Below are 54782 nucleotides of genomic sequence, written 5' to 3'. Positions count from 1 at the left end.
ACGATACTCGGAGAGCGCGGCTCGTCGTCAGCCGCAGTTATCATCTGCGAACTCGTGCCCAACGTTCCCGAGGGTTGGGAACGCGCGAAACCCGTTATATACGCCCTGGTGCTAGCAACGGGTACGTCCCAGTAGGGCCCACCATGGAAGAGCAATGACCGACACTCGACAACAGATTCAAGCACACATCGGCGCGAACGCCGGCGTCCACTTCAACGAACTCGTCAGAGAGTCCGACTTCGCGCCGGGGCAAGTCCAGTATCACGTCCGGCGGCTGCGCGAGAACGGGCGACTCGTCCGCGAGGAGTTCTACGGCCGCACCCACTACTACCCGCCGACGTACGACGAGTGGGAACGGGCCGCACTGGCGCTGTTCCGTCGGGAAACCGCCCGCGAGATCGTCGTCTACCTGATCGAGCACGAGCCGGCCGGCCCCGGAGCGATCACCGACGCCCTCGACATCGCTCGCAGCACGCTCGAGTATCACGTCGATCGGCTGGTCGAGCACGGCCTCGTCGAGAAGCGCTACGACGAGGGAAACCGAGTCATCCTCGAACTCGCGGAGCCCGAAGCGACGGGCCGGCTGCTGACGACGGTGACGCCGACGGTGCCGGACCGACTCGTCGATCGGTTCACGCGGCTTGTCGACGAGTTGCTCGCGGGCACGCGGGAGTCACAGTAGGGCGCGACTCGCCGCTTCTGCTTACTGCATTCCCGGTTCGTTCTCGAGTCGGTCGTAGTGGTCGTTCATGACCGAGAGCGTCGCGATCAGCGCGCCGAGGACGACGGGGCCGTAGAACAGCCCCATGACGCCGAAGGCGTAGACACCGCCGAGGACCCCGAGGATGATGACGGCGGGGTTGAGTTCGGCGTAGCGATCGACGATGACGGGCCGGAGGTAGTCGTCGGAGAGGCCGACGACGATCACGCTGTATCCCAGCAGTCCCGCGGCGAGCAGCGGCTCGCCGGTCAGGAAGAGGTAGATCACGGCCGGCCCCCACACCAAGAACGACCCGATCAACGGGATCAGCGAGAGGATGATCATGATGAACGTCCAGAACGCGGCGTTCGGAATACCGGTCGCGAGCAGTCCGAGTCCGGCGATGGACCCCTGGATGATCGCGATCAGGACGTGCCCGGCGAGGACGGCCCACATGACCTCGTCCAGTCGCTGGTAGAAATCGTCCTGCGCGTCGTCCGGAAGCGGCGTCAGGTCCCGCATCCAGGCCAGGAGATCGTCGCCGTCCTTGAGCAGATAGTAGAGCAGGAAGATGGCGAGTCCCAGTCCGATCAGGACGTGCGTGATCGCGCTGAACCACTCGGTCGAGCGACCGAGCACTACCGACCCGATATTCTGTGCGGTGTCGGCGAGTACCGACGGCAGGTCGACGCTCTGTCCGGTCTGTTCCTCGATCGCCCGCTCGAGTTCGCTCATCTCCAGCGAGTCGGTGTTGACCTGCTCGAGGAGCCGCCGGGCGTCACTGGCGACCGCCGCGACGATGACGATGAGCGGGACGACGAAGCCGGCAACCGCGAGCAAGACGAGTACGCCCGCGGCGATCACCGGCGACACCTGCCGCTCGAGGCGCTCTTGGACGGGATAGAGGACGTACGCGATGAGGATCGCACCGAGGATGTACTGGGAGAACGGGAGGACGAGCAGTAACGAGAGGTACGCAAAGAGGGCGACGAGGACGAGAAGAAATCCCTTGCTGAGATTCACGCCCATTATTTCCGGTCACATCGGCATAAAACCACGGCCTGAACCTGTCTCCACTCCGGACTGTCGTGTGTACCCGTCACACGGCTTCAAGGGTCTGCTTCGTGAATTTCGAACCGAATGTCGACTCAGCTCGATCCCCTCTCGCTCTCGGCCGATCTCCTGTATACGGTCAAGACCGAGGGCGACGCCGATCCGCTGCGGGAGCACCTGGCGTCGGTCGAGCGATCGCAACTGGAGCGGGCGCTCGCCAGCCGCGAGAGCAAACTTTCGTTCTGGCTCAACTGCTACAACGCCTACGCCCAGTTGCTGTTAGAGGAGGAAGAGCCCGACCTGGGCGAGGGCGGACTCCTCGACAGCTGGAAGTTCTTCGCGCGCGATCAGATCCCCGTGAGCGGGGTCTGGCTGAGCCTCAACGATATCGAACACGGGCTGCTCCGCAGTTCGAAGCAGCCGTGGGGTTTCGGCTACCTCCCGCGGCTGTTTCCCTCCTCGTTCGAACGCCGGTTCCGCCTCGCGGAGTGCGATCCGCGGATCCACTTCGCGCTGGGACACGGCCTCGAACACTGCCCGCCGATCGCGGTCTACTCGCCGCGAGACGTCGACGAAGAGCTCGATATCGCGATCGAGTGGTTCCTCGAGGAGAACGTCAGCTACGACGACGCGGAAAACACCGCGACGGTCCCGCGACTGTTCCGGCAGTACCGCGGTGATTTCGGCGGCAAACGCGGGATCGTCGATTTCCTCCGAGAGTACAACGCCGTCCCGAACGGTACCACACCCGCGCTCGAGTACGAGCGGGTCGACCACTCCGCGGAGCTCGACGTGGATCTCGAGGCCGACGACGTTCGGCCGTAGTTCGCCGAGGGGCCGTCGGCGCGCTTACTCGAGCCGCTGAATGCTCGCCGTCGGTGCGCTGCGCATCACGCTCCGGGCCGCTCGTTCGGCGTTCGATCGCGAGCTGTACCCCTCGCCGCTGTCGGCGACGATGTTCCCGTTCCAGTGGACGAGCCGCCAGCGCCACTGACCGCCCTTGTCCTCGTAGACCTCGAAGCGGCTGGTCCGGCCGGAGTCGGCCGTCCGGTCGGCAGTCGCGTCGGCCTCCTCGTCGGCCGTCACCGCCGTTTCGTCCGTCTCGCCGGCGTCCTCGCCCTCGCCGTCGCCGCGGTCCGCGATTCCTTCGAGGGGCATCACCGCCGCCGCGGGATCGACGTCCGCCGAGTCCGCCTCCGCACCGCGTTCGGCGGACTCGTCGACCGAAGCGGTCTCGGAAGACTCGGCCGACTCGGTGGACTCGGCGCTCGAGTCGAGATCGGAGACGCGAACGCTCGAGCCGTCGGGATCGTCCCACTCGAGTTCGACCTCCAGTTCGCCGACCGGCGGCTCGGCGTCGGAATCGCACTCGGCCTCGAACTCGGCGACGACGCGCTCCGGGACGGCGATCCTGACGGTCCGGTCCTCGCCGTTCAGGCGGACTGGCCGCCCGGATTCGAAAGCAGTCGCGAACTCGCGGAAGACGGCGGCGAGCTCCGCGCGGTCGTACGCCCGCTCGAGTTCGAACTCGTCCCCGTCGACCGCGTCCGATTCCTCCGGTCGGTCCGTATCGTCCGGCGAGTCGCTCATAGGGGAGCGTACGGCCGACTGCGAGTTAATATTTCGCACTGCCCGTGCGGGATAGCAACTGGCCGTCCGTTCGGGAGCGGAACGGACCGTCCGTTCGAGATCGCAACGGGCGTCGACCGCGCGGACTGTCGGAGCGTTTTTGTCGCCGCGCTGTCTTCGCTCGCCCGTGACTTCACGCGACTGGCGCGCCGACCGAGAGGCCGTCTTCGACCGCGACGCGTTCACGTGTCGCCACTGCGGGACCGACGGCGGCGACGACGAACCGGCGACGCTCCGCGCCTACCCCGTCGGCGACGTCCCTCTCGAAGGCGATGTTCACGAGAGCGCGCTCGTTACGGTTTGCGACGAGTGCTTTGCGACGCTCGAGTCTCCGCGGGCGACGGACCCGCTCGCGACCGACGAGCTGTTTCACCTCGTCCGAGAGACCACCCGACTGCAGGGGACGACCATCTCGGCGGTCGCCGACTTCGCGTCGCTCGCGACGTCGCTCCCGTCGACCCTCGAGTCCGCCCTCGAGGAGGGGACCGACGCCGACGTCGGCGAATCGGTGTCGGAGTACCGCCGAGTCAGACGCGACATTCTGCTCGCCGTCGCCGTCGTCGACGCCCGACTCGAGCGACTCGCCGCGCTCGACGACGACGCGTACGATCCGGCGATTCAACGGGCGCTCGCGGCCTTTTCCGACACCGCGGCCGACCTGCAATCGACGCTGCGCGAGGTCATCGCTCTGAACGAAACGGTCGCGCTCGGCTTCGATCGGTGTCAGGGCTGTTTCGACCCGCTCGAGGGGGAAACGTGTGCGACCTGCGGACTCGCGGCTCGCGAGACGGCAGCGTGGCGGGAGGACGACGGCACGCTCGCGTTCGAGCAGTTGTTCGCGACGATCAACGAGCGGCTCCAGGGAGCCTCCGAGACGACCGAGACGCTGACCGACCGGACGACGACGCTGGCCGAGCGGCTCACGGCGTAGCGGACCGCGCCGGTCGGCCGTTCGCGGTGCGCGATCGTCAGGTGTCGGTGGGTTCGCTCGAGCGGAAGTTCGTGATCGTTTCCTCGGTCACGCCGTCGCGGGAGAAGACCGTGACGATGTCGTCCGGTCGAATCGTCGTGTCGCCGTGGGGCGTCAGGACGGTATCGTCCCGTTCGATCGCGATGACGAGCGTATCGTCGGTGAACGTTTCGCGACGGGCCGCTTCCTGGAGACTCATGCCGGCGATCGGGGCGTCTCGATCGACCGCTACCTCGGCGACCTCGGCGTCGCCCGAGAGGCTGATGAAGTCCGTGAGCATGGCCTCTCGTGTCTCGTTTCCGGGGCCGAACGGCGCGTACGCTTGCGTCGTTTCGTTCTGGACGAGGACCTCGTCTTCGATCTCGAGCCCGAGGTCCGAGAGGGACCGGGCGATCCGACGGAGGTCCTCGGTGTCGGTCCCGACCGCGAGCACGTGCAGGTTCCGGCGGCCGGTCAGCAACTCTCGGATGTTGATCACGCCGGGGATTATCTGCGCCTGTTGCGCGATCGATTCGCGCTCGGAGACGGGAGCGTTGCACATGAAGAGGTTCGTGAGATGGCCCTCCGCTCGTTCGAAATCGATGTTCGCGTGATAGCCGGTTATCACGCCGTTGTCCTCGAGTTGTGCGATCCGGTTTCGAACCGTTCCGGGAGAGACGTTCACTTCCTCCGCGATCGTCGGGGCCGAGATGGTTCGAGCGTCGTCCATCAGCGCGTAGATGATTCGTCGATCGATCTCGTCGAGTCGGGCGTCCATACCGGATGGTAGCGCGTCCTCCGCTATATGCTGCGCTGATTCGCCCAACTATAAGAAAAATGTCTAATTTCAGTAATGCGCAATATATCTCTTCGAAATTAAGCTATCAGTAATCCGATCGAGTATTTTATGCTTCTTCGGGGGAAGGGTCGGACTGATGAGCGCGTATCAGTTCGCAGTGGGAGCGGCGATTTCGGGAGGGACGGCGCTATCCGCAGGAGAGGACTCGTTCGGGGTCGATCGAAACGGAGGGCGGGCCGATGGCTAGCTCCCTCTTCGAGACGGTCCTCGTCCCGATCGCGAGCGAGCGAGACGCCGAGAACACGTCGCAGGCGATCCTGCGAGAGATCACCGACCACGAATCAGCAGTGCACGTCGTCCACGTCATCGAGAAAGCCGGTGGCGCTCCCGACAAAGCCGGCGTCGAACAGCGAGAAGAACGTGCCGAACGCATCTTCGAACGCGTCGAAACCGAACTGGCCGACGAACCCGTCGTCCTCGAGACCGAAATCCTGTACGGGACCGACGTCGCGACGGCGATACTGGAACACGCCCGGCGGCTCGACGCGACGTCGATCGTCTTCACTCCCCGCGGCGCGAGCCGGTGGAAGAAGTTACTCTCCGGGGACGTCGCACAGAAATTGCTCTCGAACACCGATCGACCGCTGCTCGTCCTTCCGCCGGGGGATACCGATGAGTGACGACGAACTCGCCAAGGACCTGGGGCTGCTGTCCGCGCTCGCGATCGGGATGGGGACGATGATCGGCGCGGGTATCTTCGTCCTCCCCGGCGCTGCCGCTCAGGAGGCCGGTCCGATCGTCGTCGTCTCGTTCGTCATCGGCGGCGCGATCGCGATGGTCAACGCCCTCGCGGTGAGCGAACTCGGGACGGCGATGCCGAAAGCCGGGGGCGGCTACTACTACGTCAACCGGGGCCTCGGCCCGCTGTTCGGTTCGATCTCCGGCATGGGTGACTGGATGGGGTTGGCCTTCGCCTCGGCGTTTTACTGTATCGGCTTCGGTGGCTATCTCACCGATCTGCTGGCCGGGACGATGCTCGCCCTGCCGACGCTCGAGGCCGGCCTGTTCGCGGTTTCAGACATCCAACTCGGCGCGCTGATCGCCGGACTGCTGTTCGTCGGCGTCAACTACGTGGGCGCGAAGGAGACCGGTGGCGTCCAGACTGTCATCGTCACGGTCCTGCTCGGCATTCTCACCGTGTTCGCCGCGACCGGCTTCCTTCACTTCGACTGGGGGACGCTGACGACCGACGGCTTCGCGCCGACCGATCAGGGGTACGGCGCGGTCCTCCCCGGAACCGCCCTCGTCTTCGTCTCCTTCCTCGGCTACGCGAAGATCGCGACCGTCGCGGAGGAGTTGAAAGATCCCGGTCGAAATCTGCCGATCGCCGTCATCGGCAGCGTTGCCGTCGTGACGCTGATCTACGCGATCCTCGTCGGGACGATGGTCGGCATCGTCCCCTGGAGCGCGCTGGACGACAGCGTCCCCGTTTCGCAGGTCGCCGAAATCACGTTCGCCGGGATCCCCGTCCTCGACGCGGTCGGCGTGACGCTGATCTCGCTTGCGGCGATGCTCGCGACGGCCTCGAGCGCCAACGCGTCGATCCTCTCGTCCGCCCGCATCAACTTCGCGATGGGCCGCGACAAGATCGTCACCGACAGGCTCAACGAGATCCACCCCACGTACGCGACTCCGTACCGTTCGATCCTGCTGACCGGCAGCGTCATCATCGTGTTCATCGTCGCGCTCGGGCAGGACCTCGAGATCCTGGCCAAGGCGGCGAGCGTGCTCCACCTGATCGTCTACGGCCTGATGAATCTCGCGCTGATCGCGTTCCGGCAGGCGGACGTGCCCGACTACGACCCAGACTTCCGAGTGCCGTTCTATCCGGTGACGCCGATCCTCGGCGCGGTGCTCTCCTTCGGGCTCATCGGCTTCATGGATCCGATCGAGATCGGATTGAGCCTCGCCTTCGTCGCCGTCGCGGTCGTGTGGTACGCGCTGTACGCGCGCTCGAGGACGCCGCGACAGGGCGTCCTCGGCCAGTACATCCTCGAGCGCGCCGAGGAGATGCCGGACGTCGCAGTCTCGGCGGCCAGTGCGGCCAGACCAGACGGTTCGGGCGAGTACCGCGTGCTGGTCCCGCTGGCCAACCCCCGGACCGAGCGACACCTGATCGAGTTCGCCAGTACGCTCGCCGCCGAACGGGACGGCGTCGTCCACGCGGTCCACGTCGTACAGGTCCCCGACCAGACGCCGCTCGAGCGCGGTGCCGAACAGCTCGAGCGGATCGACGCCGAGTCCGCGAAACTGCTCGAGCAGGCGCGCGAACACGCGGCGGAGTACGACGCGCCGATCGAGACGACGACGATCGTCTCTCACCGCTCGTTCGAGGAGGTGTTCGACGCCGCCCGCGAGCACGACGCCGATCAGGTCGTGATGGGGTGGGGCGAGGACCGGCCATGGGCCGCCGGTCGCGCCGAGCAACCGCTCGACGAACTCGCCCACGACCTCCCGTGTGACGTCCTCGTGTTGAAAGACCGGGGCTACGATCCCAGCCGGATCCTCCTGCCGACCGCCGGGGGCCCGGACTCGGAACTCAGCGCCGAAATCGCGAGCGCGCTGCGCTCGGCGACGGGGGCCTCGATCGACCTGCTCCACGTCGTCGACGACGAGAGCGAGCGTGAGGCCGGCGAGGCGTTCCTCACTGAGTGGGCCGCCGATCACGACATCGGGGACGCCGTGCTGACGGTCGACACCTCCGGCGACGTCGAGAGCGCGATCGCCCGCGAGGCCGCCGACGAGACGCTCGTGATCATCGGCGCGACCGAACGCGGCCTCCTCTCCCGACTCATCCGGGGCTCGCTCGTCTTCGACGTCGTCGACGACCTCGAGTGCTCCGTGCTGCTCGCCGAGCGACCGACCGATCGATCGCTACGCGAACGGCTGTTCGGTCGCTCGAGAGACGAGGAGTAACGGGCCGTCGCTCGACCCCCGACGGTCGGATCGGGTCGCGTCTAACCGCGACGGCCGGGTCGTGTCGAACCGCTACAGCTGGGTCGCGGCCTCGAGCGAGAGGTCGATCGCGCGGCCGACGTTGTTCTTGGCCTTCTCGGGGAGTTCGTCGTCTTCGGTGTCGGTTCCCTTCTGCGTGCCTTCGACCAGGTTGCCGTCGACGGTACAGATCGCGCCGGCGCGCAGGCCCTTGCGGCGGGCCAGCGAGAAGACGGCGGCGGCCTCCATCTCGACGGCGAGCATGCCGGCGGCCTCCCAGTCGTCGACGGCCTCGTCGGTCTCGGCGTAGTAGGCGTCGTCGGAGGCGATCGGACCGACGTGGACGGCCTCGTCGTTCGCCTCGGCGGCGTCGACTAACGCCGACAGCACGTCGTAGTCCGGCACGGCGGGGTACTCGGCGGCCTCGTAGCGCTTGGTCGTCCCCTCGTTTTTCGCCGCGCCGGTCGCGACGATCATGTCGCCGATCTCGATTCCCGACTGGAGCGCCCCGGTCGTCCCGACGCGGACGAACGTCTCGACGCCGACGTTAGCCATCTCTTCGATCGCGATCGCGGCGGAAGGACAGCCGATCCCGGTCGAACAGATCGTCAGCTCACGGCCCTCGTAGGCGGCGTTAACGATCTTGTACTCTCGGTTCTGTGTGATTGTCTCCGACTCGTCGCAGTGGTCAGCGATGCGGTCGACCCGTCCGGGATCGCCCGGAATGAGCGCGATATCCGTCAGGTCACCGTCGTCGACCAACAAGTGTGGCTGCGTCGCCATACCAGCGGATTCCGCGGGCGGTGAGAAAAAAGGTTCGAGGAGCGACCGACTCGTCCGGCGATCCTCGACGCCATCCCGTCCCCCGCGTCGGACCGACGACCCGACCGCCGACCGTCAGTCGGTCGGACGGACGTCGACGCGCTCGGGTCGGATCGTGACCACCGCGTCATCGATCTCGAACTCGACTAGCCCCGTCGCCCGGTCATTGCCGCGGTTCGTCTCGGCGAAGAGGCTGTCGAGTGCGTCCGGATCGATGTAATCGTAGAGCTGCGTACTGGTCCCAGTGATATCGTCACCGAAATACTGGGCCAGTGCCATCGCAGCGGCGATACTCGGCGGTTCATCTGCTTGTCGCTCGTATCGGACCGGCCGTCTGAGACCGCATCCGTGCGAGTCGTTTACCCTTCCTTCCGTCATGTCTCTCAGTCACGAGATCGTGACTATCTACTCGAGTGGCCAACGTCCCCACGCATATAACTACCGTCAGACGACACCCGGTGAGAATCGCAGGACTGCGGACCAGTCGCGAGTTCACGAGACCCATATGAACTCACCGGTCACGCTCGGCGTGCGAGAACGTCCTCGACCGCCGCGATCGTCGGCGCGCTCCGTGCGCCGTCTCGGCCCGCGGTCAGCGCACCGCAGGCGTTTCCATACGCGAGCGCGCGGTCGATATCGCCTCCCTCGAGCCACGTCGCGAGAAAGCCGGCGGCGAAGGCGTCGCCCGCACCGGCGGTGTCGACGGGGTCGACGTCGAACCCCGCGTGAACGACGGTCCGGTCCGGCGCGTACGCTTCCGCGCCGTCGGCTCCGCAGGTGACGACGACGATCCCGTCGTCGATCGCGTCGGTCCGATCGTCCCCGAACAGCCCCGTCGCTTCCCGGTCGGTCACGAAAACGATATCCGCGAGCGCGAGCGCCTCGTCGTACTCTCGGTCCCCGAGTCGACGGCCGGGGTCGAAACTGACGGAAATCCCCGCGTCGCTCGCGATCCGTGCGATCGCAGCGGCCGTCTCGGGCCGTTGCCCCGTGAGGTGAACGTGATCGGCCGCTCGAACCCGCTCCGACTCGATCCCGTCGGGCGTGACCGCCTCGTTGACCCCGTCGTTGCCGAGTATCGCGACCTCGCCCGTCTCGTCGACAAGGAGGTACTTGACGGCCGTTTCGGCCCCCTCGACCACGCGCACGCCGGACAGCGAGACGCCCGCGGCCTCGAGTTCGCGACGGGCGAGCAGCCCGTGATCGTCGTCCCCGACGCTGCCGATCAGCCCGGTCTCGACCTCGAGCCCGGCGAGCGCGGCGGCGACGTTGGCGGCGCTGCCGCCGCCGGACTGACGCTGCGATCGGATCGACGCCTCGCCGTCGGGTTCGGGGAACCTGTCGACGCGGAGGGTCACGTCCCAGTTGACGTGGCCGGCAGCGAGTACCGTGACCGAATCCATTCGATGCTCCGGGAAGACGGCCTCGAGCGGCAAAAATCTAGGTGACGGCGGGGCGTCCGGTCGCGGGAACTCGCGGCTCAGCCGACGGTGAACAGCAGCGTGTTGTGGACGGCCGGCCCGAGGCCGACCGCGGCGACCAACGCGAGGACCGTCCGGGCCTGCTGGGGCTGTTCCTCGACGTACTCGCGGAAGAGACCGAGGATGACCATCGCGAGGGCGACCTTGACGAGGACGAACAGCCAGCCGGCACCGATGTACTCGGCGGTCGGCAGCGCCTCGCCGGCCTCGAGGAGCAACAGAGAGAGCGGCACGTCCTCACTGGCTGCGAGGACGTCGTAGCCGATCGCGGTCGTGACGCCGTCTAACGTGTGCCCGAAGACGACGAGCGCCCCCGTCGCGCCCGTGGTCGCCGCGACGTCGGTGAACCAGAGACTCAGTGTGACCCAGGCGACCGCGGTGACGATGCCGGCGACGACGACGGCGATGACCGGCCAGAACGGCGTGATAGTCCCGGTCTCGGCGCTGAGAAAGATCGCAAAGAAGGCGAAAACGGTGAAAAACGCCGTTCCGGCGATTCCGACGAACCGGGAGATCGTTCGCTGGAGCCCGCCGACGTGGAGGAAGACGGCGACGATCCAGACGGCCCCCGCGACGATCGCCGTCACCCCGTATACCATCGGTGCGGTAAACAGCGACTCGATACTCGGCGGGAACGCGGCCAGCTTGTAGAGAACGTGGAGAGTCGCACCGAACATCATCCACGGGGCGAACGCGATGACCGTTCGATCGGTCACCGGCGGCTCGAGCGCCCACAACAGCGCGACGACGCTGCCGAGGATGACGATGACCGGTACCAACAGGTACCAGGGCGGGACGACGAACCCCTCGGGTAATACCATAGAGCCAATAGCTCACACCAGTAACTAACACTTTCCGATCATCGAATATTCGGACCAGTGAAACGATCGCTCGCTATTGGCGGCGAATGAGGGGTACGTGACCGAGAGCCGGCGGCTCAGACCGCCCACGGTTCGTCGGTCGTCTCGCCGAAGAGTTCTCGCATGAGTGTCACGATGCTCTCCGGCGGGAACTGGCCGCGCTCGGTGACGATCGCGTCGACGTACCGCGCCGGCGTCACGTCGAAGGCGGGGTTGTCGACACGTAGTTCGTCGTCTTCGGTGGATTCGTCGCCGTCCTCGCCACCACCGCCGGCGATCGTCGCTCGGTCCTCGTCGGAGAGCACCTCGCGCTCGTCGCGCAGTTCGATCTCGACGGTGTGGCCCGTCATCGTGTCCGGGTGCAGTTTGATCGTCTGGGCCGCGACCATCACCGGAACGCCCCGCTCGCGGGCGTTGACCGCGAGACCGCTCGTCCCGATCTTGTTGATCACGCTGCCGTCGGCCGCGATGCTGTCGGCCCCCACTAGCACGTGATCCGCCCCGTCCAGATACCGACGGGCCGCGCTGTCCACGATCAGCGTCACCGGAACCCCCCGCTCGCGGAGCCGACGCGCCGTGATGTGTCCCTGCTTGCGGGGCCGGGTCTCCTTGACGATCGCTTCGACCTCCTTGCCCGCCTCGAGGGCGGCCTCGATGCAGGCGAGCGCGTCCGTCGAGTGACAGTGGGTCAGCACGACGTCGCCGTCCCGGAGCCGGTTCGCGCCGATCTCGCCGAGCGTCTCTTGGGCTCGCTCGAGATCGTGACGGAAGGTCTCGGCGCGGGCGATGGTCGACGCCCGGAGGTCGGCGACGGTCTCGCCGTCCATTCCTCGGAGCACGTATCGGAGGGCGTTCGGGAGACTGACAGCGGTGGGCCGCGTCTCGTAGAGCGTTCTGGCAGCGGCCCGCAGTTGGCGTCGGAACGCCGCCGGGCTCTCGGCCGCGGAGCGGTCGGCTTGGGTCGCGAGCGCCGCCGCGGCCGCGTCGGCGATCGTCGCCGCGCCGCGGATCTCCATCGCGGCGATATCGTCGGCAGTGGCTTCGACGGCCGGCACGATGCAGGGATCGACATCACCCATGGTAAGTGATTTCATGTCCCAAGCAAAAAGTGACCGGGCGGCTTTTTCCCCGTCCGCCGAGTCGCTCCGCGTATGGACCGCAGCGAACTCGCCCCCCTGATCGATCACACGGTTCTCGGCCCCGAGACGACGCCGGACGACGTTCGAACCGTCCTCGACGAGGCCGACGAATACGGCATGAACGCCTGTATCCCGCCGTACGCGGTCGAACTGGCGACCGAGTACGCCCCCGACGTCACCCTCGCGACGGTGATCGGGTTCCCCCACGGGCAGCACGCTCCCGACGCGAAACGGACGGAAGGGGTCGCCGCCTGGCAAGACGGCGCGGACGAACTCGACGTCGTGATCAACGTCGGTCGGCTGAAAGCGGGCGAGGACGACGCGATCAAAGCCGAACTCGAGGAACTGGTCGCCGCCGTCCCGATCCCCGTCAAGGTGATCATCGAGGCCCCGCTGCTGACCGACGCCGAGAAACGACGCGCCTGCGAGGCCGCCGTCGCGGCCGACGCCGCGATGGTCAAGACCGCGACCGGATTCGCGGACGGCGGCGCCACGATCGATGACGTCGAACTCATGAGCGACTTCCTTCCCGTCAAGGCCAGCGGCGGGATCGGCAGCTACGAGGATGCCGTCGCCATGCTCGAGGCCGGCGCCGAGCGGATCGGGGCCTCGAACGGGGTCGACATTCTCGAGGGGGCTCCGGAGTAGCCGGACTGCACGGTGTCAGTGATCAGAACCCGTCCGCACGGTTCGATCGGGATCCAACGATAAGTGCAGCCATTAGACCGAGCGAAACGCATTTTGAACGGATACGCCTGAGGGGCGTTATGAAACACCAGTACTATCTCGCCAAAATTTAGGGTCGTGGAGTGAGCGTATCAATATATGTTTCCGGAATCGGGTCTGTCCCTGAAGCACCGGGTAGCCCTTGCCATCTGGGGACTCGGAGTCCTCGTTGTCCTCCGTTTCGCTTTCGATGTTCTACAAATGACAGGCGCAGAGTTAGCTGTAATAGCAGTCATCGTCGTCGTAGGGTCGTTCTATGGTATATTTATGCCACTCTGGCGGCGTCTACCGGAGGACTGGAGACGGAGTCAATAGTCGAGTTGTGCTCGACCCGCACACGTACGTGCCGACGCCTTCGGCTATTCCTCTCGAGCGAAGCCGAACAGTTTTGGTCGCTCCGGGAACAACGAAACCCCATGCTCGAGCAGGTGCGCGCACACTTTCGCGCACTCGCAAGGCGACTCCGTCGGCTGGAGCGACGCGAACTCGACGCGTTCGTCCGATGGCTCGAGCACACGGGGAACCTCCTGCACGTCTCGGTGCTCGTCTTCGTCCCCCTGTTGATCGCCGCGGTGACGTGGCTGGCGAATATGACGGCGGCGATCTCGTTCCTGCTGTTCCCGCCGCTCGCGTCCGGAACGTACACGCTGTTCGCCGATCCGGAGGGCAAGTACGCCACGCCGTGGAAGTTCGTCGGCGGGATGACCGCCGGGGCGTGTTGCGGGTGGCTCGCGTTCGCGCTCGCGGCCGCGATCGGCCTGGACGGCGGCGGAGCCAGCGCGTCCGGGGCCGCCCTCGCCGTCTTCTTCACCGGCGTCTGCACCTGGGCGCTCGACCTCGAGGTACCGACGGCGTTCTCCACCGCCCTGCTCGTGCTCGTCACCGGGAACGCGCAACTGGCCTACGTCCTGGGCATCGTCGTCTCGAGCGCGTTCGTCGCGAGCGCGTTCGTCCTCTGGCGGGATCGCTTCTACGAGAAACGTGCGCGGTATCTCTACGGGACGACGAGCGGGGACGATCACGTGCTCGTTCCGATGGGCGACGGCGAGGAGACGGTCGCCCGCTTCGCCGCGTCGATCGCCGGTGCCCACGAGGCCGGGAAGGTAGTCCTCTTCGACGTCGTCGACGAGGACGAGGCCGAGCAGACCCACGAGGAGTCCGCCGAGAGCGACGAGGAGACGGCGACGGACCCCACCGAACGCGCGGCCAGCGACGCCGCTCGCCGCCTCGAGTCGCTCGCGGCCGATCTCGAGACGGCGTACGACGTTCCCTGCGAGGTCGTGGTCGCGGCCGACAGTGGACTCTCGGCCGGCCTCACCCTCCAGACCGCGCGCCAGCAGAACTGCGATCTCATCGTCACGCCGTACGCCGAACGCGAGCGCGGCGGGCTCTCGTCGTTCATCACCGGGCTGTTCGACAGCGAGATCGACGTGATCGCGTTCCGTTCGAACGGCGCTCCGCGACGGCGGTGGCGGGACAGCCTCGTGGCGGTCCGCGGTGCCGGCGACACCGCTCGCGCGATGCTCGACTTCGCGATCCGGGTGACCGAGGCCGGGCGCACGGTCGGCGTCTGTACCTGTATCGACAGCGAATCGCGACGGCGATCGGCCGAGAGCACGCTCGCCGATCTCGTCGACGCGTTCTCGGGGCGCTTCGAGACGCACGTCGCCACCGCCTCGGTCGAATCCTATCTCAGTCGGGCCGCCCCCCGGTACGACGTCTGTTTCGTGGGCTCGAGCACCGATCGGTCGGCCGCCTCGCGGTTCGTCTCCCCGCCGACGTTCCGGAAACTCAGCGATCTCGAGGCCGACGTGGCGATCGTTCACCGCGGCCGACGTCGCTAACAATGATAAGTGATGTGAATAGATGTGGAAGGTGATATCTCAATTCGGTACGTAAGTCTGCGAATAGAAAGCTCGGATTTCGGAGATAGAGGAGCCCACATCGATACCCTGGCCCGAACACTACCGGTGATAGCAAGCGTCCTGCTATCGTGGCGGCATGGAATCGCCACGTCCTCCCCAGCCGATTCGCTCGCTCCCTACAGTCGCTCGCTCATCCCTCGCGCAGTATCGGCGGCCGACCTCACTATCGCTCGGTCGGCCGACAGCGCGCCATCGCATGTCATCGACGAGTCCGAAGTGAGACGTAGATCAGCTGCACTGAGCGTGTCCCTTCCAATTCGAGCCGATCGAAACTCGTTCGACGCACTCCTCGGGGATCTCACTCGCGCTCGAGGATCCGGTCGATCAACCCGCTCTCGTCGCTGCCGAGCGCCGACCGCACGAGCAGGTGGCCGCCGAGCATCGACGGGCTGATCACGGCGTCCGCGCCGGCGCGCTCGAGTTTCTTCGTGTTCTCGCGGTCGGTTGCGGCGGCGACGATCCGCGTGTTCGGGGCGAGTTCGCGGGCAGTGAGGACGGTCAGCGCGTCCTCGGCGTCGTGGTTCGTGGCGACGAGGATCGCGGCCGAGCGGTCGATCTTCGCGCGGCGGAGCGGTTCTTCGTCGCTCGGGTCGCCCTTGACGACCGAGATGCCGCGATCGGTGAGCGCCGTTGCGGCCTCGCGGTCGCTGGTGACGACGACGAACTCCCGGCCGTGATCCGCGAGTTCGTCGACGATCGGTTCCGTCAGTTCGCCGTAGCCGAGCACGAGGATGTGCTCGTCGAGGAGTTGGAGTTGTGATTCGCTCATCTTTCCGAGTGTTTTTGAGATTCTGGCCTGGATGGCCGGGCCGACGAGCGCCCCGATGGCAATACCGAAACTGGCGACGCCTAGGACGAGCACCGACATCGTAAACAGTATCCCCTGAACCGACTCCGGCCGCGGCGTCACGTCGCCGTAGCCGACCGTACTCGAGGTGATCAGCGTGAAGTAGAAGGCGTCGAGGATCGTTCTGATGCCGTCGAAGTGCTCCCGGAGGGCGTAGCCGCCGATGGTGCCGTACAGCTGGACGCCGACGAGCGACGCGCCGGCCGCGATCTGCGTCGTCGACAGGGAGAGCGGTTTGTCGAACCGCTTGCGGGTGAGCAGCAGTATCGGTATCGAAACGATCGAGAGGACGACCAGCGGGAGCGAGTACGGACTCGACTGGAGGAGCCCCTGTGCCGCGGTCAAGGGGAGCAAGAACAGGGTCGCCCACCAGCCCGTCCGAAGGCCGCGCCGGAGCGCGAGCGCGCTGCCGACCATCATGAACCCGGTGAGCGCACCCGTGAAGGCGGCAGCACTCTGGACGGCTCCGGGAACGTATTCGGCGAGCGGGCCGCCGACGGCGTTCGTCCCGATGTTGACGACCGCGGTGGCGACCGAGAGCAGTGCGACGAGCAAGACGAGGACGACGGCCGCTCGAGTGGTGAGCACTCGCCGCCAGTTCTCCGGGAGTCGCGCTCGAAGCGACCGGTCGTCAGCCATACACACCGCTGGGCGGCGGTGTTAGTTAAACGTCTCCGTCTCGATTCCGTCCGAAACGGGCGTCGTATCAGTCATCGAACCCGATCAGCGGACGACGGTCACCGGAACGGGCGAGCGCTCGAACACGGTCCTGGCGACGTCGCCGACGAATAACCGACCGATCATATCACCGCCGTGACTCCCCATCACGACCGCGTCGTAATCGTCGGCGCGGGTGACGATCGCTCGCGCGGGACGGCCGACAGTGACGCCCAGGAGCAAACTACACAGGATCCCGATGAGGACCAGGTCGTAGTACTGGATCCGAATGCGCATGCGATCCCTACGGCTCGAGCGCGCAAAAACCCGTATTCGGACCGATCGGACTATCCGGACCGGCGGAGACGCCGGTCGTCGATGCCCGTGTCGGTGCTGATTTAACGAGTCCGGCCCACCGTCCCACAATGCAATCGCTTCCGGTCGACCTGCTGATCGAAGTGCTGCTCGGGCTCTATCTCGGGCTCCTGACCGGTATCGTCCCCGCGTTCGTCGCCGGTTCGCTGGGCTTTCTCGTGCGGTACTTCACCGGCGTCACGCTGCCCGGGTTCGGTGTGGTCGTTCTCGCGCTCTCGATCGCCAGCGTCCAGGGCGGACTGCTCGGCCTCGTCGAACCGACGATCGCTCAGTCACCGCGACTGCTGGTCGCCGTGCTGATCGTCCTCATGCTCGCGCTCTACGCGCACAGTCAGGGCGACAAGCTCGGGGCGGAACTCCCCCGCCGGCTCTCCTTTACCCGCCTCCGACAGCGGACCCTCTCGGCCGACGTCGTCGAACTCGTCGGCTCGGTCGGTCAGGTCACGGTCCGCCCGACCGGCGAGGTCCGCGACATGGAGGGGTACCCGCCGCTCTCGCCCGACCTCCGGGAGTCACTGAAGGCCGGCTCGTGGCAACTGCCGGCCGATCTCCCCCTCTCGGAACTCGAGGCCCGGCTCGAGGAACGGCTACGGACGGACCACGACCTCGCGGACGTCGACGTCGCGATCGACGAACAGGCGCGAGCGACGATCGTCGCGGCACCGCCGTCCGGCAGCCTCTCGCGACGCGTACCGGCGGGCCAGCGCGCCGTCTCGATCGCGACGCTCGTTCCTACGGGGGTCGACCGAGGCGACGAGGTGACCGTCCGGGCCGGCGAGCGATCGATTACCGGGACGGTCCTGAGCGCCCGGAGCGATATCGACGACGAACGCGCCGCAGCCGCTGCGTCCGACACACCGGACGAAGCGGTGGCGACCGACGGCGGGGAAGACACCGAACCCGCGATCGCCGATCCGAAGCCGAATACGTCGACCGCCGGCGGCCCGGGCCGCGTGACCGTCGCCGTTGCGCGGCGGGACGTGAAACCGATCCTCGAGGTCGAGTCGCCGCGTCTCGTCGTGCGGTCTCGCGGAACGAGCCGCGAGTTCGAGGCGCTCGCGCTGGTCAAACGCGAGGGGTACGCTATCCGCCGATTCACCGTCGGGGCGACCGGTGCGGACGAGACCGCCGGCCTCGAGACGACCGAGTCGCCGGCGAACGTGACGGTCCTCGCGGTGCGACGGCACGGCAGCGAGACGAGCGGCCGTCGCCACGGCTGGGTGTTCGGCCCCGGCATCGAACGGCGACTCGAGGCCGGCGACGAGGCGTTCGTCGCGGGGCCGGACGACGCGACCGAGGCGTTCGCGGAGGCGATCGCGCGATGAACGGCCGGCACCGCGCCGGAGACGGCAGTCCCACCGACGGCGGTGATCGCGCGTGATCGATCCCGTCGTCGCCCAGCTCGTCCCCACCGAAACGCTCTTCGAAGCCGTCGCCCGGATCCTCGGCTTCGCAGCGCTCGCGGCCGGCGCGGGAGCAAGCGTGGCGTTTCTCTACCGCTGGTACAGCGCCGACGAAATCCCGGAGGGCGTCGCGGTCCTCGTCGGCGTCGCCATCGTCGCGATCTGGTTGAACACCCAGAGCACACTGTCACAGGCGATCATCGGTAACACCGGGCTGACCGAGCCGACCACTGCCGTCTTCACCATTGCCGCGTTCGTCGCCAGTGCGATCGCCGCCGACGCGGGGCGACGGCTCGGGGATTACCTCGCGCTGGACGTGTTCATGGTCGCGACCCCGCGGACGATCACCGAGGTCACGCAGCTCGTTCGCTCGGCCGGCCGCGTCGTCAGCGTCGAACTGCCCGACGAGATCGGCGACATCGACGGCTACGACGCCGTCGACGAGTCGGTCAAGACCGAACTCGCGGGCCAGACGTTCCTCTTCCCGCGTCGGCTCACCGTCGAGGAGCTGCGCGAGCGGCTGATCGCTCGCCTCGAGCGCGACTTCGGAATCGGACACGTCGACGTCGACCTCACCGCAGGCGGGACGGTGGAGTACCTCGCCGTCGGGAGTCGACCGGCGGGGATCGGGCCGACGCTCGCGCCGGGGACCGTCGCTGTCGCCCTGACCGGCGACCCCGCGGCCGACGCCAGTCCGGGCGACGCGGTCCGAATCTGGGCGCGCGACGACGAGGGGGGTATCGCTCGACGGGTCGCCGGCGGCGAACTGCGGGCGACCGCCGACGACACTACGACCGTCGCCCTTGACGCCGACGACGCCCGCGACCTCGAGCCCGGGCGCGGCTATCGGCTCGTGACGTTGCCGGGCAGCCCGGACGCCGAGCGAGACCTCGTCTCCCTGCTCCGAGCGGCCGACGAGACGGTCACGACCGTCTCGGTCGCGTCGGACGACCCGCTCGTCGACGTGCCGATCGATTCGCTGCCGGTCTTAGTGCTCGCGCTCGAGCGCGAGACTGACGAGGCCGACGACGGCGACGAGCGGCTGCCGCTGCCGGCCGGCGACGTGCGACTCGCCGCCGGGGACGTCGCCTACGTGCTCGGTCGCCCGGAGGCGCTTCGCCGAGTGACTGAGCGGACGCTGGTCCAAGCGGCGGAGCGAAGCGAGGAATCGGACCGGAATCCGGACGTGGACGCGGACGCCGATCGAGAACCGGGGCGGGAGCGGGAACGGACACAGGAGCGGTAGCTACTTGCCCTCGGCACCGATAGCGCCACGTATGCCCACGGAGTGGAAACTGTTCGCCGACCTCGCCGAGCGCGCGGGCGACAAACACGTGACCGTCGACGCCGCAGCCGGCGACACCGTCGGGGACGCCTTCGAGGCGCTGCTCGACGAGGCGCCCGAACTCGAGGACCGCGTGCTCGAGGACGGCGAGTTGCGATCGCAGATCAACGTGCTTCGGAACGGAACGAACGTCCTGGTCGAAGAGGAAGGGATGGAGACGGAGCTCGAGGACGGCGACGAGTTGGCGCTGTTCCCGCCCGTCAGCGGTGGGTAACGTCTGAATCGGCCGAGTAACCCTTCGCTCGACCCAGACGAACGGTGACGTGATTCTCGAGGATACTATTCGAATCGTTTACTGGTATCCGCTCGAAACGGGCGCTCGTGCGACTACGAACGATGCTCAGCCTCGGAGCGCGCGCGATCGGGGCGAGCGTGATCGGTCTCGGGACGCTCGTCGGACTCGGACTGGCGCTCGCGGCGACCGTCGGCGTCATCGTCGCCGTCTTTGCGATCATGGCGATCGATCAAGTGACCGAGCCCGGACTCGGAACGATCACCGTCGCGTTCGCGGTTGGGACGATCCTCTCGTTCGTCGTGTGGATGGCCGGCGTTCGCAAAGCGATCCGCACCAGTCGACGGCAACTCCTCCGGAACACGGACCCGATCGATCTGGCAGAGAACGGGCGCGTCGGCGCGGCGACCCGCAGAATCGCGGCCACGTTCGGGCTGCCGATGCCGAAACTGCGACACCACCCCGCGACGACGCCGATCGCGTGTACGCTGTCGTACGGCGGCGAGCCGATCGTCGTCGTTTCCGACGGCCTCCTCGAGACCCTCTCCGACGCGGAACTCGAGGCCGTCATCGCGCACGAACTCGCCCACCTCTCGAACGGCGACCAGCGGTTGATGACGTGGATGCTCGTCCCGCTGGTCGCGTCAGAGGAGTTCTACGAGATGTTTCGCGAGGAAGACGAGTTCGACCCGCGCGACCTCCCCTGGCTCGCCGTCGGCCGGCTTCTGGTCGGCAGTTCGGCCCTCGGCGTCGGGCTGTTCTCCCGCGGGCGGGAGTTCGCCGCCGACCGGGCGGCCGTCGCCGCGACCGGCGACCCCGGCGCGCTCGCGTCGGCGCTCGAGCGCCTCGACGGGGCGACACCGGAGCGACCGCCCGCGGACCTCCGGAAGCACGCCCGCTCCGTCGACGCGATGTCGGTGCTCCCGGCGCTGGACCCGGAGCGCGACGGCGGTGGCGGCCTCTTCGCGACCCACCCCGCCACGGAGCGCCGCCTCGAGCGGTTGCGGCGGCTGGCGTCGGAGTAGGGCGTCAGTAGCCCGAGAGGTCGATTCCCAGCACGAAGTCCGGCTCGTCCGAGATACCGGCCCCCGCGTAGGGCGCGTCGCTGACGTGGCGGGGGGTTTCGGGAATCAGGACGCGCGTCTCGTCGGCACCGCAGTCGGCCGCGTCGCGAGCGATCGCGGCGAACAGCGACCGGGCGGCGTCGGCATCCGCCCACGCGCCGACGCCGTATTCGGCCCACGTCTCGGTCGTCGTCTGGTCGGCGCTCGAGTCGTCCGGGTCGTCGTCCTCGACCTCGCGGTCGTACGTCCGCGATCGGTAGGCCGTTCCCGCGAGTCCGTCGTCGTTCTCGACCGCGAAGACGGCCGTCTCGTAGGCGAGGCGTTCGACGTCGTCGCGCGTGAGTTCCCGGACGGCCCACGACTCTTCGGGTGCGAGCCCGAGTCCGGCGAGGTGACTGCGAGCGTCGCTGTGCGTCCAGTAGCGCCACGCGGCCGCGGGATCGCTCGAGACCGCGTGGGGACCCTCGGCGTCCGGATCGGGGTCGGGATGCGCGAATCGGAACTCGGTGAGCGGCTCGAAGCCGCTCGCCCGCGCCGCACCGAGCGAGGCCGCGTTCCACGAGAAGACCATCACGCGGCCGACGGTCGCTCCCTGCTCGCGAGCCCACTCGAAGGTCGCCTCGTTCAGCCGGTGGCTCACGCCCTGCCGGCGGTAGTCGGCCGCGACGCGCATCCCCTGAAACCAGGCCTCGTCGGGCGAGAGCAGGACGCCCTGGACGATCCCCGCGGCCTCGCCGTCGATCTCGGCGAGGAAAGTCTTCGTGCCCTGCCCCGGCTCGTCCTCGAGCCAGTCGTGGTAGATCCGCGGGATGTAGTCGCCACCGCGCTCGGGCCAGATGTCGCCGGTGAAGTCGGCGACGGCCTCGTAATCGTCGTGGGTGGCGCGGCGGATCTCGATGGTGGGATCGGCGTCTGAATCGGATGACATCGTCGGTCGAACAGTGACACCTCACGCCGTCGTCCGGGAAAGAACTTCGCAGGATCGAGCGGAACCGAGAATTCAGGTATCGATATGGTGTACCGCGTCGGGAGAGAGGAGGCGACCGGTCGGCAGTTTCACCCACCCGTTCGCGAGTATCCGAAGGTCCCCCTCGTGGAGGATCGTTTCTTGCTCTAAATCGGCGTACACGACGGCATCTCGGTATTCCTGCACGAATTCGTCGGTGAGCTCTTCCCAAACCGATTCGGTCGAAATAACCATATCGTCATATTCGTCGGCCGAGCAAAAGTTGTTACGAGCCAACCAGTTCACCGATCTCACAGCGGAACCGAATACTCGGGACGCACCCGCCGGTACCGGAGCGAATCCGATCTATTCCCAGGGAACCGACCGCTCCTGAATCTCACCGGCCAGCGAGGTCCCCATCGCCTCCTCGACGTCTTCGCTGTTTTCGAGCGCCCACATCAGCTTGACCTTGGCCGTTCCCGGCAGCGTGTCGCCGGCCTCGACGACGCCCGCCTCGAGCAGGTCCCGACCCGTATCGTAGACCCGGTCGCAGACCCGGCCCTCGAGACATTGACTCGTCATGACGACCGTCGTCCCGTCCTCGATCAGCTCCCCGATTCGCGGGATGAGGTCGGTGTGAACGTGTCCGAGGCCCGTCCCCTCGATGATCAGGCCTGCAGAGCCCTCGACGACGTCGAGGAATTCGGGGTCCATTCCGGGCGTGAATTTGAGGAGTTCCACGTCGCTCTCGAGGTCCGGGGAGAGCTCGAGTTCGGTTTCGTCTCGCTGGCGGTAGTCACGCCGGAAGCTGACCTCCTCGGTCTCGTAGTCGACCTCGCCCAGCGGCTCCGCGCCGACGGTCTCGAAAGCGTCCCGTCGCGAGGTATGATTCTTCCGCACGCGGGTGCCCCGATGGAGGGCACAGCGGTCGTCCGACTCGGTTGCGTGCATGCAGACCAGCACCTCGGCGCAGTCGCTCTTGGCGGCCTCGACGGCCGAGACCGCGTTCATGACATTGTCCGAGGACGGCCGATCGGCCGAGCGCTGGGAGCCGGTGAAGACGATCGGAACCGGCGTCTCGAGCATAAAGGAGAGCACCGAGGCGGAGTACTGCATCGTGTCGGTGCCGTGCATGACGACGACGCCGTCGGCACCGGCCGCGATCTCCTCGCGGACCGCGTCGGCGAGGTCCCGCCAGATCGGCGGCTCCATGTTCTCCGACAGGATGTTCGCGACGACGCGACCGCGGTAGTTCGCGCGACCCGCGAGATCCGGCACCGCACGCAGGACGTCCTCGGCGTCGAACTGCGCCGTCACCGCGCCGGTGCGGTAGTCGACCGTCGAGGCGATCGTCCCGCCGGTCGAGATCAGCGAAATCGTCGGCAGGTCGTCGTCGAACTCGATCTCCGAGCCCGCCTCGTCGGCCCCCGTCGAGTCGGTGCCGTCGATCTCGTAGACGTCCTCCGCGAGGACCTCCACGTCGGCTCGCTCCCGGTCGACGCCGACGTTGTACCCGCCCTCGAGTTTCACCACGAGCTGCTCGTCCGTGCTCGAGGGGAGCAACACGCCTTCGTACGTGCGGTCCGCGCGGTCCACGCGGACGCGGTCGCCTGGGTTCATGGGTGGCCGTTGCGCGGCGTCGGACTTGAAGGCACGCTTTCCATCTAGCGTAGGTGGATCGCATCGGGAGTCATCAGTGTACAGTCGAGAACGCCCTGAAAGCCCCCGTCATTCCCGCCCGACGGTGGGTCGTCCGGGCGGCTGTCACATAGTACTGGAAACCGGAGAAACGCTCGAGAACCGAATCTATCCCGCAGTCACGAACCCGTTTTCTCGACGTGATACCAGGTACCGTCCCAGGAGAGCCCGTACTCGAGCAGCGATTTGAGCATCAGGACGCCGAAGGCGGGGTAGAGCAGCGGCGCGAGGACGACGCTCCAGCTAAGGCCGTCGATCCGGCCGTCGCTGGTATCGCGCCACGCGACGAGGCCGATCGTCGCGACGAGAATCGCCGCGAGGATCAGGAACGCCGATTCGATACCCAGAACGAGCAACAGGAGGAGCTTCGAGGTGAGCGCGAGCGTGAACAGGCAGCCGAGCAGGCTCGAGCACATCCGGCCGATCGAGACGAGCCCGCGGCGATCGACGTCTCCGTTCAACAGCTCGAGGAGGGTCGCGTGGAGGACCTCGATCTGGCCGACGCGCCAGCGCTTGCGCTGTCCCCAGAGGTCGTACAGGGTGTGGGGCGCTTCCATCGTGTTCGTACACTGGCGGGCCTGTCTCACGTCGAGGCCCTCGCGATAGCAGCCGTGCGCGAAGTCGAGGTCTTCGGTGAGCATGTCATCGTAGCCGCCGACGCGCTCGAACGCATCGCGAGTCAGCACCGTCGACGAGCTCCGGCAGTTCGCGAAACCGGAGAGTTCGACCAGCTTGTAGCTCGCGTGGAAGACGACCCGCTCGCAGTAGGCGACCGTCTCGATGACGCCGGTCGGTCGCGGAATCCGGCGACCCTGAAAGACGTCCGCGCCGTCGAGCAACGCGCCCATCGCCCGCGGCAGGAACTCGGGCGTGATCGACTCGTCGGCGTCGAAGACCGCGACGTATTCGGCGTCGGTCTCGCGCACCGCGTAGTTGATCGCGCCCGCTTTCGATCCCGGATTCCCGTTGACCAGACACTCGACTCGGTCGTGGGCGTTCGCGAGTTCGCGGGCCCGCTCGAGCGTCGCCGCGTCGTTCGGTTCGGCGACGACGACGATCTCGAGGTTTTCGTACGCGCTCTCACAGAGGCTCTCGACGCTTTCGGCCATCACGTCGTGATCGCGGTAGACCGGGACGACGGCGGTCAGCCGCGGGCCGTCGGTCACCGATTCGATGGCGTCCCGGGACGACCACACCTCGCGGACCAGCAACAGGCCGGTGATCGCCACGAAGCCGGTGAACACGGCCATCGACGACAGCGCGTCGAGGAACACGACCTGGACGGACACGACGAGCAAGTCGAGCGAGTACTGTTGGATCTCTCGTCCCTGCGTGAACCCGAACGCCAACAGGGTGAGTACACCGACGACGGTGGCCCCGTGTTCGACGGCTCGAGGGACTGTCGAAATCATTGTCGGGGGTTCAAGTTGGCGTGTTATCAATATTACCATGAGACGACCGGCGTCCGCCGTCGACGATGGGTGACTTGCGTTCCGGAACCGTTCCGTTCGAAGTAACCGCTCTCGGCCGAGAACCGGGCGAGACGAACCGAGACGAGCGAACGGTCTCGAGAAACGTCGCCAAACGCAACAAATAAACGGACGACCGATTACATACGTGATATGCAAATCGAGCCGCAAGCGTTCGACCGGGTCCTCTCCTCGATGTGTACGGAACCCCACCCGGCGGCGCGCGACGCGGCCGAGCGGTTTCTCGCGACGAATCCGGGTGACCCCGGCACCTACCCGAACGTCGCGGCGCTCGAGGACGACGCGATCGATCTGTTGGGCGACATCGCGGGCTTGAACGATCCGGCGGGCTACATCACGAGCGGCGGCACCGAGGCCAACATTCAGGCCGTCCGGATCGCCCGCGAACGGACTGACGGCCGGACATCCAACGTCGTCATGCCCGAGTCCGGCCACTTCAGTTTCCAGAAGGCGGCCGATCTGCTCGGCGTCGAACTGCGAATCGTCCCGACCGACGACCGGCATCGGGCCGATCTCGAGGCCGTCCGCGCCTCGGTCGACGACGACACCGCGCTGGTGGTCGGCGTCGCCGGGACGACCGAATACGGCCGCGTCGATCCGATTCCCGACCTCGCCGAGATCGCACACTCGGCCGGTGCGATGTGCCACGTCGACGCCGCCTGGGGCGGCTTCGTGCTCCCCTTTACCGACTACGAGTGGCACTTCGATCACGCCGCGGTCGACACGATGGCGATCGACCCCCACAAGATGGGCCAGGCCGCGGTTCCCGCGGGCGGCCTGCTCGTCCGCTCGGCCGACCTGCTCGACGAACTCGCCGTCGACACGCCCTACCTCGAGTCCACGTCCCAGGCGACGCTGACCGGAACTCGTTCGGGCGCCGGCGTCGCGAGCGCCGTCGCCGCGATGGAAGAGCTCTGGCCCGGCGGCTACCGCCGTCAGTACGTCCGCTCGCAGAACAACGCCGAGTGGCTGGCCGACGCCTTAGAGAAACGCGGCTACGACGTCGCCGAACCCACGTTGCCGCTGGTGGCGGCCGACGTCCCGCGATCGACGTTCGACGCCCTGCGAGCCGAGGGCTGGCGGATCTCGCGGACCGCGACCGGCGAACTACGGATCGTCTGTATGCCCCACGTCACCCGCGAGATGCTGGCCTCCTTCATCGGGGATCTCGATCGGCTCGAGGTGCGCGCGAGCGTGCCGGTCGCGAGCGACGACTGAATCGACATCCGATCCACCGCCCGTCTGATTACTGTTCGCCGTCGACGGCGCGGACGAACGGGACGAGGTCTCCCGTTCGAACGGGAGCGACGGTACTCGTCTCGGTATCGTAGTCGATGACGTCGGCGTCGTCCAGTTTCGGCAGGTGGACGTGATGCAGCAGGGCGGCGATCTCGTGCGTTCTGTCCGGCGACACACTACCGGATTCCGGCTCCGGTTTCACTGCCCCAACGGCGGCGGCGAGGTCGCGGAGCGGTATCGACGCCTCCCGTTCGGCGAGGATTTCGACGACGTCGCGACGGTGTCGATTGCGGAGGAGATCGAAGGTCGTATCGAGCGCCTGTTCGTCCGTTGTGAGTAGATGCGTTCCGTGTTCCATTACTTTCACCGAGCGAGTCACAGCGCCCAGTCCCCGGACTCTCCGGCGAGGGGACGGGCGCGGTTGCTGCTCTACGGGCTGTCGTATTCTGCGGACACAGTTAACCCGTCCGACAGTTCGGGAGGAACACTGCGTCCGGTGTTCCTCACGGAATAACACGCCAAAGAGACTACTCGCTGCGGTCCATCTATCCGATATGGGAGAGGAACAGGAAGCGATAGCGGCACTGGAGGAACTCGGGTTGACCGAGTACGAAGCCCGGTGTTTCGTCGCGCTCACGCAGCTCCCGCACGGGACGGCCAAGGACGTCGGACAGGTAGCCGACATTCCGCGATCGCGGGTGTACGAGACGATGGATCGGCTTCGGGAACGGGGACTGGTCGAAGTCCACGACGCGGAACCGCGGATGTATCAGAGCGTGTCGATCGATACGGCGATTCAGATCCTCCGCCGGGAGTACGACTCGTACTTCGACACCGCCGAGCGGACGCTCCACCAGTTAGAGCCGACGTACAAGGAGGCCCAACAGGGCGTGTGGGCGATCAATACGCACGAGCAGGTCACCGGACGAATTGTCGACCTCGTTACTGATGCGAGCGACGAGGTCGTGTTCCTCGTGTTGGACGAAGACCTGTTAGACGAGAACGCCCTCGACGCGCTGATCGCGGCCAGTGACCGCGGAGTCGACGTTCACATCGGGACGGTCGCCGACTCGGTCCGCGAGCGTATCGAGGGCGCGGAGATGGACGCGACCGTCTTCACTACCGACCTGATCGAGTGGTTCACTGCCATGTCCGACTCGCCGCGGCTCGGGCGGTTTCTCATGGTCGATCGAGAGCCGGTACTGGTGAGCGCCCTTCACGAGGAAGAACTGCCGGGTGTGCCGAACGAAACGGCGGCGTGGAGCGACGGCGTCGACCACGGCTTCGCGACCTTCGCAGAGCGGGTCTTCACGTACGAATTAAAGGAGAACGTCGGCGAGGAGTACGACGGGTGAAAGCGACGGGCGGTCCCGTCAGTCCCGTTCACACTGATCGGTTCCGTCGAGACGGTTTCGGCCGCCGTTCGGCGTCGCGACGAATCTCCGATCGTTCACCCGCTCTCTCACAGGTCGCACATTTATTCCGCCGCGGAATCAACGGCAGCCGTGGAATACGAGATTGGTGCGGACGAGCCCGCGAGCATCGCGGTCGTCCTCGCCGTAAGTTCGGCAGCGGATTGCGATCCCGCCGCTCTGTGCCCGTTATACGAGGCGATCGATCCGGACGCGTTGAACCGACTGTTCGGTTCCCGACCCGGCACACCCGGTAGAACCGGTCTCGAGGTGACGTTCGATTTCAGCGGCTACCGTGTTACCGTCGTCGACGGCGAGTCCGTGATGCTCCGACCGATACAGTCACCGGAGCAGTAGGGCGAGCCGCGACTACAGCGATCATTCGCGATCTCCCGACCGGTCGTCGCTCGAGGCGGATCGAAGCGCGACGAGCAAGCGACGGGAGACCGCCGATCGGTCGATCGAAACCGGCGGGTTTTACGCCCGGCAGCGCAACGTGACGACCATGAGCCACGAGGACTTTCCGACGGACGAGCCCGCCGTCGTGACCTGCGGGTTGCCCTACGCCAACGGCGACCTGCATATCGGTCATCTGCGGGGGTATATCGGCGCGGACGCGTTCAATCGCGCACTGCAGACCCTGGGCCAGGAGACGGCCTACGTCTGCGGGTCCGACATGCACGGCACGCCGGTCGCTGTCAACGCCGAACAGCAGGGCGTCGATCCCGAGGACTTCGCCCTCGAGTGGCACGACCAGTACGAGGAGACGTTCCCGAAGTTCAACGTCGACTTCGACAACTACGGCCACACCCACGACGAGACGAACACTGAGCTGACCCAGGATATCGTCCGGAAACTGGACGACGAGGGCTATATCTACGAGAAGGAGATCCAGGTCGCCTACGATCCCGAGGCCGACCAGTACCTCCCCGACCGCTACGTCGAGGGGACCTGTCCCTACTGCGGCGAGAAGGCCCGCGGCGACGAGTGCGACGAGGGCTGTCAGCGCCACTTAGAGCCCGGTGAGGTCGAGGACCCGACGAGCACGATCACGGGCAACCCCGCCGAGTACCGCGAGCGGACCCACAAGTTCTTCGAGGTCTCGGAGTTCTCCGACTTCCTCACCGAGTTCTTGGACGGCCTCGAGGGCACCTCGAACGCGCGCAACCAGCCCCGGCAGTGGATCGAAGACGGCCTGCAGGACTGGTGTATCACGCGGGACATGGACTGGGGGATCGATTATCCCAACGGTGAGACCGACGACAGCGGCGACGACCTCGTCCTCTACGTTTGGGTCGACGCGCCGATCGAATACATCTCGAGTACCAAGCAGTACTCCGAGCGCGTCGGCACCGACGAGTACGACTGGGAGCAGGTCTGGAAGGGCGACGGCGAGATTATGCACATAATCGGCCGGGACATCATCCAGCACCACACGATCTTCTGGCCCGCCATGCTCGAGGGGGCGGAGTACAACAAGCCCCGCGGGATCGCCGCGACCGGCTTCATCACGATCAACGGCAAGGGGCTCTCGACGAGTCGCAACCGCGCGATCTGGGCCAAGGAGTACCTGGACGAAGGGTTCCACCCCGATCTGCTGCGCTACTACCTGACGACGACTGGCGGCCTCCAGCAGGATGTCGACTTCTCCTGGGACGCCTTCCAGGAGACGGTCAACGGCGAACTCGTCGGCACGGTGGGGAACTTCTGGTACCGCTCGCTGCTCTTCGCCTACCGCAACTACGAGGGGACGCCGGACGCCGACGTCTCCGAGGAAGTCCGAGAGCGCATCGAGGGCGCCATCGGCGACGTGCGCGAGAACGTCAACGACTACTCCATGCGCGGCGTGGGCCAGGCCGCGACCCGACTCGCGCAGTTCGGCAACGAGTACATCCAGCGCAACGAGCCCTGGAAGCTCACCGACGAGGACCCCGAGGCGGCCGCACAGGTCATCCGCGACTGCGTCCAGATCGCCAAGGCCGTCGCTGTCCTCCTCGAGCCGATCACGCCCGACAAGGCCCAGGAGCTGTGGGCACAGATCGGCGAGGACGGCGATGTTGCGGACGCCCACCTCGAGGACGCGCTCGAGGCCCCGCCCCGGAACTTCGACGAACCCGGCGAACTCTTCGAGAAGATCGAGGACGACCGCGTCGCGGACCTCACCGAAAAGCTCGAGGAGCGCGTCGCGGCCGCGGCGGACGACGATGACGAGACGGCAGCGGCGGACGCGGACGAAACCGAAAGCGACGACTCCGACACCGGCGAATCCGAGGGTATGGCAGACACGGACGACCTCGAGCCGCTGGCGGACGAGCGCATCGGTTTCGACGACTTCCAGGAACTCGATATCCGCGTCGGCCGGATCGAATCGGCCGAGGGGATCGAGGGCGCGGACGACCTCGCGCGCCTCGAGGTCGACATCGGCTTCGAGACGCGGCAGGTAGTCGCCGGGATCAAGCAACTGCACGACCTCGACGAACTGCCGGGCGAGAAGTGCGTCCTGCTCGCGAACATGGAGAAAGCGGAGTTGTTCGGCGTCGAGTCCAATGGGATGATCCTCGCGGCCGGTGAGGAGGCGGACCTGCTGACGACCCACGGCGACGCCGCCGTCGGCGAGAAGATCCGGTAACGCCGACCGACTGGAGCGCTGACTCGAAACAGACGACTATTTTTCGCACATCGCGAGACGTCTCTCGGGTACCGGTTGCGGTACCAACCAACTATATGTCGATTGTTACCGAAGACCGACCGTGCGGACCGCGTTCGTTTCCGCCCTCACTGATCGGCCGATCTTACGACGAGCGCTGGCACCGATCGGAAGCTTCGTCGGGGTCGTGGTCGCCGGCGTCCTCGGGTTCTCGATCCTCGGCGGGGTCGAACTCGTGGAAGCGACGTTCTGGCTGGTCGATCTGACGAGCATCGAACTCCACTTCGCCGAACACGACGGACCGGAACGGGCAACGAAAGCGTACGCGGTTCTGGTGCGGGTCGGACTCGTCCTGTCGGGACTGTGGATCGGTGAAACGGTCCTCTCTGCGGCGTTCGGGGGCCAGATACGAACGGAAGTAACCAGAGCAACGATGAAACGACGACTCACCGAGACCGAAAATCACGTTATCGTCTGCGGCTACGGGATGTTCGGACGCACGATCGCGAACCGCCTCGAGGACGACGGGCGAACTGTCGTCGTCGTCGAGAACGACGAGGACACCGCCCAGCGAGTGCGAGAGGACGGGCACCTGCTCGTCGAAGGCGACGCCAGACGGGAGGACGTATTGCGAGACGCCGGCGTCGACCGCGCGTCGAAACTCGTTGCGGGCATCGACGACTCCAACGTCAACATCCAGATCGCGATCGTCAGTGGGACCGTCGACTCCGCGCCCGAAATCATCGTTCGCGTCGGCGAGGAGATATACGAGTCGGTCGCGAGGGAGATCGGTGCCGACGAGGTCGTCATCCCCGAAGTCGTCAGCGGTGAGCAGGTCATCGGGCTACTCGAGTCGCCGACGAACTGATTCGATCCCGCGTTACGCGCCTGTCAGATCTCGTCGACGACGTTCGAGAAGTCGTCCGTGTCGACGATCTCCATCGTCTTTCCCTCGAGACCGTGTCGGTGGAGCGTCAGCGCCGACTTGAACGCCCCCTCGTTGTCGTCGGTCTCGAACACGATGAGGAAGTCGTGCTCGCCGAGGGCGGCGTAGGAGTCGTGGAGTTCAGCGCCGTGTTCCTCGAACTCCGTCCGGATTTCGCCCCAGATCGTCGCGAGTTCCTGAGCGTTCTGGACGTCGCGATCGGTGAGGTCGACGAGCGTCGCGTAGGTCGGCATGTCGGTGTAGAGTGGCGGTCTGCGGAAAACGGTTGACGTGGCAAACGACGGGACCGATACCGAGTGGACGAGACGGGTACTCGAGCGCGAGTAAGTGACCATCTTTTAGGCAATGCTGGCGCTATCTGCCGACATGAGAAACGCGAAAATCGTCTGTACGCTGGGGCCGGCCTCGAACGACCGGGAGACGATCCGGGAACTCGCCGCGGCCGGGATGTCCGTCGCGCGGCTGAACGCGAGCCACGGCAGCCACGAGGACCGCGCGGACGTCATCGACCGCGTCCGCGAAGTCGACGAGGAGCGAACGGAGCCCGTCGCCGTCATGCTCGACATGCAGGGCCCGGAGATCCGGACCGCGCCGCTGCCCGAGGGCGAGACGGTGTCCCTCGAGACCGGCTCCGAGATCCGGTTCGTCGAGGGCGAAGAGGCGACTCCGGAGACGGTCGGCCTCTCGCTGTCGATCGACGCCGTCGAGCCGGGGGATCGCATCCTGCTCGCCGACGGGTTGATCGAGACGACCGTTCTCGAGCACGACGGCGATGCGGTTCGAGCGCGAGTCGACACCGGCGGCGAACTGGGCGGTCGCAAGGGGGTCAACGTCCCCGGCGTCGAGCTCGAACTCGACATCGTCACCGAAAAGGATCGGAGGGACCTCGAGTTGGCCGCCGAGAAGGAGGTCGACTTCGTCGCGGCGAGTTTCGTTCGGGACGCCGAGGACGTCTACGAGGTCGGCGAGGTCTTAGAGGAGGAGGGAGCGGACATCCCGATCATCGCGAAGATCGAACGCGCCGGCGCGGTCGAGAACTTGGACGAGATCATCGACGCCGCCTACGGCGTGATGGTCGCGCGCGGTGACCTCGGCGTCGAGTGTCCGATGGAGGACGTCCCGATGATTCAGAAGCGAATCATCCGGAAGTGTCGCGAGGCCGGCCGGCCGGTCATCACGGCGACGGAGATGCTCGATTCGATGGTCCACGCCCGCCGGCCCACGCGTGCGGAGGCCTCCGACGTGGCGAACGCCGTCCTCGACGGCACCGACGGGGTCATGCTGTCGGCCGAGACGGCGGTCGGGGACCACCCCGTCGAGGTCGTCGACGCCATGGACAGAATCGTCCGAGAGGTCGAAGGCTCCGACGAATACGCCGAGTTGCTCGAGCAGCGGGTCCCGGCGTCGGGCGAGGCGCGGACGGACGCGCTGGCGCGCTCGGCGCGGTTCCTGGCGCGGGACATCGGTGCGGACGCGGTCGTCGCCGCGACGGAGTCCGGCTACACCGCGTTGAAGACGGCGAAGTACCGGCCGGGCGTCCCGGTCGTCGCCTCGACACCGAGTCAGACCGTGCGCCGCCAGCTCGCGCTGACCTGGGGCGTGACGCCGCTGTACGCGCCCGTCTCTGATCAGGGTGCCGACGCCGTCGTCGAGAAGGCCGTGCAGGCGGCACTGGACGCCGGCGTCGCCCAGAGCGGGGATACCGTCGTCGTCCTCTGTGGCATGATGACCGATCTCGAGGGGGCGAACACCACGAACATGCTGAAGGTCCACGTCGCCGCGGACGCGCTGACGACCGGTCAGGTCGTCGTCGAGGGGCGGGCGACCGGCCCCGTCGTCCGCGTCTCGGACGGCGACCTCTCGGACGTTCCCGACGGCGCGATCCTCGCGCTCCCCGCCGATTTCGACGAGGAGTTCACCGGCGATACGAGTCGGATCGCCGGCATCGTCAACGCCGAGCGAGGGATGACCGGCTATCCGGCCCTCGTCGCGCGCGAACTCGGGATTCCGATGATCAGCGACGCGGACGTCGCGGACCTCGCTGACGGCGACGTCGTCACCCTCGACGCCGAGCGCGGTGTCGTCTACGGCGGCGAGATCAGCGATCGAACCGAGCGGCTCTGAGTCGTCCTCGAGACGATCCGCGACGGGACCACGGGTTTTTGACGACGGATCCATTACGATCGAGTATGGCAGACGATCCCCTCGGGAACGACGACACCACTGACGACCGACGGAGCGATCCCTCGGGGACGGAGCCGGATGCCGGAACGAGAGACGGACCGAACGGCGTCGAGTCGAGCGACGAGTGGGGCGCGGCCGATCGACCGACGATCGACGGCGACACGGACGGCGATCGCGACGACGACCGGGACCGAATCCCGCTCGATCTCTCCGACTCGAGCGACGACGCGTCAGCGAGCGATGATGACGAGGCGGACGACTACGCGCCCGAAGCCAGTTCGACGCCGATCGAGCCCGGCGATCCGACCCTCGAGAACGCGCTGTTCGTCGTTCTGGGTGTGATCGCCATGGTGCTCGTCCTCGTACGACTGCTCACGGTCACCGTCTGACGAACCGCGACCGGACGACTCGAGTACTGTACCCACGTCGAACGGCCGACCGGAGGAACCCCATGCGCATTCGAAGTTATATATACAACGCGGAGACCGCGGCGGAGCACGTCGATCCCGTCCTCGAGCGACTGTCGGATCGCGACGAGTCGATCGACTATTTGGATATCGCCGCGGCGGACGACCGTGACGACGCGATCCGAGAGGCGATGTTGACGGTCCGCGAGTCGGTCCGAATCGGGACGAACCCCGACGAGATCTACGACGAGGACGGAAACCCGGACTTTTCGGCCGGCGTCCTCGTTACGCAGGAGCCGACCGGTCGTCGGTCCCTCGCCGTCGGCGAGGCGGCGCTCGAGGCGCTGGAAGACGAGGAAGGGGCGGAAGGCGAGGGAGACGCGGCCGAGCGGTGAGCGACGGAGGTGGTGCCGCCGGCGGACGACCGACGAGAGCACTGCCGGCGATTGCGACGGCGGCCCCGATCCGTCGCGTTTTTGCGTCGCCGGCCCCGAGAACGGTCTAAGCGAATGGCCCGGTATCACATCGAAACCTACGGCTGCACGTCGAATCGCGGGGAGAGCCGCGAGATCGAGCGACGGCTCCGCGACGCGGGCCATTACCGAGTCGACACCGCCGACGAGGCCGACGTCGCCATCCTCAACACCTGTACCGTCGTCGAGAAGACCGAGCGCAACATGCTCCGACGGGCCGAGGAACTGGCCGACGAGACGGCCGATCTCTTCATCACGGGCTGTATGGCGCTAGCCCAGGGCGAAGAGTTCGCGCAGGCCGACGTCGACGGGCAGGTGCTCCACTGGGACGAGGTACCCGAAGCCGTCACCAACGGCGAGTGTCCGACGACGACCCCCGACGCGGAACCCATCCTCGACGGCGTCGTCGGCATCCTCCCGATCGCGCGGGGCTGTATGTCCGACTGCTCGTACTGCATCACCAAGCAGGCGACCGGCAAGATCGACTCTCCGTCGATCGAGGAAAACGTCGAGAAAGCGCGCGCGCTGATCCACGCCGGCGCGAAGGAGATCCGCATCACCGGCCAGGACACCGGCGTCTACGGCTGGGACGAGGGCGAGCGCAAGCTCCACCGGCTGCTCGAGGAGATCTGCGAGATCGAGGGCGATTTCCGGGTCCGCGTCGGGATGGCCAACCCCAAGGGCGTCCACGGCATCAGCGAGGAACTCGCGGCCGTCTTCGCCGAAAACGAGGAGCTGTACGACTTCCTGCACGCGCCAGTCCAGTCGGGCAGCGACGACGTCCTCGGCGATATGCGCCGCCAGCATCAAGTCGAGGAGTACGTCGAGGTCGTCGAGACGTTCGACGACCACCTCGACTACTGGACGCTGTCGACGGACTTCATCGTCGGCTTCCCCACCGAAACGGAGCACGACCACGAACAGTCGATGGCGCTACTGCGCGAGACCCGGCCCGAGAAGATCAATGTCACCCGCTTCTCGAAGCGACCCGGCACGGACGCCGCCGAGATGAAGGGCCTGGGCGGGACGATCAAGAAGGAGCGGTCCAAGGAGATGAGCAAGGTCAAGCGCGAGATCGTCCGCGAGGCCTACGCCGACATGGTCGGCGAGACTCGAGAGGACTGTCTCGTCGTCGAGGAGGGGACCGCCGACTCCGTGAAGTGTCGCGACTCGGCCTACCGACAGATCATCGTCCAGAACGCGAGCGACCACGGCATCGCGCCCGGCGACTTCGTCGACCTCGAGGTGACGGCCAACGAGACGATGTACGCCTTCGGCGAGCCGGTCTGACGGATCACCGTCGTCGCCGTCCCTGCGTTGTGTTCATGTTCTGCGTCCGACTCCGCGTGCTCGAGACTCTCAGAGGTTCTCGATCAGTCAGAGGTTCTCGACCGCAGCTTCGATCTCCTCGCGGGGGAGCGGCGAGATCCAGTCGTCCGCGACGAAGGCGTACCGGACCTCGCGGTCGGAGTCGAGGACGAACGCGGAGCGCCACGGCGTGGAGACGTTCGCCATGTGTGACCGCTCGGCGAGCAGGTCGAGCGATTCGCTGACCTCGCCGTTGACGTCCGCGAAGAACCGGAATTCCGGCCGATCCAGCCAGCGGAGGAACTCGTTTTGCGCGTAGGGGCCGTCGCGGCTCACGCCGAGTACCGGCACGTCCTCGAACTCGTCCCAGCCGGCGCGAACGAAGTGTTTCCACCAGTTCTGTGCGATGGCGCTGAACGCGAAGCCGGTACAGACCACGACGCCGCCGCGAGCCCCGAGGGCCTCGGAGAGGGGCGTCGAGCGGAACGTCTCGCCGTCACAGAGGAGCGCCTCGAAGTCGGTCACGGTCTCGCCCTCGGTCGGTGGCATACGCGTGGACTCTCGCGCGCATAGAAAAAACTCCGTCTCGCGGTTGAACGGAGCAACGGCGAGCCGCCGGCGTCGGCGTACCCTTATCAGTGATACCGCACAATACCTACCCATGCTCACGCTCTACCGACTGGAGGGCTGTCCGTACTGTGAACACGTCGTAGATCGGCTCGAGAAACTGGATATCGACTACGAGAGCGTCTGGGTCGAGGGGCTCCACTCGAAGCGCGACGAGGTCAAGCGCGTCTCGGGCCAGCGACAGGTGCCCGTCGTCGTCGACGAGTCGTCCGGCGTGACGATGGCCGAGTCCGAGCGGATCCTCGACTACCTCGAGACGACCTACGCTTAACGTCGTCGGGCCGGGGTCGGTGTCACTCTTCCTCGAGACCGTGCGGGTCGAGTCCCGGATCCTCGACCGCGGGCGCGCCGATCGCGAGCACGACTCCCTCCTCGTCGCCGACGTTGCGGTGGCCGTGCCCGACCTCCGGTTTGGCGATCCAGAACGTTCCCGGACCGGCCTCGACGTACTCCTCCTCGCCCGAGCGGCCGAGTTTCAGCGAGAACTCACCCTCGAGGACGTAGTAGAGCTCCTCCTGTTCCGAATGCGCGTGATACTGGATCTCCTCGCCGGGTTCGAAGTACCAGAGCTTGACGTTCACCGCGTCGGTCTCGAAGAACTCGTCGAGCGCGCGGATGCGCAGATCCGGCGGGATCTCGTCGACGTCGGAGAGGTCGGTCATCGGTACGTCGTCGGTCTGAACCACTTCGTAGTCCATGACACACTATATCACGACAACAGTCACCAAAAGTGTCCCGTCGACCGTCCCGGTTCGCCGGTTTCGGCGGCCGCCGCCGGGATCGGTCCGCTCACCGTCACTCGAGCGATCACCCGCCGTTCCCGTCGCCGATTCCGTCGTCTCCCGACCGCGACGGCGGACCCCGGCCGATACCGATCGCCTCCTCGAGGGTCTGCGGCGTCGCCGCGCCGAGGTCGATCCCCTCGCGCTCGAGTCGGTCGACGATCTCGTGGGCGTACTCCGAGCGGATGCGGCCGTAGGTGCCGCGATCGGGGTCGGCGATCCAGAACAGCGCGACAACCTCGACCGCATCGCCGAGCGCGGCGATCCGGGCGGTCGGCTCCGGAGCGGCGAGGATCTCGGGATGATCGACCGCCGCGTCGGTGAGAACGCGCGCGACGGCGTCGAGGTCGTCGTCGTAGCTGACCGCGACCGGAACCCGCAGCCGGAGCCGATCGTTGAGGACAGCGTTGGTGACCGCACTCGCGGTCAGCTCCGAGTTCGGTACTGTGACGATCTCGTTGTCGAACGTCCGGACTCGCGTCGAGCGGAAGCTGATGTCCTCGATGACGCCCTCCTGATCGTCCCACCGGATCCAGTCGCCGATGTTGAACGACGGATCGGTGACGATGAACGCGCCGCTGACGAAGTTGCCGACCACGTTCTGTGCGGCGAAACCGAGCGCGACCGTCAGCGCCGCGACGAGGATCGCCGCCCGGTCGAGGACGAAACTCAGACCAGCAATCGACAGTCCGACCACGACGGCGGCCGTGATCACGCCGATGGCCACCACGCGCTCGAGCCCCTGTTGGAGCGTCGGCTCGGTATCTCGGTAGTCCAGCGCGGCGCGGACGAGCGGCCGGACGGCGAACCGACCGATCGCGTACACCAGCGCGAACGTGAGCAGGAAGGTCGCGACGTTGTCGAGCAGGGAGAGATACGCCGCGATCAGTTCCTCGAGACGGGTCAGTTCGGACACGCGTCCGGCGTTCGACGGGAACTCGCACAAGGATTGGGCCGGCAGTCGCGCCCGCGGCGCGGATCGGCCGCCGGGGTCCCGTCGTCGCGCAGATCCGCGCCGTTACTCGAAGACGACGGCGCTGTCCTCGTCGGGGACCGTCGCCCCCTCCTGTTCGGCGAACGCGTCGTGGACGTGGTCGTAGGTCGCCTCGAGTGCCTCGACGATCACCGTAGTATCACTGAGGACCGGCATGAAATTGGTGTCGCCCTCCCACCGCGGGACGACATGCGTGTGGAGGTGGTCGTCGATCGAGCCGCCGGCCCCGTCACCGAGGTTCAAGCCGGCGTTGAAACCGTCCGGCTCGAGGGCGTCCTCGAGGGCGTCAAACGTTCGCTGTTTCAAGCAGGCATGATCGAGCAGGACATCCTCCGCGAGAGCCGCGTATTCGCCGGTATGAGTGTGAGGAATAACCATCACGTGTCCCGGGTTGTACGGATAGTTGTTCAACATGACGAACGCGTGCTCGCTTCGCGCGACGAGCAGGTTCTCCCGATCGTCGCCCAGATCGGGGAGTTCACAGAAGACGCACTCCTCGATGTCGGGGTTTCCTTCGTCGCGTCTGATCCACTCGATCCGCCACGGTGCGAACACCTGCTCCATGTTCGATACCACTCGAGGTGCCCCTAAAGCGTTTCAGTCCGCCGACTCGGGCCGAGATCTAACGGTAATAATTCCGTAAATCCATGGGAAAGTGACTCATAATTTCGCTATAAAGCCACGAAAACCGGATCTAAACGGTATCGAACGCTCTCAGACGATCTCGAGAAGAGGGTAACGCCCTCTTGCGATTTTGACGACTCACGGACCAAAATGAAGCGTGGGTTTAAGATAGGGCTACTGCAAGTAAGCCGGTAATGGCAACGACTGACGACTCTGTCAACGGGATGACCGAGCACTGCGAGGAATGCGATTTGGAAACTCTCCACGAGGTGTCCGTCCAGATCAGGACCGAGAGCCTCAAGCAGGAAAACGCGCAGTTCTCACGCGAGCCGTACCGCGTGAGCGAGTGTCAGCGGTGTGGCAACCGCTCGAGTCAGCGGATGAACAACGCGTAAGCCCTCGGTCGCTGAATCGGGACGACGGACCGCCCTCGTTGCCCGGTCTCCCGCGGCCGACGCTCGACTCGCGAGTCGGGCTCTCGGCCGACCGATCTATTACCGATTCGAATCACCAATTTCGGTGACTTACCGTTCGGTCGTTACTTCGCAGCCGTCCTCGGTGATGATGATCGTGTGCTCTTTCTGACTGACGAGATAGCCGTCGTCTTCCTTGAGCACCGGATAGCCGTGGACGATGTCGTTGCGTTTGAGGCGGCGCAGCGCCATCTCCGGGCGATCGGTCTCGAGCCACCGCGTCGCGAACGGCAGCGTCCGGAACTCCTCGGTGATCTGCTCGAGGGCCTCTCGGGCCTGCCGGTTTCGGACCGAGCCCTCGCGCTCGAGTGAGAAGATTTCCTCGCTGGCCCCCTCGGAGACCTTGCCGCCGCCGTCGGTCGCGAACGGCTCGATCGCGACGACGTCGCCGACCTCGAGGGTCGTTCCCTGCGAGACGGCGCGGTTCGGGATGTTCGGCGTCGTGTGTTGCTCCCAGTGACCCAGCCCGTGGCCGGTAAGGTTGACGACGGGGTTGTAGCCGTAGCCGTCGATGACGTCCTCGATCTCGGCACCGATCTCGCCGGTGCCGATCCCGGGCTCGATGATATCGATCGCGGCCTCGAGGGCCTGTTCGGAGGCTTCGGCCAGCTCGGGGTTGCCGGAGAGGTCGACGGTGATCGCGGTGTCGGCCAGCCAGCCGTCGACGTGGACGCCGATGTCCAGGTTGATCATCTCCTCGCCGAAGGTCGTCTCGTCGTCGATCGACGGCGTCGCGTGGGCCGCCTCCTCGTCGACGGAGATGTTGACGGGGAACGCGGGCTGGCCGCCGAGTTCCCGGATGCGGTCCTCCGCCCACTCGGCGACCTCGAGGTGGCTCGCACCGACCTCGACGCGCTCGGCGGTCTCTTCGCGTACCTGCGCGAGGATCTCCCCCGCTTCGCGGTGTTTCTCGTACTGCTCGGACTCGAGGTCCACCTCGGATTCGGCCATGTCTCGGGGTTGGACAGGTCGACAAAAAGAGGTTCCGTCTCTCCGACGGCCGACGCGGCCGGTCCCTGCCCTTCGGTCAGCGATTCGTCTCTTGCCCGTTGACCCAGTTACACGACGGACAGGCGACGATTCCCTGTACGTTCGACAGCGTCACGTCACAGCGCGGACACCGGCTCGAAGCGTACTGCGGCGCTCGCAACATAGTTCGTCTCACGGATACGTCAATAATAAATGTTCCTCACGACGATCGTCGAACTCTCGGCGGCGAACGACGGCGGGACGGTCGAACGGCGACCGAACGCCTCCCCGAACCGACCGTTCGGGAGAGAAACGACGCGTAACGACACCGAGATCCGTGAAACGGTCGCCACGGGTTATTACCCGTCGCGCGTGTAGCAACGACCGGCGTGAGAGACGCCATCGATCCGAGTCGACGTCGCTGACACGCTGATCTCGACTCGAGTGCCGTGACGCCGCTGCGAGAACGCGGGCACGAACGCGATCACCCGGCGGGTGGATCTACGGCCTCGCGGCGGCGATCACCGGCGGTTTTCCGCGACCGCGGCTCGCCCGAGAGTCGCGGGTCGGTCGGTCGCGTTCGGTATCAGTCAGAAGTGTCGGTTTTACGGCGAACGCACCCGTCATTTGGAGAACTATTATATCGGGGCAGTAACCGCATTTTAACGGTCGGAGGGGTTCAACTGACCGTTTTACCTACAATACGGGAGTATAGAACGACTGGGTATCGTTCAACTTTTGCCGGCCCGCGATGGAAATGGTAGACCTTTTACCCCCGTCGAAGAACCGTACAGACGAGATGAGCTACGACAAGATCGAGGTCCCTGACGAAGGGGAGCAGATCACGCTGAAAGAGGGTACCGAGGACGAACTCGAGGTGCCTGACAACCCGATTATTCCGATTATCTACGGTGACGGTGTCGGGAGCGACGTCGGTCCCGCCGCACAGAAGGTCCTGGAGGCAGCCGCGGAGGCGACCGGCCGCGACATCAACTGGATGCGTCTCTACGCCGGCGAGTCCGCACGCGAGAAGTACGACGAGAACCTGCCCGCCGAGACCGTCGAGGCGATCAAGGAACACCGCGTCGCGATCAAGGGCCCGCTGACGACCCCCGTCGGCGCCGGTTTCCGTTCGCTGAACGTCGCGCTGCGAAAGAAACTCGACCTCTACGCGAACGTCCGACCGACCTACTATCTCGACGGCGTCCCGTCGCCCGTCTCCGAGCCGGAGCAGATGGACATGGTCACCTTCCGTGAGAACACGGAAGACGTCTACGCCGGCATCGAGTGGGAGGAGGGCACCGACGAGGTCCAGGAGGTCAAGGAGTTCGTCGAACAGGACATGGGCTTCGACAGTACCATCCACGACGGCCCCGTCGGCATCGGCGTCAAGCCGATCACCGAGTTCGGGACGAAGCGACTCGTCCGCCGCGCCATCGACTACGCCTTAGAGCACGACCGCGACTCGGTCACGCTGGTCCACAAGGGCAACATCATGAAGTTCACCGAGGGCCAGTTCCGCGACTGGGGCTACGAGGTCGCCGAAGAGGAGTACGGTGACGAGGTCATCACCGAGGACACCCTCTGGGAGGAGCGAGACGGCGAAGCGCCCGAGGACGCGGTCGTCGTCAACGACCGCATCGCCGACAACATGCTCCAGCAGCTGCTGACCCGAACGGACAACTACGACGTCATCGCGACGATGAACCTCAACGGGGACTACATGTCCGACGCCGCCGGCGCACAGATCGGTGGCCTCGGCATCGCCCCCGGTTCGAACTTCGGCGACGGCCTCCTGCTGGCCGAACCCGTCCACGGCTCCGCGCCCAAGTACGAGGGCCAGGACAAGGTCAACCCGACCGCGATGATCCTCTCGGGCCGCATGATGCTCGACTACATCGGCTGGGACGACGCCGCCGACCTCGTCCGCGACGCCGTCGAGGAGACCATCTCCTCCGGCAAGGTCACCTACGACCTCGAGCGCAACCTCGAGGACGCCGAGAAGCTCGCCACCAGCGAGTACGCCGACGAAGTCGTCAAGAATATCGAGAAACTGGCGTAAGCCGGCTTTTCGGGCAGTCAGAACGCGGAGCGATCTACTCTCGCATTTTATTTTCGATACCTCGCAGACGGCGAGTCACGTCTCGAGCGCCGCCGTGTCGTAACGCACTCGTCACCGGCGACCGTACGCTCGCTCGATGGACGATCTCGAGGTGCGAGTCGCCGAGACCGATCGAGAGCGCGACGACGCGTTCGCGGTCCGACGGACGGTGTTCGTCGAGGAGCAAGGCGTCGACGAGGACTTGGAGTACGACGACCACGACGAGACCGCCGTCCACTTCGTGGCGTACGACGACGGAGAACCGATCGGCGCGGCGCGACTGCGCGAGTACGAGGCGGGCGTTGGAAAGGTCGAACGCGTTGCGGTCCTCGAGTCCCGCCGAACGGAGGGCGTCGGTCGCGCGCTGATGGAAGCGCTCGAGCGGCGGGCAATCGATGCGGGGTTCGAAGCGCTGAAACTTCACTCACAGACGCGGGCCGCCGGCTTCTATCGCAGCCTGGGGTACGACCGCCGCGGCGAGGAGTTCGAGGAGGCCAGTATTCCCCACGTCGAGATGCGGAAGTCACTGGTCTAATCGGAATCGAACCGCTCGCGGCCCTCACTCGAGTCGCGGCAGGTCGCCCGTCCGCTCCCGACGAACGAGATCGCGAACGAACAGACGGAGCTGTCGACACAGCTCCTCGCGGTCGTCGTACGAGTAGATCCGGGCGTCCCAGCGGTCGCGGACGGCGGCGATCATCGCGCTTCGGACGCCCGACTCGTGGGCGAACGCGACTCGTTCTCGGTGGGTCGCCATGTCCTCGTCGAACAGCGATTCGAGGACCGAACCGACTTCGATACCGACGCCGAGGGTGTCGCCGGCGGCGGGAACGACGTAGACGACGGCGTTGCTCGCTCGAGGAGTACCTCTCGATGCAGCGTTCGATCGGCAACGAGACGCGGTTTCGCGTCCTCAACGCGCTCGTCGAGGCCGGGTCTCAGAGCGCCAGCGAGTTGCGCGACCGCCTCGAGGTCGAGTCGAACGTGCTTCACTACCATCTCGACGAACTCGTCGACGTCGGTCTCGTGGAGAACCGAAAGCGCACGGAGCCCGACAGTGACGGGCTCTATTCCTACTACCGAGCGACCTCGCTGGGAGAGGCGATCCTGAAACACGGTGTCCGCGAACTGATGCGGCGAGAGTGGGACGCGCTCAAGGAGTACGGCGAGTGAGTTCGCGCCGGCGTCTGTCGGCCGTCTGACTGAGTTTCAAGGGCCAGTATGTGGGCGTCGATAGTATGGAACGAGACATCCACGGTCCCGCGAACGCGGTCACATCGACGAGGGAGACGGTACAGGCGGCCGCCCGCGTCCTCCTGCCGCTGACGATCTCGGCCGCCGTCACCGCCGGCGGCGTGCTCCTCTTTTTCGCGCTGGTCAGCGTCATTCTGGGCTGACGCCGCTTCGTCGTGACCTCAGCCTCGACGAGCCACCTCAGCGCGCGTCGAGTCGCTTACGGACTACCGTTCCGGTCACTCCGAGGATCGCCAGCGCCATCGCCGCCGCAAAGGCGACGACGAACGCCGAGAGCGGCTCGGTCACCGTCTCGAGTTCGGCGAGGACGAACTCGCCCGCGAGGACGGCGGCGACGGCGAAGAGCGCGAGGCCGCCGACGTTAGCGGCCAGCGAGTTCGTCTCGGGGACGACGGCGGGGTCGTTCAGCAGGGAGAGGATCACCGCGATGGCGAAGGGCGTGCCGACGAGCCCGAACGCCAGCGTGAGGACGAGGAGCTGGAAGAAGGTTCCCCCGAGGAACGGGCCGATCGCCGAGGCGAGCGCGACGGCGACGATCGCGGCCCGGTATCGGCCGTCGCTGACGGACTGCTCCCAGCCGAGTTTGTCCGCGAGCAGGTACGGCGGGACGATGGTGTTGCCGCCGAGCGTCGAGACCGCCGCGCCCAGCAGGCCGGCGAAGAACAGCCACATGGCGTACTCGCCGGCGATCGGACCGAGCGTCTGCGCGGCTCCGACGGCATCGATCGTCGCCGGATCGACGCCGGCGGACGGGAGGATGCTCGCTGCGACGAGGAAGACCCCGAGACTGAAGACGCCGAAGGCGACGAGCATCGAACTGACGACGTCGAACATCGCGATGTCCGCGTCGCGGCTCGTCCAGCCGCGGGCGCGCATCGTGTAGCTCTGCATGGTCAGCAGCGTGATGTGGACCGCGCCACCGAGGATCCCCGCGGCGACGAGCGCCCCGTCGACGCCGGCCGGGATCGCGGGTCGCAGCCCGCTCGCCGCCGCGGCCGGATCGATCGGGACGACGAACGCCGAGGCGACGAACGCGACGACGACGATCGAGACGAGGACCTTCGCGCCAACCTCCGCGAGGCGATAGCCGCCGCCCGCGAGCCCCAGAGCGAGGATCACCGCCCAGATCACGCCCCAGAGGCGTGGGTCAGTCAGTGCCGCGGTACCGACGCCCGCGCTGTCGACGATCGTCGCACTCGCGCCCGCCAGCGTCTTCATGATGACGAGCTGTGCTAATCCCGCGGCCAGCACGACGTCGACGACGAGCACCCAGGCCCAGAACGAGCCGAGGTGACGGTCGACGACCGAGACGATGCCCGCTTCGGTGAACAACCCCAGCCGCATCGAGAGATACTGCCCGACAGTGCCGAGGACGGCCGAGAGGACGACCACCCACAGTAAGGCGTAGCCGAAGCTCGCGCCCGCGACCAGCAGACTGGCCATGGTCGCCGGCCCCGCCGCGATCGCGCCGGCGAGCCACGTCGGCCCCAGTCGCTCGAGAAACGATCCCATTCGTCCGATACCCCACGAGTCCGACGACCGTGACTCGGTTGCCATCGGGTCCCCTTGCGAGCTGAACTATATAACTGCGTGGTATTCGCCGGTGATCGATAATCGAATCCCCTCTGAGAGCCTACTCCGACTGCCAGTTCGGGTCCTCCCGGGGCGGGCTAAAGATGTCGACACCGCGGACCGTCTCCTCGCCGCGGTTCTCGGCCGCGTGGGGTTGGTCGCCCGGAATCGCATAGGAATCGCCGGGACCGCAGACGATCTCCTCATCGTCAATGAGGAATGTCAGCTCGCCCTGCGTGATATAGCCAGTCTGCTCGTGAGGGTGACTGTGCTCGTCGACTACCGCGCCGGGCTCGATCTCGAAGTGCTGGACGTTCATCGAGTCGGTCCCTGCCATCAGCGCCAGGTGGACGCCGTCGGCGGCTTCCGACGGCTCGAGATCCGAAAGCGAAACGCGTTCCATACGCGACGAAACGACGACGCGGCACATAATTCCGCGGATACCGGCGGTGGCGCTCAGTCGTCGCGGGGTATCTCATCAGGTTCGACGACAGTCCGAAAAACTAATTAATTTTCTAATATAAAGAAGTCGTATGAACCCGTACGTGATCCTCGGTGGCGCGATCCTGTCGGAGTTGTTCGGAACGACGGCGCTCAAACTCTCCGACGGGTTCTCGCGGCCGCTACCCAGTCTCGGCGTCGTCGTCGGCTACGGCCTCGCCTTCTATCTCCTCTCGCTGACGCTCGAGGACCTGCCGGTCGGCATCGTCTACGCGACGTGGGCCACGCTCGGCATCATCGGCGTCGCGGCGATCGGCGTGCTCGCGTTCGACGAGCGCCTCGACGGGGCGGCCGTGGCCGGGATGGGGCTCATCCTCACTGGCGTCTACTGTCTGAACGTCCTCTCTGACGTGTCGGCACACTGAGCCGCTCTCTCCGTTTCCGGTCGCCGCTCTGGCGGTGTCACGGCACCCGACTACTTTCGCCGCGCTTGCCGAACCTTGAACTACCGCGAGGGGCCACTCCGAGACATGTACGCCGTCGTCGGCTGTAGCGCGTGTTCGAACCTCTGGATCATCGAGGGGCGCTCCGAGACGACCCAGTGTCCCCGCTGTGGCTCGCGGAAGGCCTACGAGAAGCGCAAGAAGTTCGTCGAGACCGACGACGCCGCTCACGCCCGCGACGTGCGCGCCTCGATGCTGGCGAACCGGCAGGGCGAGGGCGAGGCCTTCGCCGAACTGGACTCCTTCGCCGCCTTAGAGGACGAGGTCGCCGACGGGGTCGTCGACGACGACGAGTACCTCTCGGAGTCCGGGCTGGACGTCGACGAAGTCGAGGCGGCCGGCGACCGCAATCCGCGCGGGCCGAGCCGCAGCGGGAGCAAGCGGGAGATCGTCGAGAGGGCACTGGAAGCCCTCGAGGAGCCCACGGAAGACGAGGTCGTCGAGTACGCCGGCGAGCGCGGCGTCTCGGCCGAGTACGTCAGGGACGCGCTCGAGAAACTGACGCGGCGCGGGGTCGTCAGCGAGAGCCGGGGTCGCTACCGGCTGTTGTAGACCGTCGGGGCCGTATCGCCACGGCTATCCCGTCTCGACGGCTCCGTAGGGTATGGCAGAGACGGTCGACCTCCAGGAGCCCGTCGTCGGCGCGGGACTGGTGGTCGCAGTCGGGTTGCTGGGTTACGGAACCGTCGTCAGCGAGACGATCGTCGGAATCGACGCCTCCGTCGGAGCGACGTGGATCCTCGCGGCGACGTTCGCCGTTCTCGCGGTGATCCACGCGAGCGTCGGGCAGTACGATCTCACGCTCGGACACGGGGGCGGTGCCGTCGGTTGGCTGCTCGTCCTGCTCGGCTCAACGGGCGTCCACGTCGCGCTCGGGTTGGCACTGCTCGTCCTCTCTGGCGGGTACATCGCGATCAGAACGAAACGCCGCCGCAGCGACGACTCCGGGGAGCCACCGGCGGAGAGCTAACCGGTCGCGTTTCCGGCGGACAGATTCTCACCACCGAGACGCCGGTCGGCCGCTTTCGGAGGGCGCTCGAGGGGTCCGACGAGAGAAACCGAACTGCAGAGAGCGGTCCGAGAGAGGGGATCGACGGAGCTACCGGCCCAGATCCTCGTGTGCGCTCGCGAGGTGCCGCGAGGAGAGCGCGCCGAGCAGGGAGAGTTCGCCGGCGAGCGCACCGACGGCGATGATCTCGGCGAGCGCGTCGGCGTTCGAGCCCGGCGGGTCGCCGCCGCCCCGAATACCGAGAACGTCGAGCGCTTCGGATTGCGTCGGGAGCTTCGTCCCGCCGCCGACGGTGCCCACCTCGAGCGAGGCCAGCGAGACGCTGGCGTAGAGGTCGGTGGTACCGTCCTCGCGCTCGCGGGCGTCCATCGTGGTGATCGTGTTCGCCGCTTCCACGACCTGGGCCTCGTCCTGGCCCGTCGCGAGGAAGGCCGCGCCGACGACGTTGGCGGCGTGGGCGTTGAATCCCAGACTGCCCGCTTTGGCGCTGCCGATCAGGTTCTTACGGGTGTTGGCCTCTGCGATGGCGTCGGCGGTGGTGTGGAGGCGGTCCTCGACGAGTTCGCCGGGGATCACGACGTCGGCGGTCACGGAGCGACCCCGACCTTCGACGGCGTTGATCGCGGCGGGTTTCTTGTCCGAACAGAGGTTTCCCGAGAGCGCGACGAGGGAGGCGGGAGTCTCGCTCTCGACGAGTTCGCAGGCCTCGCCGGTCGCGATCGTGGCCATGTTCATCCCCATCGCGTCCTTGGTGTCGTAGGCGAAGCGCAGGTAGACGGAGTCGCCGACCACGTACGGCTCGATGTCGAGCAGTTCGCCGTGACTCGTCGTCGATTCGGCGGCCTCTCTGAGCGCCTCGAAGTTGTCCTCGACCCACTCGACGGCCTCGGCGGCCTCGGCGACGCCCGCGACCCGGAAGACCGGCGCTCGAGTCATCCCGTTTTTCGTCACGCGTGCGTCCGCGCCGCCCGCGGAACGGAGCACGCCGAGACCGCGGTTGACCGACGCCAGCAGCGCGCCCTCGGTCGTCGCCAGCGGGAGGTAGTGCTCGCCGTCGGCCGCGCCGCCGCTTACCGGGACGGGGCCGACGACGCCCATCGGCACCTGCGCCGCGCCGATCATGTTCTCGATGTTCGGGTCCGCCCGCTCGGCGGGGAAGGCGTAGTCGCCGATCGCCTCGAGTTCCGCACCGGTCTCCCGTTCGATGAGCAGCCGACGCGCGTGGGCCGCGGTGTCGTAGTCGGCGTGGTCCTCGAGTTCGTGAATGCGAAGCTCGCCCTCGCGCACCCGCTCGGCGAGGTCCTCGGGGTCTGTCATGGATGGGTCAAGAGGGTGGTGGGCCCTAACAGTTGCTGATCGCCGCGGTCACGAGACCGTCGTCACGGACTCGTCGCTCGCCGTTCGATACTCCAGGAGGATTTCGTAACAGACGAGCGCGACGATCGAACCGGTCCCGATGAGGGCGATCAGCAGGTGACGGCCGCCGTCCGCGTCGGCGGCGAACGCGATCGCAAACGTCGCCGTCGCGACCGCGGCGACCCGGATCCTGCTTCGGGATCGGTCCGCGTCATCGTCAGTGACCGCGAGGTACAACTGCGGTAAGGCCACGGCGACGCCGGCGAACAGGAGGAAGGCGAGGAGCGGCCGGTCCCGAATCGCGACCCCGAACTGGCGATCCGCGACGAGCGAGCCGGCGAGCGCGAGGACGACTAGGAGAAGCGAGCCGAAGATGACGCGGCCTTCGCGATCGATCATACGGGCCGGTCAACGGACGGACAAGTCAACCTTGCGCTCGAGAGACGGTCGTAGGCCCGCCGTACGCTCTCGTTTCGACGTTTGGCGGTCCCTACTGAATCGGACGGCGCGCGCAATCGCGCGACGGGATCGGTGACCCGACCGTTTTTTGCCACTCGCCCGCGGCCACTCTGGCATGACCGCGGCCGCTGACCGCCTGCTGGTCGACGCGGAGGTCCACGCGCTCACCGACCCCGACACCGTCTCCGAGGCGGTGGCGATCCGGGACGGCGAGATCGTTCGCCTCGGGCGGACGTCCGAAGTCGAGTTCCTCGCCGGCGTCGAAACCGACGTGATCGACTGCGGTGGACGAGTCGTCCTGCCGGGATTCGTCGACGCGCACACGCACATGGAGCAACTGGGCCAACACCTCGTCCACGCGGACCTCTCGGCCGCCGACGGTCCCGAGGAGTGCGTCCGACTGCTACGCGAGCGGGCCGAGCGGGCCGCCGACCGCGAGTGGATTCTCGGATTCGGCTACGACGAGAGCGAGTGGACCGACGGCCGATCGACACCGCTGACGCGGGCGGACCTCGACCGCGTCAGCGAGGACCGACCGGTCGTCGCGATGCGAGTCGACTTGCACACCGCCTCGCTGAACGGGGTCGCGCTCGAGCGCCTCGCCGACGAGCTTCCCGAGGGCGATCTGCGGCGCGAGAACGGCGAGCCGACCGGCGTCGCCGTCGAGGACGCCGCCGAAGCGGTCCGGAAACGGCTCACGGCCGATCGCGAGGAGATGCGCAAAGTGCTCGCGGCCGCGACGGAGTACGCGGTCGAGCGCGGCGTCACCGGCGTCCACGACAAGGTCCGCGGCTCGGTCGCCCCGCGGGTCTACCGCGAGCTAGCCGCCGACGGCGACCTCCCCCTGCGCGTCCGGATCGACTACTGGAGCGACCACCTCGAGGCGCTCGGCGACGTCGGCGTCGGGACGAACGACGGCGACGAGCGGGTGCAGACCGGGGCGATCAAGTCCTTCTCGGACGGGAGTATCGGGAGTCGAACGGCGAAACTGGCGGCACCGTACGCGGACGCCGACGGAGACGGCGGCGATAGCGATGGCAGCGACGGCGACGACGGTGGCGACGGGGCATCCGACGTCGACGGCGAGCGCGGCCAATGGGTCGTCGATCCGGCCAACCTCGCCGATCTCGTCGAGCGAGCCGACGACGAGGGGTATCAGGTCTGCGTCCACGCCATCGGCGACGACGCGATCGAGGAGACGCTGTCGACTCTCGAGGCGACCGCCGACCCGGGCGGGTCGCGCCACCGGATCGAACACGCGGAACTGGCGACCGACGACCACCTCGAGCGCATGGCCGCGGCGGGGATCATCGCCTCGATGCAGCCGAACTTTCACCGCTGGGCCGACGAGGGCGGGCTCTACGACCGACGCCTCGGCCCGGAACGGCGCGAGCGGACGAACCGGTTCCGCCGAGTGCTCGAGGCGGGCGTCCCCCTCGCTTTCGGCTCGGACTGTATGCCGCTCGATCCGTTACTGGGGATTCACCACGCGGTGACCGCGCCGACGGACGCACAGCGACTGTCGGTCACCGAGGCGCTGCGAGCGTACACGCGGGGTGCGGCCTACGCCGGCTTCGACGACGACCGGCTCGGAACGCTCGAGCCCGGCAAGCGCGGCGATCTGGTCGTGCTCGAGGCGTCGCCGTGGGAGCGGTCGGATCGGATCGACGAGATCGACGTCGCGATGACGCTCGTCGACGGCGAGATCGTCTTGGACGGGCGCGAGACGTAGGAAGACGGTCGCGGACGTCCCGCGTTCAAGATTCATTGCGACCGATCTCGAACTGGAGCTGCCGGAATAGGTTTCTCTTCCGCGGCCGCCCGACTTCCTCGGATCTCCGTCGAGGCGGCGATCCGATCCGATCGGAAGCGCCGAGAGTCAGAACTGCCGCCGCGACCCTGACGGGGATTCGATTTTTGCCGCTGGAGCGCAACGAGGGGCGCATGGACGTTGGACTCATGGTAACGGCCTTCGGCGACGTGGACCTCGCGGACGTCGCGGTTCGCGCCGAAGGGCAGGGGTACGACGCCGTCTGGGTCGGCGAACTCTGGGGGGCCAGCGGCGTCGTCCAGGCCACCGAGATGGCCTGTCGGACCGACGAGATCGGTATCGGGACCGCGATACTGAACGTCTACTCGCGGTCGCCGGCCGTCCTCGCGATGACGGCGGCCTCGCTCGAGGACGCCGCCGACGGACGGTTCACGCTCGGTCTCGGGACGAGCACGGCCGCGGCGGTCGAGGGTCTCCACGGGATGGCGTTCGACCGGCCGGTGCGACGCGCACACGAGACGATCGAACTGATCCGCGAACTCACCGCGGGGACCGGCGAGCCGGTCGAGTACGACGGCGAACTGCTCGAGGCGGCGAACTTCCCGTCGATCGAGTGCTCGGTACCGATCTATCACGCCGGGCTCGGGCCGGCAAATCGCCGCGTCGTCGGGCGGCTCTGTGACGGCTGGATCCCGCACAACATCCCGTTCTCGCGGCTCGAGGACGCCTTCGAGGAGGTCGCGGCGGCCGCGCGAGAACGCGACCGAGACCCGAGCGAGATCACGATCGCGCCCTACGTGCCCGCGGCGGTCAGCGAGGAGCCGACCGAGGCCCGCGAGACGCTGCGGCGACACGTCGCCTACTACGTCGGGAGCGGCGAGGGCTACCGGCGAGCGGTCGCGACCGAGTTCCCGGACGAGGCCGACCGGATCGCCGCGGCGTGGCGCGACGGCGAGAAGAGCGCGGCCGCGAGCGCCGTCACTGACGAGATGATCGCCGACCTCGGGGTCGCCGGAACGCCCGACGACGCGCGCGACCGACTTCGGACGCTCGTCGCCGAAACGGGGATCGACCACCCCATCGTCGTCGTTCCGGAACCGGCCTCGAGCGAGGTCGCGGAGACGACGATCGACGCGCTCGCACCGGACCGGTTGTAGCGGCCGCCTCGCGGCGGCACTCGACGCGTCACGACTACTGCCGACCCTTGCGAATCCGCGGATAGCGTTTTTTGAGGCCACTCCCGTCAGTCCCGATCCCGGAACAATCATGAGTACGAGCTACACCGATTTCGTCGGCGAGGTACAGCACCGAATCGAGGCCGGGACACAGGCCGAGGCCGTCAGAACGACGCGTGCGGTCCTCGAGACGCTCGGCGAGCGCGTCGGGGAAGGCGGGGCGACGGACATCGCGAGCCCGCTCCCGATGGAGATCGATCGATACCTGCTCGAGGCCGATCACGGCCAGACGTACGATTACGACGCGTTCGTCGACCACGTGCTCGAGCGGCTGAACTACGACGATCTCGACCTCGACGCGTCGTACGGCCGCCCGTCGAATATCGACCGGTCCGAGGCCGTCTACCGGATCAAGGCCGTCGTCGAACTCGTCAGCGAACGGGTCCCCGGCGGAGAGCTGGCTCACGCCGAGGAGCAGTTGCCCGACGAGTTCGGAGACATGTTCGAGTTCGTCGACGCCGAGACCAAGCCCTGGGAGGAAGTCTGACGACGACCGCGCGCAGGACCGCGGACGTCGAACAGCATGGGCTCTCGGTCTCGCCGACCGTACGAACGGAAAATGGGTGGCGGACTCGAGAGAAGAGCTCCCGGTTCCGCAGCGAGTGAGAAATCGAACGCCGAGTCGATAGCGGGTCAGCGCCGGTCGTAAATCCGGACCGCGCGGTCGTGGCGCTCCGAGAGCCCGTGCGGGTTGCGCTGGCTCGAGCGATCGGCATAGAGGGCGCGAACGCCGTCCCACAGTCCCCGTCCGACGTTCGCAACGACGTCCGTTCCGTCCGATATCCAGCCGGTCGGCGTCGCCTCGCCGGACACCAGTCGACGAATCCCGCCCGCGCCGTCCCGCAGCGCGCTGCCGACGGTCCGGGCGAGGACGGACGGACGCGGGCCGTAATTCTTCACGAGCCGATAGGACAGCGATCGGTACGTCGCCCCCCAGTCGGGATCGGCCCGACCGCCGTCCGTCCCGACCTCACAGCGGGCGGCCATCGTCGCCGACCACGACACCTCGTGGCCGAGTCCGGCCACGCGGTGGGCACAGTCGCGCTCGCTCGCCTCCTCCAGATACTCGTCGAAGCCGTCCAGTTCCTCGAGGACGGACCGCTCGAACGCGACGTTGTCACCGTGGAAGTGCGTTACTGTCCGTCCGGCGACCTGTCCCGGGGATCGGGGGTCCGTCTCGACGGGACCGCCGGTAACGGGACCGGTGACGACGGCCGTTTCGTCGGCCATCGACTCGTCGATAGCCCCGTACCAGCTGTGGTCGATCGCGTACTCGCCGTCGAGGAAGGCGACGACGTCCCCCGTCGCGAGTTCGAAGCCGGCGTTGCGGGAGACGCCGGGGTTCCGTTCGGAGATTTCGACGAGGACGTCGACGTCGTCGCGCTCTCGAACGACGCCGGTCGTCCCGTCCGAGGAGGGGCCGTTGACGACGATGATCTCCGCCGAGGACGGCGTCCGCTCCGCGAGGGCGTCGAGACACGACAGCAACCGCTCCCGGTCGTTGAGCGTCGAGACGACTACCGAGAGCTCCATACCGCCCGATAGGGGCTCCTGATAGTAAATAGATGGGATTCCGGTCGGTTCGATCAACGAACGTGCGCGTTCCAGTACGACACCGACGCGAAGTGGTCGGTGACCGGGAGTTCGCCGACCGCCTTGTCGAGTGCGCGAAGCGGCGACGCGAGCCCGTTGGGGATCGACCGATACAGTCCGTAGGGAAGGAGGAAATCGTCCTCGACGTCGACGAGAGTGAGATCGGTCTTCGCGAGGAGGACGGCGACCTCACTCTTCGAGTAGAGCCGCGATCCCATCGGAAGCGCCCAGTTATAGACGCTCCGCGTCGAAAACCGGTTGAACGTATCGAAGACGATCTGATCGCGGGAGACGCGCCGCATTTCCTCTAAGAACGCCTCGGGATCGTCCGCGAGATGGAAGAACCGCATCGCGACCACGGTATCGAAGTGATCGTCCGGAAACGGCAGCCGCCCCGCGTCACCGCGGAGGAATTCGAGCGTTCCCGCGAGGTCGGCGTCTTTGGCCTTCCGGCGTCCCTGCTGTAACATCGCTGCCGAGATATCGAGTCCGACGACGTCGGCCCCCTGATGGGCCAGCATGACGGTAAACCGCCCGGTACCACAGGCGATCTCGAGGACCTTCCGGTCCTCGACGGGCATGATGGCCTCGAGGACAGCCTCCTTCTCGCGGCGGTCGATCAGCTGGCCGCCCTGGGAGAACCGCTTGTCGTCGTATTCCTCGGCGATGTCGTCGGCTTGGTACCACTCCTGTCCTTTCACACTGGGCGAATCTACTGTTGCGATGGGATAAAACGATACTGGAGTCCGACGACGACGGTCGATCGGTTCGTTCTCCCCGTTCGCCCGACTCACGGGCCGATCGACGCGGAACACGCTCCGAAACCTATCTGTGTTAATATCCCATTCATATGCCTTATACAAACTGCATTATTCGTATCCACATATAGGGAAGCTTTACCATTGGCGGTTCCGCTGACGTAGATATGAGCATGAGTACAGCCGAGGACCGCGCCGCCGCCGCCGAGGAAACCCTGTCAGAGGACGAGTACCGTGACCGACTCCGCGATCTGCCACCGAGTGCCAAACTCGTCGCGAAAGTGCTCGAGACCGACTCGCCGCTCTCGCAGGGCCAACTGGCCGAGGAGTCGCTACTCCCCGACCGCACCGTTCGCTACGCGCTCAACCGACTCGAGGACGTCGGCCTCGTCGGCTCCCGATACAGCTTCCGGGACGCCCGCAAGCAGGTCTACTTCCTCAAGCACTGACCGTCTCACCGCCCGTCTCGATTTCACTGCTCGGGGGTACGGGGGTAGATCCGCGCACAGGC

The 54782-nt window shown here is 66.6% G+C and carries 60 protein-coding genes and 2 pseudogenes; 33 read left to right on the top strand and 29 right to left on the bottom strand.

All coding sequences use genetic code 11. The features are described 5' to 3' along the window. Nucleotides 1-154: 154 nt before the first annotated feature. Entirely contained in the window at nt 155-682 is a 528-nt protein-coding gene (locus LDH66_RS10740; RefSeq protein ID WP_226481078.1) for a winged helix-turn-helix transcriptional regulator, read from the top strand. A 21-nt stretch (nt 683-703) separates the two neighbouring features. On the opposite strand, the gene LDH66_RS10735 is transcribed toward LDH66_RS10740, so the two are convergent. Next, nucleotides 704-1723: an AI-2E family transporter gene (locus LDH66_RS10735; RefSeq protein ID WP_226481077.1), complete on the bottom strand. Its 1020-nt coding sequence runs from the start codon at nt 1721-1723 to the stop codon at nt 704-706. A 117-nt stretch (nt 1724-1840) separates the two neighbouring features. On the opposite strand from LDH66_RS10735, the gene LDH66_RS10730 reads away from it, so the two are divergent. Next, nucleotides 1841-2578, top strand: coding sequence for a DUF547 domain-containing protein (locus LDH66_RS10730; protein WP_226481076.1), 738 nt, complete (start codon nt 1841-1843; stop codon nt 2576-2578). 24 nt (nt 2579-2602) lie between these two features. Here LDH66_RS10730 and LDH66_RS10725 read toward each other — a convergent pair whose 3' ends face one another. Then, the gene (locus LDH66_RS10725) at nt 2603-3343 is read right to left on the bottom strand and encodes an amphi-Trp domain-containing protein (RefSeq protein ID WP_226481075.1); all 741 of its coding nucleotides are present in this window, start codon (nt 3341-3343) and stop codon (nt 2603-2605) included. Between the two features lie 166 nt (nt 3344-3509). Here LDH66_RS10725 and LDH66_RS10720 point away from each other — a divergent pair, with 166 nt between their 5' ends. Next, nucleotides 3510-4313, top strand: a complete 804-nt coding sequence (locus tag LDH66_RS10720; protein WP_226481074.1) for an HNH endonuclease — start codon at nt 3510-3512, stop codon at nt 4311-4313. Nucleotides 4314-4350: 37 nt separating this feature from the next. Here the strand turns inward: LDH66_RS10720 and LDH66_RS10715 are convergent, their stop codons facing one another. Further along, the gene (locus tag LDH66_RS10715) at nt 4351-5109 is read right to left on the bottom strand and encodes an Lrp/AsnC family transcriptional regulator (protein ID WP_226481073.1); all 759 of its coding nucleotides are present in this window, start codon (nt 5107-5109) and stop codon (nt 4351-4353) included. Nucleotides 5110-5369: 260 nt separating this feature from the next. On the opposite strand from LDH66_RS10715, the gene LDH66_RS10710 reads away from it, so the two are divergent. After that, nucleotides 5370-5810 carry a universal stress protein gene (locus LDH66_RS10710; protein ID WP_226481072.1) on the top strand — a complete coding sequence of 147 codons (441 nt, stop codon included), beginning with the start codon at nt 5370-5372 and terminating at the stop codon, nt 5808-5810. Then, nucleotides 5803-8106, top strand: coding sequence for an amino acid permease (locus LDH66_RS10705; RefSeq protein ID WP_226481071.1), 2304 nt, complete (start codon nt 5803-5805; stop codon nt 8104-8106). Before LDH66_RS10710 ends, LDH66_RS10705 begins: the two co-directional genes overlap by 8 nt. Before the next feature lie 72 nt (nt 8107-8178). Here the strand turns inward: LDH66_RS10705 and LDH66_RS10700 are convergent, their stop codons facing one another. From LDH66_RS10700 to LDH66_RS10680, 5 genes are all read right to left on the bottom strand, one after another. Beyond that, on the bottom strand, nt 8179-8907 hold the full coding sequence (locus LDH66_RS10700; protein ID WP_226481070.1) for a guanosine phosphorylase: 729 nt from the start codon (nt 8905-8907) through the stop codon (nt 8179-8181). A 114-nt stretch (nt 8908-9021) separates the two neighbouring features. After that, nucleotides 9022-9324 (bottom strand): HalOD1 output domain-containing protein, encoded by a 303-nt coding sequence (locus tag LDH66_RS10695; RefSeq protein WP_226481069.1) that lies wholly within the window; start codon nt 9322-9324, stop codon nt 9022-9024. 140 nt (nt 9325-9464) lie between these two features. Continuing rightward, nucleotides 9465-10349 carry an ATP-dependent ribose-1-phosphate kinase gene (locus tag LDH66_RS10690; protein ID WP_226481068.1) on the bottom strand — a complete coding sequence of 295 codons (885 nt, stop codon included), beginning with the start codon at nt 10347-10349 and terminating at the stop codon, nt 9465-9467. A 77-nt stretch (nt 10350-10426) separates the two neighbouring features. Then, entirely contained in the window at nt 10427-11248 is an 822-nt protein-coding gene (locus LDH66_RS10685) for a DUF63 family protein (protein ID WP_226481067.1), read from the bottom strand. Nucleotides 11249-11364: 116 nt separating this feature from the next. Further along, nucleotides 11365-12366: a ribose 1,5-bisphosphate isomerase gene (locus LDH66_RS10680; RefSeq protein ID WP_226481066.1), complete on the bottom strand. Its 1002-nt coding sequence runs from the start codon at nt 12364-12366 to the stop codon at nt 11365-11367. Between the two features lie 72 nt (nt 12367-12438). Between LDH66_RS10680 and deoC the strand changes: the two genes are divergently transcribed. Continuing rightward, on the top strand, nt 12439-13074 hold the full coding sequence (deoC, locus tag LDH66_RS10675) for a deoxyribose-phosphate aldolase (protein ID WP_226481065.1): 636 nt from the start codon (nt 12439-12441) through the stop codon (nt 13072-13074). A 494-nt stretch (nt 13075-13568) separates the two neighbouring features. Then, nucleotides 13569-14996 (top strand): HPP family protein, encoded by a 1428-nt coding sequence (locus LDH66_RS10670; protein ID WP_226481064.1) that lies wholly within the window; start codon nt 13569-13571, stop codon nt 14994-14996. 379 nt (nt 14997-15375) lie between these two features. Here the strand turns inward: LDH66_RS10670 and LDH66_RS10665 are convergent, their stop codons facing one another. After that, a complete protein-coding gene (locus LDH66_RS10665; RefSeq protein WP_226481063.1) occupies nt 15376-16563 on the bottom strand; it encodes an NAD-binding protein in 1188 nt (395 codons plus the stop codon). Nucleotides 16564-16647: 84 nt separating this feature from the next. Then, nucleotides 16648-16812, bottom strand: a pseudogene (locus LDH66_RS10660) (universal stress protein); the annotation flags it as partial. 194 nt (nt 16813-17006) lie between these two features. On the opposite strand from LDH66_RS10660, the gene LDH66_RS10655 reads away from it, so the two are divergent. The 4 genes from LDH66_RS10655 (at nt 17007) to LDH66_RS10640 (ending at nt 20961) form a co-directional block, all read left to right on the top strand. Further along, on the top strand, nt 17007-18281 hold the full coding sequence (locus tag LDH66_RS10655; protein WP_226481062.1) for a DUF8167 domain-containing protein: 1275 nt from the start codon (nt 17007-17009) through the stop codon (nt 18279-18281). Nucleotides 18282-18333: 52 nt separating this feature from the next. After that, a complete protein-coding gene (locus LDH66_RS10650; RefSeq protein WP_226481061.1) occupies nt 18334-19605 on the top strand; it encodes a TrkA C-terminal domain-containing protein in 1272 nt (423 codons plus the stop codon). 31 nt (nt 19606-19636) lie between these two features. Continuing rightward, the gene (locus LDH66_RS10645) at nt 19637-19918 is read left to right on the top strand and encodes a ubiquitin-like small modifier protein 1 (protein WP_226481060.1); all 282 of its coding nucleotides are present in this window, start codon (nt 19637-19639) and stop codon (nt 19916-19918) included. Between the two features lie 107 nt (nt 19919-20025). Next, nucleotides 20026-20961 (top strand): M48 family metallopeptidase, encoded by a 936-nt coding sequence (locus LDH66_RS10640; protein WP_226481059.1) that lies wholly within the window; start codon nt 20026-20028, stop codon nt 20959-20961. Nucleotides 20962-20965: 4 nt separating this feature from the next. Here the strand turns inward: LDH66_RS10640 and LDH66_RS10635 are convergent, their stop codons facing one another. The 4 genes from LDH66_RS10635 to LDH66_RS10620 all read right to left on the bottom strand — a co-directional run bounded on the left by LDH66_RS10635 (nt 20966) and on the right by LDH66_RS10620 (nt 25056). Continuing rightward, complete coding sequence (locus LDH66_RS10635) at nt 20966-21928, bottom strand: GNAT family N-acetyltransferase (RefSeq protein WP_226481058.1); 963 nt, start codon at nt 21926-21928, stop codon at nt 20966-20968. Between the two features lie 72 nt (nt 21929-22000). Beyond that, the gene (locus LDH66_RS10630; RefSeq protein WP_226481057.1) at nt 22001-22201 is read right to left on the bottom strand and encodes a hypothetical protein; all 201 of its coding nucleotides are present in this window, start codon (nt 22199-22201) and stop codon (nt 22001-22003) included. A gap of 111 nt (nt 22202-22312) precedes the next feature. Continuing rightward, nucleotides 22313-23566: a Glu-tRNA(Gln) amidotransferase subunit GatD gene (gatD, locus tag LDH66_RS10625; protein ID WP_226481056.1), complete on the bottom strand. Its 1254-nt coding sequence runs from the start codon at nt 23564-23566 to the stop codon at nt 22313-22315. Nucleotides 23567-23763: 197 nt separating this feature from the next. Further along, entirely contained in the window at nt 23764-25056 is a 1293-nt protein-coding gene (locus LDH66_RS10620) for a glycosyltransferase family 2 protein (protein ID WP_226481055.1), read from the bottom strand. Nucleotides 25057-25257: 201 nt separating this feature from the next. On the opposite strand from LDH66_RS10620, the gene mfnA reads away from it, so the two are divergent. Next, the gene (gene mfnA / locus LDH66_RS10615) at nt 25258-26352 is read left to right on the top strand and encodes a tyrosine decarboxylase MfnA (protein WP_226482002.1); all 1095 of its coding nucleotides are present in this window, start codon (nt 25258-25260) and stop codon (nt 26350-26352) included. Nucleotides 26353-26380: 28 nt separating this feature from the next. Here mfnA and LDH66_RS10610 read toward each other — a convergent pair whose 3' ends face one another. Further along, complete coding sequence (locus LDH66_RS10610) at nt 26381-26731, bottom strand: DUF7344 domain-containing protein (protein WP_226481054.1); 351 nt, start codon at nt 26729-26731, stop codon at nt 26381-26383. 196 nt (nt 26732-26927) lie between these two features. Here LDH66_RS10610 and LDH66_RS10605 point away from each other — a divergent pair, with 196 nt between their 5' ends. From LDH66_RS10605 to LDH66_RS10590, 4 genes are all read left to right on the top strand, one after another. Continuing rightward, the gene (locus tag LDH66_RS10605) at nt 26928-27728 is read left to right on the top strand and encodes a TrmB family transcriptional regulator (RefSeq protein ID WP_226481053.1); all 801 of its coding nucleotides are present in this window, start codon (nt 26928-26930) and stop codon (nt 27726-27728) included. Between the two features lie 150 nt (nt 27729-27878). After that, a complete protein-coding gene (ddfA, locus tag LDH66_RS10600; protein WP_226481052.1) occupies nt 27879-28142 on the top strand; it encodes a DdfA family disk-determining factor in 264 nt (87 codons plus the stop codon). 148 nt (nt 28143-28290) lie between these two features. Beyond that, a complete protein-coding gene (gene metG / locus LDH66_RS10595; protein WP_226481051.1) occupies nt 28291-30414 on the top strand; it encodes a methionine--tRNA ligase in 2124 nt (707 codons plus the stop codon). 121 nt (nt 30415-30535) lie between these two features. Continuing rightward, nucleotides 30536-31300 (top strand): potassium channel family protein, encoded by a 765-nt coding sequence (locus LDH66_RS10590; protein WP_226481050.1) that lies wholly within the window; start codon nt 30536-30538, stop codon nt 31298-31300. Nucleotides 31301-31323: 23 nt separating this feature from the next. Here LDH66_RS10590 and LDH66_RS10585 read toward each other — a convergent pair whose 3' ends face one another. Next, a complete protein-coding gene (locus LDH66_RS10585) occupies nt 31324-31611 on the bottom strand; it encodes a GYD domain-containing protein (protein WP_226481049.1) in 288 nt (95 codons plus the stop codon). A 133-nt stretch (nt 31612-31744) separates the two neighbouring features. On the opposite strand from LDH66_RS10585, the gene pyk reads away from it, so the two are divergent. The 4 genes from pyk (at nt 31745) to LDH66_RS10565 (ending at nt 35732) form a co-directional block, all read left to right on the top strand. Next, nucleotides 31745-33502: a pyruvate kinase gene (pyk, locus tag LDH66_RS10580; protein ID WP_226481048.1), complete on the top strand. Its 1758-nt coding sequence runs from the start codon at nt 31745-31747 to the stop codon at nt 33500-33502. A gap of 65 nt (nt 33503-33567) precedes the next feature. Then, the gene (locus LDH66_RS10575) at nt 33568-33951 is read left to right on the top strand and encodes a DUF7312 domain-containing protein (RefSeq protein WP_226481047.1); all 384 of its coding nucleotides are present in this window, start codon (nt 33568-33570) and stop codon (nt 33949-33951) included. A gap of 62 nt (nt 33952-34013) precedes the next feature. Next, nucleotides 34014-34364, top strand: a complete 351-nt coding sequence (locus LDH66_RS10570) for a hypothetical protein (RefSeq protein WP_226481046.1) — start codon at nt 34014-34016, stop codon at nt 34362-34364. Nucleotides 34365-34478: 114 nt separating this feature from the next. Further along, on the top strand, nt 34479-35732 hold the full coding sequence (locus LDH66_RS10565; protein WP_226481045.1) for a tRNA (N(6)-L-threonylcarbamoyladenosine(37)-C(2))-methylthiotransferase: 1254 nt from the start codon (nt 34479-34481) through the stop codon (nt 35730-35732). Nucleotides 35733-35819: 87 nt separating this feature from the next. Here the strand turns inward: LDH66_RS10565 and LDH66_RS10560 are convergent, their stop codons facing one another. Then, nucleotides 35820-36299: a redoxin domain-containing protein gene (locus LDH66_RS10560; protein ID WP_226481044.1), complete on the bottom strand. Its 480-nt coding sequence runs from the start codon at nt 36297-36299 to the stop codon at nt 35820-35822. A 112-nt stretch (nt 36300-36411) separates the two neighbouring features. Between LDH66_RS10560 and LDH66_RS10555 the strand changes: the two genes are divergently transcribed. After that, nucleotides 36412-36648, top strand: a complete 237-nt coding sequence (locus LDH66_RS10555) for a glutathione S-transferase N-terminal domain-containing protein (RefSeq protein ID WP_226481043.1) — start codon at nt 36412-36414, stop codon at nt 36646-36648. Between the two features lie 22 nt (nt 36649-36670). On the opposite strand, the gene LDH66_RS10550 is transcribed toward LDH66_RS10555, so the two are convergent. The 3 genes from LDH66_RS10550 to LDH66_RS10540 all read right to left on the bottom strand — a co-directional run bounded on the left by LDH66_RS10550 (nt 36671) and on the right by LDH66_RS10540 (nt 38717). Further along, nucleotides 36671-37075 carry a cupin domain-containing protein gene (locus tag LDH66_RS10550; protein WP_226481042.1) on the bottom strand — a complete coding sequence of 135 codons (405 nt, stop codon included), beginning with the start codon at nt 37073-37075 and terminating at the stop codon, nt 36671-36673. Nucleotides 37076-37184: 109 nt separating this feature from the next. Next, nucleotides 37185-38075 (bottom strand): mechanosensitive ion channel family protein, encoded by an 891-nt coding sequence (locus tag LDH66_RS10545; RefSeq protein ID WP_226481041.1) that lies wholly within the window; start codon nt 38073-38075, stop codon nt 37185-37187. 102 nt (nt 38076-38177) lie between these two features. Beyond that, on the bottom strand, nt 38178-38717 hold the full coding sequence (locus LDH66_RS10540) for an HIT family protein (RefSeq protein WP_226481040.1): 540 nt from the start codon (nt 38715-38717) through the stop codon (nt 38178-38180). A gap of 254 nt (nt 38718-38971) precedes the next feature. Here LDH66_RS10540 and LDH66_RS10535 point away from each other — a divergent pair, with 254 nt between their 5' ends. Beyond that, a complete protein-coding gene (locus tag LDH66_RS10535; protein WP_097380753.1) occupies nt 38972-39172 on the top strand; it encodes a DUF7835 family putative zinc beta-ribbon protein in 201 nt (66 codons plus the stop codon). A gap of 129 nt (nt 39173-39301) precedes the next feature. Here the strand turns inward: LDH66_RS10535 and map are convergent, their stop codons facing one another. Together map and LDH66_RS22935 are read right to left on the bottom strand one after the other, a co-directional pair. Beyond that, the gene (map, locus tag LDH66_RS10530; RefSeq protein WP_226481039.1) at nt 39302-40201 is read right to left on the bottom strand and encodes a type II methionyl aminopeptidase; all 900 of its coding nucleotides are present in this window, start codon (nt 40199-40201) and stop codon (nt 39302-39304) included. A gap of 76 nt (nt 40202-40277) precedes the next feature. Further along, complete coding sequence (locus LDH66_RS22935; RefSeq protein ID WP_264182351.1) at nt 40278-40403, bottom strand: hypothetical protein; 126 nt, start codon at nt 40401-40403, stop codon at nt 40278-40280. Between the two features lie 615 nt (nt 40404-41018). Here LDH66_RS22935 and icd point away from each other — a divergent pair. Both icd and LDH66_RS10520 read left to right on the top strand, forming a co-directional pair. Next, nucleotides 41019-42281 (top strand): isocitrate dehydrogenase (NADP(+)), encoded by a 1263-nt coding sequence (gene icd / locus LDH66_RS10525; protein WP_226481038.1) that lies wholly within the window; start codon nt 41019-41021, stop codon nt 42279-42281. A gap of 136 nt (nt 42282-42417) precedes the next feature. Then, complete coding sequence (locus tag LDH66_RS10520) at nt 42418-42855, top strand: GNAT family N-acetyltransferase (protein ID WP_226481037.1); 438 nt, start codon at nt 42418-42420, stop codon at nt 42853-42855. A 24-nt stretch (nt 42856-42879) separates the two neighbouring features. Here LDH66_RS10520 and LDH66_RS10515 read toward each other — a convergent pair whose 3' ends face one another. Then, nucleotides 42880-43119 carry a DUF7509 family protein gene (locus LDH66_RS10515; RefSeq protein ID WP_425492948.1) on the bottom strand — a complete coding sequence of 80 codons (240 nt, stop codon included), beginning with the start codon at nt 43117-43119 and terminating at the stop codon, nt 42880-42882. 53 nt (nt 43120-43172) lie between these two features. Here LDH66_RS10515 and LDH66_RS10510 point away from each other — a divergent pair. Beyond that, nucleotides 43173-43493 (top strand): annotated as a pseudogene (locus LDH66_RS10510) (winged helix-turn-helix domain-containing protein); the annotation flags it as partial. A gap of 65 nt (nt 43494-43558) precedes the next feature. Further along, nucleotides 43559-43717 (top strand): hypothetical protein, encoded by a 159-nt coding sequence (locus LDH66_RS10505; protein WP_226481034.1) that lies wholly within the window; start codon nt 43559-43561, stop codon nt 43715-43717. A 37-nt stretch (nt 43718-43754) separates the two neighbouring features. Here LDH66_RS10505 and LDH66_RS10500 read toward each other — a convergent pair whose 3' ends face one another. Further along, nucleotides 43755-45131: an NRAMP family divalent metal transporter gene (locus tag LDH66_RS10500; protein WP_226481033.1), complete on the bottom strand. Its 1377-nt coding sequence runs from the start codon at nt 45129-45131 to the stop codon at nt 43755-43757. Between the two features lie 76 nt (nt 45132-45207). Continuing rightward, nucleotides 45208-45549 (bottom strand): cupin domain-containing protein, encoded by a 342-nt coding sequence (locus LDH66_RS10495; protein ID WP_226481032.1) that lies wholly within the window; start codon nt 45547-45549, stop codon nt 45208-45210. Nucleotides 45550-45679: 130 nt separating this feature from the next. On the opposite strand from LDH66_RS10495, the gene LDH66_RS10490 reads away from it, so the two are divergent. From LDH66_RS10490 to LDH66_RS10480, 3 genes are all read left to right on the top strand, one after another. Continuing rightward, the gene (locus LDH66_RS10490) at nt 45680-46012 is read left to right on the top strand and encodes a DMT family transporter (protein WP_226481031.1); all 333 of its coding nucleotides are present in this window, start codon (nt 45680-45682) and stop codon (nt 46010-46012) included. Nucleotides 46013-46117: 105 nt separating this feature from the next. Further along, complete coding sequence (locus LDH66_RS10485; protein ID WP_226481030.1) at nt 46118-46642, top strand: DUF5817 domain-containing protein; 525 nt, start codon at nt 46118-46120, stop codon at nt 46640-46642. Between the two features lie 52 nt (nt 46643-46694). Further along, nucleotides 46695-47060 (top strand): hypothetical protein, encoded by a 366-nt coding sequence (locus LDH66_RS10480; protein ID WP_226481029.1) that lies wholly within the window; start codon nt 46695-46697, stop codon nt 47058-47060. Nucleotides 47061-47189: 129 nt separating this feature from the next. On the opposite strand, the gene hmgA is transcribed toward LDH66_RS10480, so the two are convergent. After that, nucleotides 47190-48416 carry a hydroxymethylglutaryl-CoA reductase (NADPH) gene (hmgA, locus tag LDH66_RS10475; RefSeq protein WP_226481028.1) on the bottom strand — a complete coding sequence of 409 codons (1227 nt, stop codon included), beginning with the start codon at nt 48414-48416 and terminating at the stop codon, nt 47190-47192. 48 nt (nt 48417-48464) lie between these two features. Next, entirely contained in the window at nt 48465-48854 is a 390-nt protein-coding gene (locus LDH66_RS10470; RefSeq protein ID WP_226481027.1) for a hypothetical protein, read from the bottom strand. Nucleotides 48855-49029: 175 nt separating this feature from the next. Between LDH66_RS10470 and LDH66_RS10465 the strand changes: the two genes are divergently transcribed. From LDH66_RS10465 to LDH66_RS10455, 3 genes are all read left to right on the top strand, one after another. Continuing rightward, a complete protein-coding gene (locus LDH66_RS10465) occupies nt 49030-50646 on the top strand; it encodes an amidohydrolase (protein ID WP_226481026.1) in 1617 nt (538 codons plus the stop codon). A 212-nt stretch (nt 50647-50858) separates the two neighbouring features. After that, nucleotides 50859-51842, top strand: coding sequence for an LLM class flavin-dependent oxidoreductase (locus LDH66_RS10460; RefSeq protein ID WP_226481025.1), 984 nt, complete (start codon nt 50859-50861; stop codon nt 51840-51842). A 109-nt stretch (nt 51843-51951) separates the two neighbouring features. Next, nucleotides 51952-52407, top strand: a complete 456-nt coding sequence (locus LDH66_RS10455) for a DUF2267 domain-containing protein (protein WP_226481024.1) — start codon at nt 51952-51954, stop codon at nt 52405-52407. A 146-nt stretch (nt 52408-52553) separates the two neighbouring features. On the opposite strand, the gene LDH66_RS10450 is transcribed toward LDH66_RS10455, so the two are convergent. Both LDH66_RS10450 and LDH66_RS10445 read right to left on the bottom strand, forming a co-directional pair. Further along, the gene (locus LDH66_RS10450) at nt 52554-53453 is read right to left on the bottom strand and encodes a glycosyltransferase family 2 protein (RefSeq protein WP_226481023.1); all 900 of its coding nucleotides are present in this window, start codon (nt 53451-53453) and stop codon (nt 52554-52556) included. A 53-nt stretch (nt 53454-53506) separates the two neighbouring features. Continuing rightward, nucleotides 53507-54214: a class I SAM-dependent methyltransferase gene (locus LDH66_RS10445; protein WP_226481022.1), complete on the bottom strand. Its 708-nt coding sequence runs from the start codon at nt 54212-54214 to the stop codon at nt 53507-53509. A 224-nt stretch (nt 54215-54438) separates the two neighbouring features. Between LDH66_RS10445 and LDH66_RS10440 the strand changes: the two genes are divergently transcribed. Continuing rightward, complete coding sequence (locus tag LDH66_RS10440; protein ID WP_226481021.1) at nt 54439-54720, top strand: MarR family transcriptional regulator; 282 nt, start codon at nt 54439-54441, stop codon at nt 54718-54720. The last annotated feature ends 62 nt before the right edge of the window (nt 54721-54782 follow it).

It is taken from the genome of Natrinema amylolyticum, assembly GCF_020515625.1.
Lineage (GTDB): Archaea > Halobacteriota > Halobacteria > Halobacteriales > Natrialbaceae > Natrinema > Natrinema amylolyticum.
Note: the sequence above shows the minus strand (reverse complement) of the source record. Positions and strands in the feature narration are given on the sequence as shown.

Bases quoted from the DNA above. Each gene is read 5' to 3' on its own strand.
- LDH66_RS10740 (WP_226481078.1), top strand. From the start codon at position 155: ATGACCGACACTCGACAACAGATTCAAGCACACATCGGCGCGAACGCC.
- LDH66_RS10730 (WP_226481076.1), top strand. From the start codon at position 1,841: ATGTCGACTCAGCTCGATCCCCTCTCGCTCTCGGCCGATCTCCTGTAT.
- LDH66_RS10725 (WP_226481075.1), bottom strand. From the start codon at position 3,343: ATGAGCGACTCGCCGGACGATACGGACCGACCGGAGGAATCGGACGCG.
- LDH66_RS10715 (WP_226481073.1), bottom strand. From the start codon at position 5,109: ATGGACGCCCGACTCGACGAGATCGATCGACGAATCATCTACGCGCTG.
- LDH66_RS10710 (WP_226481072.1), top strand. From the start codon at position 5,370: ATGGCTAGCTCCCTCTTCGAGACGGTCCTCGTCCCGATCGCGAGCGAG.
- LDH66_RS10705 (WP_226481071.1), top strand. From the start codon at position 5,803: ATGAGTGACGACGAACTCGCCAAGGACCTGGGGCTGCTGTCCGCGCTC.
- LDH66_RS10700 (WP_226481070.1), bottom strand. From the start codon at position 8,907: ATGGCGACGCAGCCACACTTGTTGGTCGACGACGGTGACCTGACGGAT.
- LDH66_RS10695 (WP_226481069.1), bottom strand. From the start codon at position 9,324: ATGACGGAAGGAAGGGTAAACGACTCGCACGGATGCGGTCTCAGACGG.
- LDH66_RS10690 (WP_226481068.1), bottom strand. From the start codon at position 10,349: ATGGATTCGGTCACGGTACTCGCTGCCGGCCACGTCAACTGGGACGTG.
- LDH66_RS10685 (WP_226481067.1), bottom strand. From the start codon at position 11,248: ATGGTATTACCCGAGGGGTTCGTCGTCCCGCCCTGGTACCTGTTGGTA.
- LDH66_RS10680 (WP_226481066.1), bottom strand. From the start codon at position 12,366: ATGGGTGATGTCGATCCCTGCATCGTGCCGGCCGTCGAAGCCACTGCC.
- deoC (WP_226481065.1), top strand. From the start codon at position 12,439: ATGGACCGCAGCGAACTCGCCCCCCTGATCGATCACACGGTTCTCGGC.
- LDH66_RS10670 (WP_226481064.1), top strand. From the start codon at position 13,569: ATGCTCGAGCAGGTGCGCGCACACTTTCGCGCACTCGCAAGGCGACTC.
- LDH66_RS10665 (WP_226481063.1), bottom strand. From the start codon at position 16,563: ATGGCTGACGACCGGTCGCTTCGAGCGCGACTCCCGGAGAACTGGCGG.
- LDH66_RS10655 (WP_226481062.1), top strand. From the start codon at position 17,007: ATGCAATCGCTTCCGGTCGACCTGCTGATCGAAGTGCTGCTCGGGCTC.
- LDH66_RS10645 (WP_226481060.1), top strand. From the start codon at position 19,637: ATGCCCACGGAGTGGAAACTGTTCGCCGACCTCGCCGAGCGCGCGGGC.
- LDH66_RS10635 (WP_226481058.1), bottom strand. From the start codon at position 21,928: ATGTCATCCGATTCAGACGCCGATCCCACCATCGAGATCCGCCGCGCC.
- LDH66_RS10630 (WP_226481057.1), bottom strand. From the start codon at position 22,201: ATGGTTATTTCGACCGAATCGGTTTGGGAAGAGCTCACCGACGAATTC.
- gatD (WP_226481056.1), bottom strand. From the start codon at position 23,566: ATGAACCCAGGCGACCGCGTCCGCGTGGACCGCGCGGACCGCACGTAC.
- LDH66_RS10620 (WP_226481055.1), bottom strand. From the start codon at position 25,056: ATGATTTCGACAGTCCCTCGAGCCGTCGAACACGGGGCCACCGTCGTC.
- LDH66_RS10610 (WP_226481054.1), bottom strand. From the start codon at position 26,731: ATGGAACACGGAACGCATCTACTCACAACGGACGAACAGGCGCTCGAT.
- LDH66_RS10605 (WP_226481053.1), top strand. From the start codon at position 26,928: ATGGGAGAGGAACAGGAAGCGATAGCGGCACTGGAGGAACTCGGGTTG.
- metG (WP_226481051.1), top strand. From the start codon at position 28,291: ATGAGCCACGAGGACTTTCCGACGGACGAGCCCGCCGTCGTGACCTGC.
- LDH66_RS10585 (WP_226481049.1), bottom strand. From the start codon at position 31,611: ATGCCGACCTACGCGACGCTCGTCGACCTCACCGATCGCGACGTCCAG.
- pyk (WP_226481048.1), top strand. From the start codon at position 31,745: ATGAGAAACGCGAAAATCGTCTGTACGCTGGGGCCGGCCTCGAACGAC.
- LDH66_RS10575 (WP_226481047.1), top strand. From the start codon at position 33,568: ATGGCAGACGATCCCCTCGGGAACGACGACACCACTGACGACCGACGG.
- LDH66_RS10570 (WP_226481046.1), top strand. From the start codon at position 34,014: ATGCGCATTCGAAGTTATATATACAACGCGGAGACCGCGGCGGAGCAC.
- LDH66_RS10565 (WP_226481045.1), top strand. From the start codon at position 34,479: ATGGCCCGGTATCACATCGAAACCTACGGCTGCACGTCGAATCGCGGG.
- LDH66_RS10560 (WP_226481044.1), bottom strand. From the start codon at position 36,299: ATGCCACCGACCGAGGGCGAGACCGTGACCGACTTCGAGGCGCTCCTC.
- LDH66_RS10555 (WP_226481043.1), top strand. From the start codon at position 36,412: ATGCTCACGCTCTACCGACTGGAGGGCTGTCCGTACTGTGAACACGTC.
- LDH66_RS10550 (WP_226481042.1), bottom strand. From the start codon at position 37,075: ATGGACTACGAAGTGGTTCAGACCGACGACGTACCGATGACCGACCTC.
- LDH66_RS10540 (WP_226481040.1), bottom strand. From the start codon at position 38,717: ATGGAGCAGGTGTTCGCACCGTGGCGGATCGAGTGGATCAGACGCGAC.
- LDH66_RS10535 (WP_097380753.1), top strand. From the start codon at position 38,972: ATGGCAACGACTGACGACTCTGTCAACGGGATGACCGAGCACTGCGAG.
- map (WP_226481039.1), bottom strand. From the start codon at position 40,201: ATGGCCGAATCCGAGGTGGACCTCGAGTCCGAGCAGTACGAGAAACAC.
- LDH66_RS22935 (WP_264182351.1), bottom strand. From the start codon at position 40,403: ATGTTGCGAGCGCCGCAGTACGCTTCGAGCCGGTGTCCGCGCTGTGAC.
- icd (WP_226481038.1), top strand. From the start codon at position 41,019: ATGAGCTACGACAAGATCGAGGTCCCTGACGAAGGGGAGCAGATCACG.
- LDH66_RS10520 (WP_226481037.1), top strand. From the start codon at position 42,418: ATGGACGATCTCGAGGTGCGAGTCGCCGAGACCGATCGAGAGCGCGAC.
- LDH66_RS10505 (WP_226481034.1), top strand. From the start codon at position 43,559: ATGGAACGAGACATCCACGGTCCCGCGAACGCGGTCACATCGACGAGG.
- LDH66_RS10500 (WP_226481033.1), bottom strand. From the start codon at position 45,131: ATGGCAACCGAGTCACGGTCGTCGGACTCGTGGGGTATCGGACGAATG.
- LDH66_RS10495 (WP_226481032.1), bottom strand. From the start codon at position 45,549: ATGGAACGCGTTTCGCTTTCGGATCTCGAGCCGTCGGAAGCCGCCGAC.
- LDH66_RS10490 (WP_226481031.1), top strand. From the start codon at position 45,680: ATGAACCCGTACGTGATCCTCGGTGGCGCGATCCTGTCGGAGTTGTTC.
- LDH66_RS10485 (WP_226481030.1), top strand. From the start codon at position 46,118: ATGTACGCCGTCGTCGGCTGTAGCGCGTGTTCGAACCTCTGGATCATC.
- LDH66_RS10480 (WP_226481029.1), top strand. From the start codon at position 46,695: ATGGCAGAGACGGTCGACCTCCAGGAGCCCGTCGTCGGCGCGGGACTG.
- hmgA (WP_226481028.1), bottom strand. From the start codon at position 48,416: ATGACAGACCCCGAGGACCTCGCCGAGCGGGTGCGCGAGGGCGAGCTT.
- LDH66_RS10470 (WP_226481027.1), bottom strand. From the start codon at position 48,854: ATGATCGATCGCGAAGGCCGCGTCATCTTCGGCTCGCTTCTCCTAGTC.
- LDH66_RS10465 (WP_226481026.1), top strand. From the start codon at position 49,030: ATGACCGCGGCCGCTGACCGCCTGCTGGTCGACGCGGAGGTCCACGCG.
- LDH66_RS10460 (WP_226481025.1), top strand. From the start codon at position 50,859: ATGGACGTTGGACTCATGGTAACGGCCTTCGGCGACGTGGACCTCGCG.
- LDH66_RS10455 (WP_226481024.1), top strand. From the start codon at position 51,952: ATGAGTACGAGCTACACCGATTTCGTCGGCGAGGTACAGCACCGAATC.
- LDH66_RS10450 (WP_226481023.1), bottom strand. From the start codon at position 53,453: ATGGAGCTCTCGGTAGTCGTCTCGACGCTCAACGACCGGGAGCGGTTG.
- LDH66_RS10440 (WP_226481021.1), top strand. From the start codon at position 54,439: ATGAGCATGAGTACAGCCGAGGACCGCGCCGCCGCCGCCGAGGAAACC.